General features: G+C 44.7%; 55 protein-coding genes, 1 tRNA gene and 1 other annotated feature (2 of these 57 only partly in view). Of the genes, 12 read left to right on the top strand and 44 right to left on the bottom strand.

Going from position 1 to position 57,671, the window contains the following annotated elements; translation table 11 throughout:
* The 7 genes from NSQ50_RS09965 to hemE form a co-directional block, all read right to left on the bottom strand.
* A protein-coding gene (locus NSQ50_RS09965) for a DUF92 domain-containing protein (protein ID WP_076140916.1) crosses the window boundary here: on the bottom strand, window positions 1-680 show its 5' portion. 124 nt of this gene lie to the left of the window's left edge; only the first 680 of its 804 coding nucleotides appear in the window; its start codon is at window positions 678-680; the stop codon falls past the left edge of the window.
* A 22-nt stretch (window positions 681-702) separates the two neighbouring features.
* The gene (locus tag NSQ50_RS09960; RefSeq protein ID WP_036689251.1) at window positions 703-1,326 is read right to left on the bottom strand and encodes a fumarylacetoacetate hydrolase family protein; all 624 of its coding nucleotides are present in this window, start codon (window positions 1,324-1,326) and stop codon (window positions 703-705) included.
* Window positions 1,327-1,362: 36 nt separating this feature from the next.
* Window positions 1,363-2,094 carry a glycerophosphodiester phosphodiesterase gene (locus NSQ50_RS09955; RefSeq protein WP_076133644.1) on the bottom strand — a complete coding sequence of 244 codons (732 nt, stop codon included), beginning with the start codon at window positions 2,092-2,094 and terminating at the stop codon, window positions 1,363-1,365.
* 21 nt (window positions 2,095-2,115) lie between these two features.
* Window positions 2,116-3,513, bottom strand: coding sequence for a CapA family protein (locus tag NSQ50_RS09950; RefSeq protein WP_076223257.1), 1,398 nt, complete (start codon window positions 3,511-3,513; stop codon window positions 2,116-2,118).
* 162 nt (window positions 3,514-3,675) lie between these two features.
* Window positions 3,676-5,100 (bottom strand): protoporphyrinogen oxidase, encoded by a 1,425-nt coding sequence (hemG, locus tag NSQ50_RS09945; RefSeq protein ID WP_076223259.1) that lies wholly within the window; start codon window positions 5,098-5,100, stop codon window positions 3,676-3,678.
* Window positions 5,097-6,053 (bottom strand): ferrochelatase, encoded by a 957-nt coding sequence (hemH, locus tag NSQ50_RS09940; RefSeq protein WP_076223261.1) that lies wholly within the window; start codon window positions 6,051-6,053, stop codon window positions 5,097-5,099. Before hemH ends, hemG begins: the two co-directional genes overlap by 4 nt.
* 55 nt (window positions 6,054-6,108) lie before the next feature.
* The gene (hemE, locus tag NSQ50_RS09935; protein WP_038569805.1) at window positions 6,109-7,170 is read right to left on the bottom strand and encodes a uroporphyrinogen decarboxylase; all 1,062 of its coding nucleotides are present in this window, start codon (window positions 7,168-7,170) and stop codon (window positions 6,109-6,111) included.
* 231 nt (window positions 7,171-7,401) lie between these two features.
* Between hemE and NSQ50_RS09930 the strand changes: the two genes are divergently transcribed.
* Window positions 7,402-8,622 carry an MFS transporter gene (locus tag NSQ50_RS09930; protein WP_038569803.1) on the top strand — a complete coding sequence of 407 codons (1,221 nt, stop codon included), beginning with the start codon at window positions 7,402-7,404 and terminating at the stop codon, window positions 8,620-8,622.
* Window positions 8,623-8,626: 4 nt separating this feature from the next.
* Here NSQ50_RS09930 and NSQ50_RS09925 read toward each other — a convergent pair whose 3' ends face one another.
* Window positions 8,627-9,256 (bottom strand): O-methyltransferase, encoded by a 630-nt coding sequence (locus NSQ50_RS09925; RefSeq protein ID WP_076223263.1) that lies wholly within the window; start codon window positions 9,254-9,256, stop codon window positions 8,627-8,629.
* Between the two features lie 201 nt (window positions 9,257-9,457).
* Between NSQ50_RS09925 and NSQ50_RS09920 the strand changes: the two genes are divergently transcribed.
* Together NSQ50_RS09920 and NSQ50_RS09915 are read left to right on the top strand one after the other, a co-directional pair.
* The gene (locus NSQ50_RS09920; protein ID WP_076223265.1) at window positions 9,458-10,597 is read left to right on the top strand and encodes a THUMP domain-containing class I SAM-dependent RNA methyltransferase; all 1,140 of its coding nucleotides are present in this window, start codon (window positions 9,458-9,460) and stop codon (window positions 10,595-10,597) included.
* 208 nt (window positions 10,598-10,805) lie between these two features.
* Window positions 10,806-12,845, top strand: a complete 2,040-nt coding sequence (locus NSQ50_RS09915) for an LTA synthase family protein (protein ID WP_076223267.1) — start codon at window positions 10,806-10,808, stop codon at window positions 12,843-12,845.
* 611 nt (window positions 12,846-13,456) lie between these two features.
* On the opposite strand, the gene NSQ50_RS09910 is transcribed toward NSQ50_RS09915, so the two are convergent.
* The 9 genes from NSQ50_RS09910 to NSQ50_RS09870 all read right to left on the bottom strand — a co-directional run bounded on the left by NSQ50_RS09910 (window position 13,457) and on the right by NSQ50_RS09870 (window position 19,345).
* A complete protein-coding gene (locus NSQ50_RS09910; RefSeq protein ID WP_036689224.1) occupies window positions 13,457-13,696 on the bottom strand; it encodes a DUF1450 domain-containing protein in 240 nt (79 codons plus the stop codon).
* Window positions 13,697-13,737: 41 nt separating this feature from the next.
* Window positions 13,738-14,040 carry a HesB/IscA family protein gene (locus NSQ50_RS09905; protein WP_036689223.1) on the bottom strand — a complete coding sequence of 101 codons (303 nt, stop codon included), beginning with the start codon at window positions 14,038-14,040 and terminating at the stop codon, window positions 13,738-13,740.
* A gap of 126 nt (window positions 14,041-14,166) precedes the next feature.
* Window positions 14,167-14,418 carry a hypothetical protein gene (locus tag NSQ50_RS09900; RefSeq protein WP_076143316.1) on the bottom strand — a complete coding sequence of 84 codons (252 nt, stop codon included), beginning with the start codon at window positions 14,416-14,418 and terminating at the stop codon, window positions 14,167-14,169.
* A gap of 110 nt (window positions 14,419-14,528) precedes the next feature.
* Complete coding sequence (locus NSQ50_RS09895; protein ID WP_076223271.1) at window positions 14,529-15,737, bottom strand: M14 family metallopeptidase; 1,209 nt, start codon at window positions 15,735-15,737, stop codon at window positions 14,529-14,531.
* 306 nt (window positions 15,738-16,043) lie between these two features.
* Complete coding sequence (racE, locus tag NSQ50_RS09890) at window positions 16,044-16,850, bottom strand: glutamate racemase (protein ID WP_036689641.1); 807 nt, start codon at window positions 16,848-16,850, stop codon at window positions 16,044-16,046.
* Window positions 16,851-17,105: 255 nt separating this feature from the next.
* Window positions 17,106-17,585, bottom strand: coding sequence for a YtxH domain-containing protein (locus tag NSQ50_RS09885; RefSeq protein ID WP_076223273.1), 480 nt, complete (start codon window positions 17,583-17,585; stop codon window positions 17,106-17,108).
* Between the two features lie 100 nt (window positions 17,586-17,685).
* Window positions 17,686-18,351 (bottom strand): helix-turn-helix transcriptional regulator, encoded by a 666-nt coding sequence (locus tag NSQ50_RS09880; protein WP_038569796.1) that lies wholly within the window; start codon window positions 18,349-18,351, stop codon window positions 17,686-17,688.
* Window positions 18,352-18,409: 58 nt separating this feature from the next.
* Entirely contained in the window at window positions 18,410-18,850 is a 441-nt protein-coding gene (locus NSQ50_RS09875) for a DUF86 domain-containing protein (protein WP_038569794.1), read from the bottom strand.
* 207 nt (window positions 18,851-19,057) lie between these two features.
* The gene (locus NSQ50_RS09870) at window positions 19,058-19,345 is read right to left on the bottom strand and encodes a Dabb family protein (RefSeq protein WP_036689213.1); all 288 of its coding nucleotides are present in this window, start codon (window positions 19,343-19,345) and stop codon (window positions 19,058-19,060) included.
* Window positions 19,346-19,509: 164 nt separating this feature from the next.
* On the opposite strand from NSQ50_RS09870, the gene NSQ50_RS09865 reads away from it, so the two are divergent.
* Together NSQ50_RS09865 and NSQ50_RS09860 are read left to right on the top strand one after the other, a co-directional pair.
* Window positions 19,510-20,094 carry a helix-turn-helix domain-containing protein gene (locus tag NSQ50_RS09865; protein ID WP_036679391.1) on the top strand — a complete coding sequence of 195 codons (585 nt, stop codon included), beginning with the start codon at window positions 19,510-19,512 and terminating at the stop codon, window positions 20,092-20,094.
* Window positions 20,095-20,245: 151 nt separating this feature from the next.
* Window positions 20,246-21,049, top strand: a complete 804-nt coding sequence (locus NSQ50_RS09860; RefSeq protein WP_038569792.1) for an MBL fold metallo-hydrolase — start codon at window positions 20,246-20,248, stop codon at window positions 21,047-21,049.
* A 112-nt stretch (window positions 21,050-21,161) separates the two neighbouring features.
* On the opposite strand, the gene NSQ50_RS09855 is transcribed toward NSQ50_RS09860, so the two are convergent.
* From NSQ50_RS09855 to rpmG, 10 genes are all read right to left on the bottom strand, one after another.
* A complete protein-coding gene (locus NSQ50_RS09855; RefSeq protein ID WP_038569790.1) occupies window positions 21,162-21,797 on the bottom strand; it encodes a class I SAM-dependent methyltransferase in 636 nt (211 codons plus the stop codon).
* Between the two features lie 3 nt (window positions 21,798-21,800).
* On the bottom strand, window positions 21,801-22,166 hold the full coding sequence (locus tag NSQ50_RS09850) for a hypothetical protein (protein ID WP_076223275.1): 366 nt from the start codon (window positions 22,164-22,166) through the stop codon (window positions 21,801-21,803).
* Window positions 22,167-22,182: 16 nt separating this feature from the next.
* Entirely contained in the window at window positions 22,183-22,953 is a 771-nt protein-coding gene (locus tag NSQ50_RS09845; RefSeq protein WP_081386874.1) for a GNAT family N-acetyltransferase, read from the bottom strand.
* Complete coding sequence (locus NSQ50_RS09840) at window positions 22,931-23,365, bottom strand: DUF6157 family protein (RefSeq protein WP_080742457.1); 435 nt, start codon at window positions 23,363-23,365, stop codon at window positions 22,931-22,933. Before NSQ50_RS09840 ends, NSQ50_RS09845 begins: the two co-directional genes overlap by 23 nt.
* Before the next feature lie 149 nt (window positions 23,366-23,514).
* Entirely contained in the window at window positions 23,515-23,784 is a 270-nt protein-coding gene (gene rpsN / locus NSQ50_RS09835; protein ID WP_038569786.1) for a 30S ribosomal protein S14, read from the bottom strand.
* A 26-nt stretch (window positions 23,785-23,810) separates the two neighbouring features.
* Window positions 23,811-24,830, bottom strand: coding sequence for a metal ABC transporter substrate-binding protein (locus tag NSQ50_RS09830; RefSeq protein WP_076223278.1), 1,020 nt, complete (start codon window positions 24,828-24,830; stop codon window positions 23,811-23,813).
* Window positions 24,820-25,686, bottom strand: a complete 867-nt coding sequence (locus NSQ50_RS09825; protein WP_036679378.1) for a metal ABC transporter permease — start codon at window positions 25,684-25,686, stop codon at window positions 24,820-24,822. Before NSQ50_RS09825 ends, NSQ50_RS09830 begins: the two co-directional genes overlap by 11 nt.
* Window positions 25,632-26,339, bottom strand: coding sequence for a metal ABC transporter ATP-binding protein (locus tag NSQ50_RS09820; protein ID WP_038569783.1), 708 nt, complete (start codon window positions 26,337-26,339; stop codon window positions 25,632-25,634). Before NSQ50_RS09820 ends, NSQ50_RS09825 begins: the two co-directional genes overlap by 55 nt.
* 218 nt (window positions 26,340-26,557) lie before the next feature.
* Window positions 26,558-27,766, bottom strand: coding sequence for a GTP-binding protein (locus tag NSQ50_RS09815; RefSeq protein WP_036679375.1), 1,209 nt, complete (start codon window positions 27,764-27,766; stop codon window positions 26,558-26,560).
* Window positions 27,767-27,814: 48 nt separating this feature from the next.
* Window positions 27,815-27,964, bottom strand: a complete 150-nt coding sequence (gene rpmG, locus NSQ50_RS09810; RefSeq protein WP_076098468.1) for a 50S ribosomal protein L33 — start codon at window positions 27,962-27,964, stop codon at window positions 27,815-27,817.
* A gap of 203 nt (window positions 27,965-28,167) precedes the next feature.
* Between rpmG and NSQ50_RS09805 the strand changes: the two genes are divergently transcribed.
* Genes NSQ50_RS09805 through NSQ50_RS09795 form a run of 3 tightly spaced genes read left to right on the top strand, consistent with a single transcriptional unit; the run spans window position 28,168 to window position 31,108 of the window.
* On the top strand, window positions 28,168-29,196 hold the full coding sequence (locus NSQ50_RS09805; protein WP_036679372.1) for a CobW family GTP-binding protein: 1,029 nt from the start codon (window positions 28,168-28,170) through the stop codon (window positions 29,194-29,196).
* Window positions 29,193-30,182 carry a permease gene (locus NSQ50_RS09800; protein ID WP_038569780.1) on the top strand — a complete coding sequence of 330 codons (990 nt, stop codon included), beginning with the start codon at window positions 29,193-29,195 and terminating at the stop codon, window positions 30,180-30,182. The genes NSQ50_RS09805 and NSQ50_RS09800 overlap by 4 nt, the downstream gene beginning before the upstream one ends.
* 50 nt (window positions 30,183-30,232) lie before the next feature.
* Window positions 30,233-31,108, top strand: coding sequence for a TIGR03943 family putative permease subunit (locus tag NSQ50_RS09795; RefSeq protein ID WP_038569778.1), 876 nt, complete (start codon window positions 30,233-30,235; stop codon window positions 31,106-31,108).
* Here NSQ50_RS09795 and NSQ50_RS09790 read toward each other — a convergent pair.
* From NSQ50_RS09790 to NSQ50_RS09770, 5 genes are all read right to left on the bottom strand, one after another.
* A complete protein-coding gene (locus tag NSQ50_RS09790; protein WP_256719396.1) occupies window positions 31,101-31,571 on the bottom strand; it encodes a NusG domain II-containing protein in 471 nt (156 codons plus the stop codon). The two genes, NSQ50_RS09795 and NSQ50_RS09790, sit on opposite strands and share 8 nt — an antisense overlap.
* Before the next feature lie 11 nt (window positions 31,572-31,582).
* A complete protein-coding gene (locus NSQ50_RS09785; RefSeq protein ID WP_076223280.1) occupies window positions 31,583-34,687 on the bottom strand; it encodes a PAS domain-containing hybrid sensor histidine kinase/response regulator in 3,105 nt (1,034 codons plus the stop codon).
* A gap of 205 nt (window positions 34,688-34,892) precedes the next feature.
* Window positions 34,893-35,450 (bottom strand): DUF2812 domain-containing protein, encoded by a 558-nt coding sequence (locus NSQ50_RS09780; RefSeq protein WP_036679361.1) that lies wholly within the window; start codon window positions 35,448-35,450, stop codon window positions 34,893-34,895.
* Complete coding sequence (locus tag NSQ50_RS09775; protein WP_036679357.1) at window positions 35,447-35,776, bottom strand: PadR family transcriptional regulator; 330 nt, start codon at window positions 35,774-35,776, stop codon at window positions 35,447-35,449. Before NSQ50_RS09775 ends, NSQ50_RS09780 begins: the two co-directional genes overlap by 4 nt.
* 657 nt (window positions 35,777-36,433) lie before the next feature.
* A tRNA-Leu gene (locus NSQ50_RS09770) sits at window positions 36,434-36,517 on the bottom strand.
* A 238-nt stretch (window positions 36,518-36,755) separates the two neighbouring features.
* On the opposite strand from NSQ50_RS09770, the gene NSQ50_RS09765 reads away from it, so the two are divergent.
* Window positions 36,756-37,517, top strand: a complete 762-nt coding sequence (locus NSQ50_RS09765; protein ID WP_036679355.1) for a methyltransferase domain-containing protein — start codon at window positions 36,756-36,758, stop codon at window positions 37,515-37,517.
* Between the two features lie 91 nt (window positions 37,518-37,608).
* Here the strand turns inward: NSQ50_RS09765 and NSQ50_RS09760 are convergent, their stop codons facing one another.
* On the bottom strand, window positions 37,609-38,787 hold the full coding sequence (locus tag NSQ50_RS09760; protein WP_249267669.1) for a CynX/NimT family MFS transporter: 1,179 nt from the start codon (window positions 38,785-38,787) through the stop codon (window positions 37,609-37,611).
* A gap of 286 nt (window positions 38,788-39,073) precedes the next feature.
* Between NSQ50_RS09760 and NSQ50_RS09755 the strand changes: the two genes are divergently transcribed.
* On the top strand, window positions 39,074-40,789 hold the full coding sequence (locus tag NSQ50_RS09755) for an ABC transporter ATP-binding protein (RefSeq protein ID WP_036679350.1): 1,716 nt from the start codon (window positions 39,074-39,076) through the stop codon (window positions 40,787-40,789).
* Between the two features lie 339 nt (window positions 40,790-41,128).
* Here the strand turns inward: NSQ50_RS09755 and NSQ50_RS09750 are convergent, their stop codons facing one another.
* Window positions 41,129-43,444, bottom strand: a complete 2,316-nt coding sequence (locus tag NSQ50_RS09750; protein WP_076140909.1) for an endo-1,4-beta-xylanase — start codon at window positions 43,442-43,444, stop codon at window positions 41,129-41,131.
* 190 nt (window positions 43,445-43,634) lie between these two features.
* On the opposite strand from NSQ50_RS09750, the gene NSQ50_RS09745 reads away from it, so the two are divergent.
* Entirely contained in the window at window positions 43,635-44,222 is a 588-nt protein-coding gene (locus tag NSQ50_RS09745) for a hypothetical protein (protein WP_339192878.1), read from the top strand.
* 19 nt (window positions 44,223-44,241) lie between these two features.
* Here the strand turns inward: NSQ50_RS09745 and NSQ50_RS09740 are convergent, their stop codons facing one another.
* The 3 genes from NSQ50_RS09740 to NSQ50_RS09730 all read right to left on the bottom strand — a co-directional run bounded on the left by NSQ50_RS09740 (window position 44,242) and on the right by NSQ50_RS09730 (window position 47,068).
* Window positions 44,242-44,673: a hypothetical protein gene (locus NSQ50_RS09740; RefSeq protein ID WP_143760477.1), complete on the bottom strand. Its 432-nt coding sequence runs from the start codon at window positions 44,671-44,673 to the stop codon at window positions 44,242-44,244.
* Between the two features lie 209 nt (window positions 44,674-44,882).
* On the bottom strand, window positions 44,883-46,328 hold the full coding sequence (locus NSQ50_RS09735; protein ID WP_036679344.1) for a DEAD/DEAH box helicase: 1,446 nt from the start codon (window positions 46,326-46,328) through the stop codon (window positions 44,883-44,885).
* Between the two features lie 86 nt (window positions 46,329-46,414).
* Window positions 46,415-47,068 (bottom strand): HD domain-containing protein, encoded by a 654-nt coding sequence (locus NSQ50_RS09730; protein ID WP_036679342.1) that lies wholly within the window; start codon window positions 47,066-47,068, stop codon window positions 46,415-46,417.
* A 352-nt stretch (window positions 47,069-47,420) separates the two neighbouring features.
* Here NSQ50_RS09730 and NSQ50_RS09725 point away from each other — a divergent pair, with 352 nt between their 5' ends.
* Window positions 47,421-48,701, top strand: a complete 1,281-nt coding sequence (locus NSQ50_RS09725) for a histidine--tRNA ligase (RefSeq protein WP_305953504.1) — start codon at window positions 47,421-47,423, stop codon at window positions 48,699-48,701.
* A gap of 166 nt (window positions 48,702-48,867) precedes the next feature.
* On the opposite strand, the gene NSQ50_RS09720 is transcribed toward NSQ50_RS09725, so the two are convergent.
* From NSQ50_RS09720 to NSQ50_RS09690, 7 genes are all read right to left on the bottom strand, one after another.
* A complete protein-coding gene (locus NSQ50_RS09720) occupies window positions 48,868-50,901 on the bottom strand; it encodes a methyl-accepting chemotaxis protein (RefSeq protein ID WP_038569767.1) in 2,034 nt (677 codons plus the stop codon).
* A 196-nt stretch (window positions 50,902-51,097) separates the two neighbouring features.
* Window positions 51,098-52,087, bottom strand: coding sequence for a bile acid:sodium symporter family protein (locus NSQ50_RS09715; RefSeq protein ID WP_052097453.1), 990 nt, complete (start codon window positions 52,085-52,087; stop codon window positions 51,098-51,100).
* 177 nt (window positions 52,088-52,264) lie between these two features.
* A complete protein-coding gene (locus tag NSQ50_RS09710) occupies window positions 52,265-53,218 on the bottom strand; it encodes a radical SAM protein (protein ID WP_038569765.1) in 954 nt (317 codons plus the stop codon).
* A gap of 549 nt (window positions 53,219-53,767) precedes the next feature.
* Window positions 53,768-54,688: an AraC family transcriptional regulator gene (locus NSQ50_RS09705; RefSeq protein WP_076223285.1), complete on the bottom strand. Its 921-nt coding sequence runs from the start codon at window positions 54,686-54,688 to the stop codon at window positions 53,768-53,770.
* A gap of 44 nt (window positions 54,689-54,732) precedes the next feature.
* Window positions 54,733-55,539, bottom strand: coding sequence for a class I SAM-dependent methyltransferase (locus NSQ50_RS09700; protein ID WP_076223287.1), 807 nt, complete (start codon window positions 55,537-55,539; stop codon window positions 54,733-54,735).
* 62 nt (window positions 55,540-55,601) lie between these two features.
* Window positions 55,602-55,833: a binding site (T-box leader), on the bottom strand.
* A 62-nt stretch (window positions 55,834-55,895) separates the two neighbouring features.
* Window positions 55,896-57,146, bottom strand: coding sequence for a stalk domain-containing protein (locus tag NSQ50_RS09695; RefSeq protein WP_076223289.1), 1,251 nt, complete (start codon window positions 57,144-57,146; stop codon window positions 55,896-55,898).
* A gap of 156 nt (window positions 57,147-57,302) precedes the next feature.
* A protein-coding gene (locus tag NSQ50_RS09690; protein WP_076125028.1) for a nucleoside hydrolase crosses the window boundary here: on the bottom strand, window positions 57,303-57,671 show its 3' portion. It continues 582 nt past the right edge of the window; only the last 369 of its 951 coding nucleotides appear in the window; its start codon lies beyond the right edge, outside the window — the gene reads right to left on this strand; it ends in the stop codon at window positions 57,303-57,305.

Genomic DNA, 57,671 nt, shown 5'->3' with positions numbered 1-57,671 from the left:
GAGCCTTCCACTTCGCGGCCGCATACGGTACAGCGGTTCATCTGCTGCACGGTTGCACCAAGGATAGAGTCGGCAAAGGCGCCGACTAGTCCTCCGGCAAGTCCTGCTAGGGTAAGCAGCACGAAAGAGTGATCCGGCATGCCGGATATCATTCGCAGCAGCCAAGCTGACGCACCGATGAGTGCGCCTCCTGCTGCTGCCGCCAGCGTACCCAAGCTGGATACACCTCCCGAAGCTCCGGCAGCAAGAACTTTACCCGTAAGGACAGAACGAGGCGGTTTCTTGCTCAGTGTTCCGATCTCCGTAGCCCATGTATCCGAGGTTACTGTAGCCATTACACCAATAAATAGGAACCCCCACAGCTCATGCGGGAAGATCGCATTCAGGAGAACCAGAACCATGCCAAGTCCACCGTTAGCAAAGACCTGCCCGGCATCGCGGCGGCCCGTCTTAGCATACGTCAGCTCTAATTCTGCTTTATTATCATGATGAAGTTTGGACAGCAGGCTTGAAGTGATGAAGAAGATCAGCAATATCCCAAACCAAAAAGCATTTCCGGCACCAAAATAAATAGTGCCCATCACTACCGCGGCAATCATGCCAGAGAGACTTAAAGACTGCTTCCAATATGCCGCTCCCGCAACAATCAAAGCGCCTAAAGCGCCAATAACCCACTGCATAGATTCATCTCCAACAGATCTATTAACCGATCAGGCAAGTCCCCATCAGCTTGTCGCCCCAGTACAGCTCGAAAGCGTCTCCAGCTACAGTAGGACCCACGCCTGCCGGAGTACCTGTAAATATCACATCGTCTTTCCCTAACCCGTAGCGCTCGGCGATAAAATCAACAATTTTTTGAAGTGAAAAAATCATGTTTTTAACATTGCCGCGTTGTACTTCCACCCCATTTTTCACCACTGTAAAATCAGTTCCCTCCAGCTCTTCCTTATCTGGAAACGCTATGTAAGGGGTGAGTGGTGCGGCATTTTTAAAGCCTTTAGCTGGCGTCCATGGCAAACCTTTCTTCTGCAGATCATTATGCACATCACGCAGCGTGAAATCCAGTCCCAGTGCCATTACATCTACCAGATCCTCCACGCTCATGCCTGGTGTATAATCACGTGCAATACGCAGTACAAGTTCCCCTTCATAATGAATCTGACCCGCATCCTTTGGCAGCTTAATTACTGCTTTATCGAGGGAAACAGCCGCATGTGAGGGCTTCATGAAAATGAGCGGCTCCACTGGCACATTGTTACCCAATTCCTCCGCGTGTAGCTTGTAGTTGCGTCCAACACAATAAAGATTATTAACAGCAGCGCACATAAACAGTCAGCTCTCTTTCCCATCGATTTGGATTATTTATACCTTCAGAAAGGTGTCGCCCCATATATCCGGGCGGTTTGTACAGATCATTATATCAGAATGCATGTCGGCTAAGCGACGCATCTCTTTCGCTTTGTTCACAGTCCAAGCCATAATTTCCACCCCTCGCTCGGACAAAAGCTTGGCCAGTCTAGGATTCAGACGCGAGAAGCTAATCGAAAGTAAAGAGCAATCCAGTTCATGCAGCCTGCGTGCAGGATTGCCAAATCTGGAATCAAAGATCAATCCGGTGCGAAAACGGGGATCAATTTCCTTGACTTTTTTTAATGCTCCAGTATCAAAAGAGGTCAAGATCACGTCGTCCCGCATACCTTTTGCAGAAATAAGATCCGTCACCGTCTTCTCAATGCCAGGATACATATCTCCCACTGTTTTCAGTTCAATATTCAGACGCAATCTTCCGGAGGCTAGTGACAGCACCTCTTCCAAAGAAGGCACCCGCTCGCCCTGAAAAGAACGCCCTTTCCAGCTCCCCGCATCCAGACGCCGGATATATTCCCAGTCCATGTTCTTCACCTTGCCATGACCATTGGTCGTCCGGTCCAACGTATAATCATGAATGACAACAGGAACGCCGTCTTTGGAGAGCTGGACATCAATTTCCATCCAGTGCACATAGGGCATGGCAATCGCCATCCGAATGGCTGCCAATGTATTCTCTGGAGCTTTACCGGAAAACCCTCGATGGGCTACACACAAATTGTTCATCATAAGGACCTCCCAGGAACCCTATTTGGTAACTTGAGTGACTTTACCGTCGCTGCCGATCTTTACCCGTCCTGCGGATAGAGCTTCTACTCTTTTTAACAAAAGTTGTCCATCCACTGCGTTCATCGGCACAGGCTGTGCTAGCTCGGCTTTCATAGGCTTCAGCTTTAGGGAACATTGACCTTTTACACTACATTCCGCCTGAAAAACCGCAGTTTCCCAAGTGGCAGGCACTGTAGATCTCGTAAAAATAAAATTCCCGGTGCTGTAGGCAATCCATTTGCCCTTATATGGCTCCACGCCTTGTAGCACGTGTGGATGGCCGCCAATGACAAGATCGGCTCCTGCATCGATAAAGCTATGGCCCAGCGACTGTTGCGTTTTATCATATTGTTCTACCCGCTCTTTACCCCAATGGACAACTACGACCACCAAATCGGCTTTCTTTTTGGCTGCAGCAATAGCCTTCAGTCCTTCTGCACTATCGTATACGGAGGCAAGTCCCGGCTTATTTTTTCCTGCCATCCAATCCGACGCAGGAATCACCCGGGTGAATCCCAGCAAAGCGATCTTAATGCCCTTACGTTCAAAATATTGCGCCGAATATGCTTCTTTACTGTTAAGCCCCGCACCCACATAAGGAATTCCTCTTTCAGCAAGGTGGTTAAGGGTATCCCGCAAGCCTTGCTCTCCTTGATCAAGCGTGTGATTATTCGCCATATTTACTGCGTCCACACCAGCTGACTTAAGCGCATCCAGAGCGAGTGGTGATCCTTTGAATACAAATTGCTTATTAGTGGCACTTACGCCACCTGTGGTCACTGGAGTTTCCAGATTCAAGATCGTAAGATCATCTTTCTTGAACAGACCATCCAATGCGGCATACGAATAATCATAACCTTTCTTCTCCAGCAGTTCTCCAGCTTTCCCGGAAAATATAACATCTCCACCAAAATTCAAAGTCACCGTCTTACCAGACGCGTCATCATCTGACGGCAGACCAGACACTGGATCATTATTTGCCGCTTCCGAGCTGTCCTCATCCTTCGCAGGGGTCGCTGTCGCTTCAGGAGCTTGTGTTTCAATGATCTCTTCGGGCTCCTCCTGCGGTGTAGGCGTTGGCTCTGGAGTTGCCGTAGGAGAAGGGCTTGGCGTCTCTGTAGCTTCAGGCGTTGCAACTGCAACCACCGGAGGTGCTGTCTGAGGCTGATCACTACTCTCCGGTATAGGCGTAGCTGTCGCTTCTGCAACCGGAGGCGGTGAGGCGCTTTTCTTGTCAGGGTCATTCGTAAAGCTATAAGTCAATAACACGGTAATCATCAGAAGAAGACCTGCATTGATCCAAGCCCAGGCCGTTCTGCGCTTGCGTTTGCTCTTATGTTTGTTCTTTTGTCTAGAACGCGATCGCGGCGGATACATGGTTTCTGTGATCTCCTCTACTCTCAAATTGTTTTTATTATAGCATATCTATCACAGCACCCTACAAATAAGAGAGTCGATAGAAATAGAAAATTTTACTAACTAAAGAAAAACAGTGAAGCGCCTCATGCTTCGCTTCACTGTTTTATTTAGTCATCGTACTCACATTTCATTCATTAGCTGTTTAGCAACGCTTTCCGCAATAAGCTTGGACTGCTTGATGCAATCCGGCATTGCTATGCCATTAAATCCGGCGCCAATGACATACACACCAGGAAGCGAAGCTGCTAATTCTTTGCGGAATTCGGTAATATTATCAAGATGTCCTATAGGATACTGCGGCATGGAATGCTCTAAGCGGGTGATTTCCGTAAATATTGGATTCGCAGTAATGCCCATGATCTCTCGCAAATCTTTAAGTACAAGCTCCGTCAAAGCCTCATCAGGCAGCTGAACATTCTGTTCATCATCAGAACGACCCACATAACAGCGTAAAAGCACCTTATCATCAGGAGCCGTATGCGGCCATTTCGTAGATGTCCATGTGCAGGCAGTAATATTTCGCCCTTCTTTACGAGGCACAAAAAAACCCGATCCATCATATTCGTTAACAATATCCTTTTTGTTAAAAGCCATGACTAGATTCGCTACTGAAACATAATCCACCGCTTCCAGCGCTGTAACATCCATATGGGGACGAAGTAAGTCAGCAGCCGAAAAATTAGGCGCAGTGATATATACATCATCCGCAAGCAACCGTTCGCCATTCTCCAGCTCTACCTCATAGATAGAAGGACTCCCAGCAGCCTGAATAGAAACTACGTTAGACTCCGTCCGTTGTTCTACATCACGCAGCTCATAAATCAGACTATGCACGAGACTTTGCAGCCCTTTGCGGAACGTGAGGAAGGTACTCTGTGTAGTACCTTCCTGTGCCTTTTTATTCTTTCGCCCTGTGCGCATTCCACGAATAAGGCTCCCATACTGCTGCTCTAATTCTCCAAATTGCGGAAATGTAGCTTGCAGGCTAATCTTTTGTATATCTCCGCCGTACATGCCAGAAAGGAGCGGCTCAGTTAAATTCTCCAGCACTTCAGATCCTAGACGTCGCGCAATAAGCTCACCAAGCGATTCGTCCTCATCATTACGCCGCGGAGGAAGAATAAAATCCATCATCGCACGTATTTTGCCCCCAAACGAAACTAACCCACTTGATAAAAAAGGTTTCAGTTCGGTAGGGATACCGAGTACAAGACCGGTTGGCAGAGGATTAAGCTTGTCCCGCTGCAAGATATATCGCTTCTTAGCAAGAGGGTTGGAGGATACCAGCTCGTGATCCAATTCCAATTCCTTAGCCAGCTCGCACATCTCCGCCCTTTCCGCTAGAAATGAATCTGGTCCCTTTTCAATCACAAAACCATCGCGATGTAAGGTTTCAATCTTTCCACCGAGGTTTTTCTCTTTCTCAAGCAAGACTATATCAGGCTTAATACCCGCTTCTTTATAAAATTTACGAATATAAAAGGCGGCGCTGAGTCCACTCAGCCCTCCGCCTATGATAACAATTTTTCTTGTGGGGCCAATCATGATTGAGCGGCCTTCATCTGCTCCAGTCGTTTACGAATTACATCGCTCAATACAGACATATATGCGGGATCACTATTCAGTGAGTCGATCCGCATAAGACGCATATCAAGCTCCGAAGCTACGGCTGTTGCCTCTATGTCGAGATCGTACAGTACCTCTAAATGATCGGATACGAATCCGATAGGGGCCACCAATACGTATTCCACCTGTTCTTTACTAAGCTTTTGCAGCGTGTCCAGAATATCCGGACCGAGCCACGGTTCAGCTGTGCGACCAGCACTTTGCCAAGTAAACTGCCAGTTGGTTACGCCTGCCTGAGCTGCAATTGCTTGCGAAGTTTCCAGCAGTTGATCCCGATATGGATCACCCATAGCCAGAATACGTTCTGGAAGACTATGAGCGCTGAATAATACGCGAATCTCATCACGGGTCGCACCTGCTTCAATATATTGATCCAGCTTCGCCGACACTCTTTGGCTTAACACATCGATCAATTCAGGATGCATATGGTAACTCTCTACAAAACCCATGTCAATCTTGCATGCATCAGCCTTTTCCTGTGCACGCTTGATGTAGCTCCCCACACTCATACTGGAATAGTGTGGCGCCAAAACAATACCCACTGCTTGAGTAATGCCATCCTTCGCCATAGCCTCCACGCCGTCCTCAATAAAGGGACTGGCATGCTTCAAGCCTTGATAGCAGACAAATTCAACATCTGCTCCCGCTTTATCCGCATTTAATGCTGCTTGTAAAGCTTCTACTTGCCGGTCTGTATTCTCCCGCAGTGGGAATACCCCCCCGACGATTGCTTCATAACGGTCGGTTAACTCTTTAAGCTGCTCCGCTGTTGGCGGATTCCCCCGTCTAATATGCGTGTAATAAGCTTTAACATCTTCTAGGCTCTTAGGAGTGCCATACGACATGACGAGAACACCTATTTTTACTGTCACGGATTCCGTCCCCTTTACAATTTAATAGCGTGGAACATATAAATTCTTATATTTTTTACGAACGTTGCTTAGCCGTTTTTTGTAATACTTCCTGAGAATAAGCGTGAATATACTCCGTCAATTCTCTAAGTTTGTCTAATGAGGCCTCCGGGAATAATCCATGGCCCAGATTGAAGATATAACCTGGCTCAAGTACACCTTCATCGATCAGTGCTTTCGCGCGTTCCTTCAAGAGGTCCATCGGAGCTGTAAGCAAATATGGATCAAGATTTCCTTGAATCGCAAATTTATTGCCTATTCTGCGTCGACCTTCAGTCAAGCTAACTCGCCAATCCAGCCCGATTACGTCTGCTTGAAGCTTCGTAAGACTTGGCAGCAATTCTCCAGAGCTTACGCCAGGAAAGTATATTTTAGGTACATCAAGATCAGATAATTCGGAAAAAATACGAGAAACCGTCGGCAGCACATACGTTTCAAAATCGCGTGGAGCAAGCGCACCAACCCAACTGTCGAACAATTGGAAGGCCTTTCCTCCACTCCGCACATGACTTCGGAGGTACGTGATAATCATATCGCCCAGCTTGTCCATCAGCATTTCCCAGACACGGGGTTCACTGTACATTAGCTCTTTCGTACGGATATATCCTTTGGAAGGTCTACCTTCGATCAAATAGCTGGCAATTGTAAACGGCGCGCCTGCAAAAGTGATCAAAGGAACGTCCAGTTCCTTATCGAGAATAGCAATCGTTTCCAAAATGTGGCTCAGATCACCCTCCACATCAATGGGTTTTAGTCTCTCCACATCAGCTGCACTACGGATCGGATTCTCAATCACTGGACCGATATCCTTAACGATATCGAATTTCACTCCGATTGAAGCAACTGGATTCATAATGTCGGAATACAAAATGGCCGCATCCACACCCAGCTTGCGAACGGGCATCATGGTTACTTCTGCCGCCAGCTCAGGCTGCTTGCAGATTTCAAGCAACGAATACTTTTCCTTGATTTTACGGTACTCGGGATCATAACGGCCGGCCTGCCGCATGTACCATACGGGAACGTGCTCCGTGTCCTGCTTTCTACAGGCGCGGATAAAAGTGTCATTGTAGGTCATGATAAGATCTCCATTATATTTTATTAGATTTTTTTAATCGGCATATCTACTATTATGCCCTTTTTAAAAGCTTGTAACAACTAATACGAAGAGTTTGGAATGACAATCCTATGACATTACTATGACATGTGTTGCACACATTAAGCTGCAAAAAATGATATACTGATAAAATGGCATTTTTTCCGTGAATCATATATTCTCTGAAATTCTTTGAAAGGATGTGAAAGCACTATGAAGAAATGGGAGACCTGGAAGGTCAACCTCTTAGTGCTTTGGTTCGGGCAATTTTTGGTGAATGCTGGAATGACAATGATTACACCCTTCCTGACCTTGTACCTTGCGAAGGATCTTGGTGTCCAGGGTGAACATGAAATTGGAATCTGGGCGGGACTTATTTTTGCCGCAAACTTCTTAACCTCTTTCATATTCCAGCCATTATGGGGCAAGCTTGCAGACAAGTATGGCCGTAAGATCATGTTGCTGCGTTCCAGCTTTGGGATGGCTATTGTCATGGTATTAATGGGCTTCGCACAATCCCCTTTACAGCTGCTCCTGCTCCGTCTCTTAAACGGTACAATCTCTGGCTTCAATCCCGCCTCCATCGCACTGGTGTCAGGTACTACCCCCAAAGAACGTATGGGCTTCTCCATGGGATTAATGCAATCAGGATCTGTAGCAGGAACAATTCTAGGACCACTGATTGGTGGCTTACTTGCCGATTTAATCGGATTTCGGCCGATTTTTTATGTCGTTGGGGCCTTGCTCTTTATCGCCTCTCTCCTGGCATTATTTCTTGTTAAGGAAAAATTCGACCGCGCCGAAGCTGCACAGGAGCCGCAGGTTTCTGTACTCGCAGGTTTGAAGGAATTAATCAAAATCCCTCAGCTGCCAGCTCTATTCGGTGTAACCTTTCTGCTGCAATTTGCAATGATTAGTCCTATGGCCTTGTTGCCACTTTATGTAGAAAAATTAAATGGACCCGCCGAGAATATAGCCTTCTTGGCCGGAATGGTCAGTGCCGTTACAGGGATCTCCAATATGCTGGCTTCTCCCTTGCTTGGTAAGCTAAGTGACAAAGTCGGCGCACATCGTATTCTGACCTATGCGTTAATTGGCGCTTCACTATTCCTAATTCCGCAGGCATTCGTAACTAGTGTCTGGCAGCTGATTATAGTCCGTTTCCTAATGGGAGTCTTCATGGGTGGACTGTTGCCCAGCGTTAATGCGCTTATCCGCTCCTATACCCCTGACGGAAAAGAAAGCCGCGCATTCGGCTTCAACAGCAGTACATTGGCGCTAGGCAATATGCTGGGAGCTATCTTGGGCGGCTTTCTATCAGGTTACATCGGAATTGAGGGGCTTTTCATTATATCCGGCTGCTTGCTGCTGGTTAATACGATTTGGGTTCGATTGAAGCTGTACAAAGTAACAACACCGCGGTTATTTCGCTAATCAGCTATTTCACCATCGCTAGCGCCAATCCATCATAGGCAGGCAGACATGTACTGATAAGACGTTCATCCGTGGCGATCATCTCATTGAAGTGGCGCACAGCCAGGATGGCAGGACCATTTCTATCTGTATTTAAGGTCCGTCCACGGAGAAAAATATTATCACCCGCAATGATCGCTCCTGGATTGGCCAGCTTGATGGCATATTCCAAGTAGTTAGTGTAGTTCAACTTATCTGCGTCAATGAAAAAGAAATCGAACCTAGCGCCCTCTGCTTCCAGTGCCTTCAGGCTGTCCATTGCGGGTCCTATTTTATACTCCGTAGTATCGCCGAAGCCTGCCAGCTCTAAATTACGTCGGGCAAGCTCGGCATAGTCGGCTCTCAGCTCTAGCGAAGTCAGTGTGCCACCTTCAGAGAAACCGCGGGACAAGCAAATTCCGCTGTAACCGCCAAGTGCGCCAATTTCCAAAATACGCTTAGAGCGAGACAGTCTAACTAGCATGGTGAGCAGTCTTCCGTACCCCGGCTCGACAGACACCGGCGGCATGCCTGCTTGGACGATTGCTTCTTTTACTTGAAGCAGAATTTCGTCCTCTGTATAAAGTTGTTCACTGTATTCTTCTTGCGTAAGCATAAAGATTCTCCTTTGAGGATCCCCCGTTTGCTCATAGTAAGGGATGACGGGGAACATTTTATGATTTATGGAATGCCGGGCATTGTGAAGTGTCCCACATTCCCCTATACTTGTATGGATGCTTTAAAGGACGACAATGTCGTCTCTTCTTATTGTACTGGCTTTTTGTATTTATCTACAAGTTAACGGAGTTGAGAGTATTTGAGCAAATTACAATTAATCGCTACTGCCCCTATGGGTTTAGAAGCTGTGGTAGCGCGCGAATTAAACGAACTGGGTTATGAGACCAAGGTCGAGAACGGACGAGTATTATTCAGCGGTGATTACATCGATATCTGTCGCTGTAACTTGTGGCTGCGTACATCTGACCGCGTATTGGTTAAAATGGGCCAATTCCCTGCTAAAACCTTTGACGAGTTATTCGAAGGGGTTAAAGCCTTGCCTTGGGAAGACTGGATTCCAGAGAATGGAGAATTCCCGGTTGAAGGACGGTCCCATAAATCACAACTAACGAGTGTACCCGCTTGCCAAGGGATTGTCAAAAAAGCCATCGTCGAGAAGCTGAAGCTTTCGTATCATACAGACTGGTTCCCGGAGAACGGTCCTCGATATGTGATCGAAGTGATTTTATTAAATGACATCGCTTTGATCACATTAGATACCACAGGACCCGCACTTCACAAACGTGGTTACCGCAGACATGCAACAGAGGCTCCACTGAAGGAAACAAAGGCTGCTGCACTAATCCAGCTTAGCCGCTGGAATGGCCATCGGCCGCTGTTCGATCCATGTTGTGGTTCGGGAACACTGTTAATTGAAGCCGCCATGATCGCTTGGAATATTGCACCAGGACTACGCCGCTCATTTCCATCTGAACATTGGCCAGTCATTCCAAAACATCTTTGGGAAGAGGCTCGCGAAGAAGCTTTCGATGCTGTGCGCGACGATTATCCTTTGCAATTAACGGGTACGGACATCGATCCAGAAGCAATTGAAATTGCTGAAGCCGCCGCCAAGAGTGCTGGACTGTCCGGAGAAATCACCTTCAAAGTGATGGCTGCCGCCAAAGCAAGACCTGAAGGAGAATATGGTTGTATCATCACCAACCCTCCATATGGTGAACGGATCAGTAATGACAAAGAAGTGGAGAAGCTGACCCGCCAGTTTGGTGAAATGATGATATATCTGCCAACATGGTCATTTTTTGCGATTAGCCCTTACAAGGAATTCGAACAATTTTACGGTCGTAAGGCAGACAAACGCCGCAAACTGTATAACGGACGTATCGAGTGTCAATATTATCAATACTTGGGTCCACTTCCACCTAGAAATCCGAAATAATTAGGATCACCATTGGTTTGAATGCAGAACGGACATCTACCTCGTATCGTATGAGGAGGGTGTCCGTTTTTCTCCGAGTATAAGACAGTTTTAGTTTAACACCCATCCTTTACGCTCTATATTTCTAAGAGAAACGTTTGTCATCTAAAAAAGACAACAACGTTGTTTCTTCTCGTTTTGTTTATTTTCTGTGCTAGGAGGCTTCAAAATGTCAGTTTTTCCATCAAGTCGGAGCAGCACAACCGTAACAAGTACAATAGCTGCTGTGATTCGCTCCCGATATATCGGTTATCTCCTTTTTCTTGGCATCATGCTGGCCAAGTTATTATTTCTGCATAGTGGGCTGCATGCTCCCAATATAGATATGAACCGGCAGGACAAATGGATTGCTGTAGGTTCAGTCATGTTATTGTCTTTTTGGACCCTGTGGCTTCCCCGCCGGGGACAGACGATAACGTTGTTAAGTATAAACTTGCTTCTGACGCTGCTTATTTATTCGGATATCGTCTACTATCGTTATTTTAAGGATTTTATCACGGTACCCGTATTGTTTCAGGCTGGACAGATGGATGCGCTTGGTGGAAGTATCTTCGCACTACTGCGTCCTTCCGATCTTTATTTGTTCGCTGACTGGCTATTTCTTATTGCATACGGAATCGGCGTAGGATTATACCGCCGCAAATCCCATACATACTTGTCTAATGCCGTCCCTCGCCGTTATGGGCAATCTCACTCTTATTCTCAAACCGGTTATTCCCGCCACTCTTCACGCCTAAGCAGGACGCTAAAAAGAAGCGTGAATGGGATCGTTGCTCTGGTGCTAGGTTGCGTGCTGACCTTTGGACCTATCCACACCTACGCTACTACCTGGGCTAAAGATCTATTCACTGGCAACTGGTGGAGTCTCGCCATGTATAACGTAACCGGACTAATCGGTTTTCACGGTTATGATATTTACTTATATGCTAAAGATCATCTAGGTCCGCAGCCCGAGCTTTCACAAGAAGAAGCCACCTCGATGCAGCTCTGGTTCAATGAACAAAACACTGAGCAAAGTGCCAATAATGACAGCTTTGGAGAATACAGCGGAAGCAACATTGTTGTTATTCAAGCTGAAGCTTTTATGAACTTTGTAGTTGGACGCTCAATATCCGGTCAGGAGATCACGCCTAATCTGAACGCTCTAATCAAAGAAAACACCTATTTCAGTAACTACTACCATCAGACCTCACAAGGCCGAACTTCCGATGCGGATTTCACGTCCAACGCTTCCCTGTACCCGCTGGTCTCCGGCTCGGTATTTGTCCGTTACCCGGATCATCAGTTTGACACGCTGCCTGCTATTTTGAAATCAAAGGGCTACAGTACCAATGCTTTTCATGCGTACGAAGGTAGCTTCTGGAATCGGCAGATTATGTATAACGCGATGGGTTATGACCATTTTTATAACAAAAAAGACTATACAATAGACGAACCTCTAGGCTGGTCTCTGGGTGACAAATCCTTTTTACGGCAATCCCTCGATATTATGAACACTTCAGAAACGATACAGCAGCCTTTTTATTCATTTTTGACTACACTATCCAGCCATCACCCTTATTCTCTCCCTGCAGATAAACAAGGGCTTGATACTGGAGAGTTCAAGGGCACGATCTTCGGAGATTATTTGCAGGCTGTTCACTATACGGATGAAGCTTTAGGGGAAATGGTCAAAGAGATGAAGCAGCGTGGGCTGTGGGATAATACCATTGTTGCTTTCTATGGAGATCATGATAATTCGATCCAGGAGATCGCTTATTACGAACAATTTCTCGGCAAAAGCCTTAGCGCACTCGATATGCAGCAAATAATGCATCAGGTTCCCTTGCTCATTCATCTTCCAGGCTCTAACGCCTCTGTCCTAGATTCAGCTCCAGCTGGTCAGTTGGATCTTACACCTTCCTTGCTCCATTTGCTCGGGATCTCACGTGATCCTTATTATCTCATGGGCAATAATCTGTTTAGCGGGCATGAGCGTCTTGTAACGCTGCGATCCGGCGCCTATGCCGATGCAAAGCTGTCTTATCTCCCCAGCGAGAATGGGCAATTTGCCAGCGGAACCTGTTATAGTCTCGAAAGCCGCGAAGCCGTGGACGTAGGGGAGTGCAGCATCGGGTATGAGACCAGCAAGCTCCGCCTACAGATCTCCGACGATATCATGAAATATGATGGAATCAAAAAGCTTAAGAATACACAATCTGCACCTTAAGCTTATATCCCGGTAAATGAAGAGACTGTCCACAAAACTATCGAAAAGGGCTGCTGCGACATCCTCTCTATGTTGGACACTAACTCCTGATCGTTGTTGGAAGCACGTTGGGTTTTCCGACTTAGATACGCGAAGTATCTCACTAACGGACACAGCTGACCTTAAACCCAGCAATATCCGAGATTTGGAATGCTAACGGACTCCAGAGCAGCTATTAGCCTGAAAAACGCCGATATGAGCCTCTTTTCTGAGGAATAGCGTCCCTGGGGTCCGAAATCTTGCATTAACAGCTAAAAACACGCAAATAACGTCATCTGAGTCCGTAACCCCTGTAGGATGAGGAGATGGTGGGATGGTGGAATGATAGGATGATGGGATGAGGAGATGATGGTGGGTCGATGAGATGGTGAGATGATGGGACGATGGGTCGATGAGATGAGGAGACGGAGAAATGATGGGATGATGGACACGATTGAAGAAAGCCGTCAATGACCAGAAAACGCAGAGCAGCGATCCTCCAATAACAGGAGAATCGCTGCTCTGTTTACTTTTACTTATTCTGAGAATGAAGAGGGATCGACCCTATTATCTTAGTTGATAAGAACTCAGTATTATTTCTGAACGGAGGGCTGTTTGATAAAAGCTTCTGCTTTCTTCAACACTTCATCCTCCGTTGGAGCACTCACATAACGACCATTCACATAAACAAAAGCCCGTTTGCCACATGGACCGCAGTACGACTTGCAGCCAACCTTGATCTCGGCATCAGGTGCCATTTTTTGCAGCTTAGGGATAATACTTTTCAACTTCATGAAATTACATTCATCGCACACTTGTATTTCGTTAGCCATGGAGCAACCCTTCTTTGTGTTCGAAATTTACAGGCGAGTGTTTAGTGATCGCCGTGATTACCTTTAGAGGGATTCGTAATGACAAAACCTTCTTGTGGAAGATACAAATAATCAACGACCACGCCATCAAGGAGTGGTTGACTCGGATCAAGAATAACATCGATTTCCTTATCTGTCGACACTACAACATCGTTCTCTTTAGGCGTGTCCAAGTCCAGTCCGTAGTGAGCATGATCACCGTGTGCATGTGTAATTGCTACGCGCAGCTTCAACTCGCTGTTTCCTTCAAGCTCCATTTGTTTCTTTATCACTTTAGCCGCATTGCGGGTAATTTTGACCTTCATCTATATTCCATCTCCTAGTCCGAAAATTAAATACTCAATTACTTATTTTAAAGGTAAATGACATCTAAAAGCAACTATATTAGCTAATTAGCTCTGAAGTTCTTGTCGAAAATGTGTGGTGCGATCCTATTCACCCTGCTGAAGTGCAGGATATTTCCGCCCCATTCGTGACACGAACCAGCCCATCAGCAGCATGGTCACTCCAATATCATCGATCGGAATAAATGGCATGAAGTCCGGCAAGACCCAATAGAGCAATACTGGAATTGTAAATAACAGCTTGTCCCCCATTGCTACTTTAGGGGAGCGGATGTATTGCCAGGAGCTACTGAAGATATGGGACCATTGTTTTAGTGACAGTATTTTTTTCAGTTTCATGGTGACCCTCCTCCCAAGTAAAAAGGATACAGCCGCGGATAACGTGTAGTGACGACAGCGGCCATACCCCATGTTTTATTTTACGCAAGTTTACTGCAAATGTTTCATAATTATTTCACATTAGAAAGGAGCGTTGCCAATATAAGTCCTGTTTCCAAGGCCATATCTTCAAAATCTGCTAGTGGCAGCGGATTTTTGCCGATCCCCAGCTCCACCGTAAATCCAGGTTTGCGGAAGGTCTGAATAAACCAATCCTTATATCCGGCATCACTTCCAGTCAGCTCCACTGCCCGGTAACTGCTCGCAACTGCCAGCTGCGCGGCTAATTCACGGCTCTCGGGAGGTTCATACCCCCGGTAGTTCCAATAAATCTCTCCTCCTTGGCTATGCAGAGACACTGCAGCTTCGCCAGGCGCTGCCTCAGCCAGGGCAGCCAGAGCGGCTGCTTCTGGCTCACTCAGCGGCTCAGGGCCGCTGTAATCCCGCGGTGAGGGCAGCCTTACTCCCCGACGTTTCCGCTCCTCTTCCCAATGAGCGGGAAATTGATCCCCAAGATCCACACCGCGGATGTTAGCTTTCCAATGCCGGAAGCTGCTTCGTCCACCATTCCATTTCATGAGGTCATCATAAAACGGATGGTCTGGCAGAACCCCTTCCTGAACCAGCTCCACGCCATCTGGATTAGCCATAGGCACGACCCATAATGTCCAGTTTTGGAACCAAACCTCAGGACTGTGTCCATTCCATTCCAAGCCTTCAGCATAAGCTGCTGCATACTCCTCTATGAAGGACATCAAGCATGGCGAAGTCAGCCATTCATTGGCATGCAAAGCGGCGTTAACATGCAGATGACGAGTGCCATTCCCGATCTTGAGTACATGGAGCGGCTTGCCGAGCACGCTCGTGCCTATTGTGGCTGCTTGTATAAACGGGTATTGGACAAGCAAGCTGTCAATGTCGCTCTCAACCTCAGCCGGACCGTACTCCCCGCGCAGAAACACCACGCGGTCTGGAATTGGGGGTGGAATGACAAGTATTTTTCCAGGTGTACAGCAGCGCCCTGAGGTCACACCAGGATTAAGCTTCTCCAAATCCTCTAAATTCACCTTAAATAATGAGGTTATCCGTTCTGGAGTGTCCCCTTCCTGCACAGCATACCTTTTACGCGGCGAAGATGGCAGAAATAAAACCTGACCTGGGTATAAATAAGATTGTCTCCCAACCCATGGATTACCTTGAATAACATGCTCAGGAGTTAATCCATGTAGAGCGGCAATTCGGCTTACGGTATCTCCCCTGTTTGCAATATATTGTCGCATTAGGTCTCATCCTCTCGGCCTTAAATTGCTGATACAGCAATACAAAAACAGCGGCATACAGCACTTAACTCTATTGTATGCAAGCGCCACTACCCGGCATGAAGGAGAAATGAATCACAAGAAAAAACAACGTCATCGCCCTTTATAGATGGCAACCGTTTCTCATGAAAAATAACGATATTACAGTTCCGCAGCATATAAGTGCTTATATTTCAAAAAAACAGACTGGGAAATGTGCTTTCCCAGTCTGTTTTTCTTTTACACTCCCATGGAGTTTGTCCCTATTCAATTCAACATTGCTCCTGCTTATAACGTGGATACTTGCCACACTACTGGGGTGCGTCTAATTTGTTCTCCAAGCCAGTCTCGCGCGATGCTTTGAAACATCTCAGCATCACCGCTGCAGAAAAACTGGTGAATTGGACTTTCATCCCCGATGGACAGCTTGCCTTTATCATATAAAATTGTGCTGATCTCACGAGCGGTCTCATCTGCAGAACTGATCAGCTTGACTCCCGATCCCATAGTCTCACCAATGGGTTCTACAAGAAATGGATAATGAGTGCATCCTAAAATTAAAGTATCGATGTTAGTGTCTTTAATGCCTTCTAGTGCCTCTTCTACGATATCGTAACTTTTCTCTGAGCGGAACTTGCCTTGCTCGACGAGTGGGACAAGCGCTGGACAGGCTTGACTTACAACCTCAACAAAAGGGGACAACTGCTTTAATGCGTTAGTATAAGCACCGCTGTTGATAGTTCCTACCGTACCGATCACGCCGACATGTCCGCTTTTGGTTGCGCTAATTGCTGCGCGGGCTCCGGGATGAATCACCCCAATTACAGGGATGGAGACCTTAGCTGAGATATAATCGAGTGCCGCAGCTGTTGCGGTATTACAAGCGATAACGATCATTTTAGGATTAAACTGGATCAAATAATCTACAATTTGTTCAGTAAACAGTTGTACTTCCTCGGTCGAACGGGGTCCGTACGGAGCTCGGGCAGTATCTCCGAAATAAATGATCTTCTCCCGCGGGAGTTGCCTCATCACTTCTTTGACAACTGTTAACCCTCCCACACCTGAGTCTAATATTGCTATAGCTTGCTGCACGAACACACCGCTTCCTTCTACTTGTTTTGTGTAGCTTATGTAAGGTGAAAACAAAATGTACCTGGCTTTCAGCCCCAATTGCAGATATTACTCCTTTTGCCCTCTGAGTTCAAGACTAGTCTTCTTCCATCATTTAACAAGCGGGTGCAAACTAATTAAAAAAGCCACCCTCCGCCCAATGCGAAAAAGCGGCTCTATTATAAGAGAATGAGTACTCTTTTACCACTGAAACAGAGGATTTAAACCACGGTTCCATTATAGAATTTCTTTATTAACCTTGTCATCTTGAACGACTTCTTCAAGGCTGGCTTCTTCACTTACATCTTCACTTATAGTGGCCTCAACCAACTCAGTTTCCACTTCCAAAGTGGCAGCAGCCTCTTCAACAGCTTCTACAGCGTCAACTGCTTCTACAGCTTCTTCTGTAGCGATGCCGCTGACAGTTACTGTAATTTTTTCTTCTTCATCAACAGCATTCGCACATGATTTGCTCCATTCCCGAACTTCATGTACTACTTGCCCAATCGAATCTTTTGCCTTGTCATAAATCTCAATGCTCTTATCTCCCGCTTGAACGGCAAGTTCTTGAACCTTTTCAATACCAGCGGTAGTTCCTTCTGCAATATCCTTGCGCAGCTCTTTACCTGGTTTAGGCGCGAACAGCAATGCTGTCACCGATCCAACCACACTGCCGACTAAAGCGCCCCATAATAAACCTTTGGTGTCCTTTTTCATCGTTTCATCTCTCCTTTAAATTCATTGCTCCCCGCTCTACCGGGCTAATGCCTATATCTGCTATATCATAAGCAGCAGGGGATTGTCTTGTGACTAATTATTATAACTTTTCAGAAGTTTTGTCTGTAACATTTTTGGGTACGATAGCGTAGCGGCAGCAATGGCCGCCCTCTGCCATACATTCATTACGTGTTACCTTAGCATCCAGCAGTTCTTCGAAAAGACTATGCTCACATTGGCAAGCCTTACGATACTGGGTAGCCACTTGGCGAATCGGGCAATTGTACTCCCTTATGACATATGAGCCATCCTCTTCGCGGTTCCATTCTGCCATATATCCACCGGCATTTTGGATGGAAGATAATTCGGCGACGCGTTCTTCCAAATTGCGCCGTTCCATCATCGGAGCATACTGAGCGAGCATCCGGCGGCGGCGGCCTTCAAATAATGTATTAACAGCATCCAGTCCACTGCCGTAATCCAATTCACGCAGAAGCTCCAAAGCCAAGTTGTGATAACTTTTTGGAAAATATTCTTCGGCTCTCTCCGTTAATGAGTACATATGTAAAGGCCGCCCCATCGCTTGCCGGACCACTTTTGTCTTTGCAAGCCCTTCTTGCTCCAGCTGAAGCACATGACGACGGACACCCATCTCTGTAATTCCCAACTCTTCTGCCAGCGCGCCGATGGTCAGTGTTCCTTTCGTCTTCAGGAGCGTCATAATCATTTGTCTTGTCGATCCGTTTTCCTGCCCCATCTTCATCATAAAGGAACCCCTCTCTTTCACGGCTATCGCCTATTCTATGTGATTCTATCCTATGCTATTATAGCGGTACACTGGCTCCAAGCTCCTGGTCCAAATATTTCCGTACCTCAACGGCAAACTGCTCAAGCACTTCCGAAAGAATGGGGGTAAGTGGATGCAGATCACCTCTCTCCCAGGCATAATAATCCTGAACGAGTGGCTTACGCAGAGCAACTAATTCTATCAATCTTTCATAAATCTCACTTTGACCTAGCACTTTCTCTTCATGAATAATAGAAATTATATCCTCATAACTTCCAGCATCACGCATAATAAACCCGTCAATGAGACAGCTACCAACGTCTGTTACAACCTCTATTGCCAGATGGAGGCTGCGTTCCTGTATTAGTCCGGTTAGTGTTGTACCATCCCAGGAAGCTGCTACAGTCCGAAGACCAGCGGTAATATCAGGGATTTGAGCAAGAATGGTTTCGATTTGATTGCGGTTGACATAATACACAGCAATACCCCCATATCGATAATAGTTAGAGAATCGTCCTAATCTCTACTTACCGCGTTTGCCACGGCGTTTCAGCCAGAAGAACATTACGAAACATGCTCCGAGAAAAACGACTAAATAAGTTAACGCTTCCATTGGATACTCAAGCTCACGCATTCCTGTCACCGCTTCCGGTATAAAATGATGATACTATATTCAAGCAGCAGCTTAAATTTCGTAATCTACAGCAATTGAGAGCTCTTTGACTTCATTAATGTGAGCAATAACTTCTTTATGAGCCGGATGAACCTGATACGCCTGTAAATCCTCTAGAGAAGCCACTTCTGTGACTAGAGCAATATCAAAGGAACGATCGGAATGAATGATGTCAGCACCCACCTCGATGGAGAGAAGCTGCGGAATCTTGCCTTCCATATTACGCAATACCGCTACCGTTGCCGCTACGCTTTCTTCGGACCGATCTTTTAATTTGAAAAACACAATATGTTTGATCATTCTATATCGCTCCCTAATGTAATATTGTAATTAGATATTAAAAATATATCATAAGCGTAGCTGTTCTGAAAGAAACTTAAACAGTGTTGTCAGAAATAGCAGCATTAACCATTGCCGATATACCAGAAAGTGTTGTAGTATATTTTTAAAAAATCGGAGGAATTATGCCTAATAACCAACAAGAAACTCATAATATCCAGGCGTGGTCTCTGATCAATCGCAAATACCTTGGACAAGGCGTTCGAGTCAAAAGATTTCGCCGTCCAAAGCGCAGCCAGATTAGAAACCGTGTGCTGCTTGCTGTATTGATGGCTAAGGATATCAAGCTGTCACGACTCGCAGAAGAGCTTGGTATATCCTCACGCAGTGTAAGCGCTTGGGTATACGAAGGTCGTATCCCTTCCAACAATAACATTGACAAGACCTGCCGCCTATTGGGGTACCCACCCCACATTCTGTTCAATGAAGCATTGATTCGTCAAAGCCCCATTGTATGTCAGCCTACACCCTCACGATTTATGAAAAGAAGTATTACCAGTTCACCGCGCAGCAATGTTATCCTGACCGGACTTTGTATGGTTTACGATTTCTCAGTAACGGATGTAAGTATTTGGATAGGCGTCCATCCCGGAACGTTTCGGAAATGGCTCCACAACAGCCATCTGCCGACCCCTGCTCTGCAGGAAAAAGCCGAAGCTTTCTTTCGGATTCCACGCCATATTCTATTTGCAGACTGCGGAACGCTCTAATACAATCCTCTCACAGAACACGTTTAACACAGCCCTTCTTCAAGAAATCATGAGAAGGGTTATTTGCCATACCTTTTTTTCTTAAAAAGAGGTCATACTACTGTATGTAGATACATTGTGTAGTACTAAAGAACGGGTCAGGAGGCGCAAGATGAAACTTAACGGAATACTGTCAAAGGGCTATACCGATACTTGGAATGTGGCCCCTGGTGTCATTGGACTTCGCACTATGTTTGTAAATGTCGCATTAATTGGCCAGCCCTCTTCGGATTGGGTTCTTGTAGATACTGGTCTTAGCTCATATACAGGCAATATTATTGATTTTGCTACGGAGCATTATGATAAGCCTCCGGTGGCAATTATCCTGACGCATGGGCATTTTGACCATATTGGGGGTGTGAAAAGGCTTGTTGAGGAATGGAACGTGCCTGTATATGCTCATCCGCTAGAACTACCTTTTCTGACAGGTAAAGAAGATTACCCTCCAGCCGATCCGGCCGTAGGCGGCGGGCTTATGAGCATGATATCCCCTTTATTTTCACATCATGGCATTGATCTTGGTTCAGCCGTTCACCCCTTGCCGGAAGACGGGACTGTCCCTGGTGCGAAGGGCTGGGAATGGATCCATACCCCTGGACATAGTCCCGGGCATATCTCCCTGTTCAGGCCTGAGGATAGAGTCCTGATCGCTGGTGATACGTTCCTTACGGTCAAACAGGAATCCGTATTTGCAGTGGCTACGCAGCATCAGGTGGTGCATGGCCCACCCTCTTATTTCACGACAGACTGGGAAGATGCCGAGAAATCAGTCCGTACCCTTGCCTTGCTGAATCCACATCTTGTTCTTTCGGGACATGGAGTACCCATGGAAGGTGAGGAGCTGTCTACCCAGCTTGCTCATTTATGCAAAAATTTCAAAGAAATGGCGCTACCGGGTCAAGGTAAATTTGTGTAAATAAGGTATTCCTGATCATCGAGCAGAGGTCTAGGGAAAAAGTCCCTATAATTCATTTGATATAGCCGATTCTACGGATATTCAACGAAATTATAGGGAGTTCCTCCCTATATTATTTGCTAAGTGCAGATTTACGTGCGACTATATATCTCAGTATGTATTGATGGTTTTTTCCAAGCGGCCCACATAAAGTCTCCACACATGAGCCGGTCGTAATTATTTTCGTACCTGCAAAATGTTGTCTTAAATCTTCATCACTAAAAAAATGGGCATATTTTCCCTCTTTGTATTCGTAGGTTCCCGGTTCCAAAAGTGTTCCACAGCCGTTGTTCGCATCCTCATCGGAAAAACTGGTAAAATAGAGCAAGCCATCCGGCCGCAGCTGTTCCAGACAATTAGCTACGAGCCTGCGGCGATCCTCTTCGAGAAATAAATGCAACACGTCATAGCAGTAGACAGCATCAACCTGTACTTCAGAAATAGTATCTAATACGGAACCTGAGATAAAATGGCTCTTGGGATCCCATTCTGCCGCCATCCTTAACGCATCCTCGCTTAACTCAACGCCTAAGGTCTTAAACTCATCTGAGAACACCTTCGTATTTCTTCCGTATCCCGCACCCGGGACTAAAACTGATTTCACGTCATATTGCCGAAATATCTCCCTTGCTGCCTGGGCTGTAGGACTAGGTTCACTCCCCCAGATCATGCCTTCCTGAGCAAATCTTCGACTCCAGTATTCGGACATAGATTAGACCTTCTTTTTAAATTTATTCGCTAATTTCATCGCAAGGAATTGAGGGATCAGGTTTAGCATACTAAAAAATAAAAACGATCCTGTAGGTCCAAGTGGTTTGAAAAACGTCCCGTCCCAACCGCCTTCTCCTGACAATTTGCTAATAAAATAATACGAAACAAACGCAGAAGCGATATTCCCAATGACTACAGCAATTATATTATTAGACCATTTTCCCAAAAAAGCTATTAGCGATGTTATGACGATCATCATTAAATAACCAACCATTGAACCATTATTGAAATCTTTATCCATCGCGAAATATACAAATGGAAAATAGTACACACTAATGATCAGGAGATTTAATCCTAATTTTCTCACCGCATCCCCTCCTCAGCTAGTTTTTCACTCTATACCAATACTGATAAATCTCCTTAAAACCCAGCTTGTCATACAAGGCTGAAGCCCGCGTATTCGCTTGCACAACTTGCAGAAAGGAAGTTGTTGCTCCCTTTGCTCTACCCCAATTAAGCAACGCTAGCAGCAGCTGTTCCGCCATTCCCTTTCTACGATGAGCAGGGGAAGTGACAATATCATACAGACCCAAGTATCCATTCTGAATCACACCAAGTCCGCAGGCGGCAGGAACACCATGATTAAACAACAGGACATAACCCTGCTGCAAATGTGATGCAGACAACATTCTAGTTAAGGTTTCCCGGTTCTTGCCAGACAACCCGGTAAGCTCACTGAAGGCGTGCAGCCACTCTTCAGTCAAGCTCTCCTGCATCTGAACCGTATAACACAGATCGGGGCTCGCTAAGCCCCCCAGATCAAGAAGCCTTACCGATGAAGGCTCGACAATTGTATAATCGCGATCCGCAAGCATCTCATCAAGCTTTGCCGGCTGGATATAGGGGGTTATTTTGAACACTGGCTGTAGTCCAGCATGCTCATAATACTGCTCCGCAAGCTTGATTTGTTCTGCGAGATCAACCTGAGAGCTGTCAGCCCCGTATAATGGATTGACCGAATTGGCCCTTTTTGTATAACCAGCTGCCGTACGTAGAATCCAGCCCTGCAGGAGAACGCTCTGCTCCGCAGGCCAAGTATTAAGTGTGATTTCTTCTATGAATTTATACAGCTTATTCCTCTCCTCTTGAAGCACGTTTGTTACGCATCGCAGGCAGTAATTTCACAGTTCCCTCCTCTTGGGAAGTGAAATAGTCATATTCGGGAGACTCTTTGCCATAAAGAGCTATTTTACCCTCACCGTTATAATGAACACCCCAACCAAACCGCTTCGGCAGCAGTGAAGCCCTTAGACAAGGATGATTTTTGGAAAATAGCTCGTTCCATATTTGTTCCTTACGGGCCAAACGTTCTTCCTGTGGAATTTGTTTATGGCGCACATGAACCTCGTACAGAAGTTCTTCATGATTGTATTTGTAGGGCTCATTAATTAACAGTTCATATTGAATCACATGTGCAGGCGGGAGCGTTCGGCAAGACATCGGAGGAACTCCGATTTCCTCAGGGCAGTCCTCTGCTACACGAATAAAAGTATCGGTATAGCTCATTTGCATCACCTCCATATTAAATAGAAATATATTCCTTCTATGATAAATCATTTTCCTATTCTTAGCATAGCCGAATTTTCTAAAGTCCATGATGGATGAGCAGCAAAAACGGCCAATCCTCTAAACTACGGAGGATTGGCCGTTCTCATTTACCAACTCGACTTGGTAATACCCGGAATCTGGCCTTTATGCGCCAATTCGCGGAATACAATTCGGGAAACATTAAATTTGCGCAAATAACCTCGAGGTCTGCCAGACACTTGGCATCTATTTTTTTGACGAGTTGCGGAGGAATCACGTGGCAGCTTTTGCAAAGCCATATAGTCCCCTTGTTCCTTTAGTTCTTTTCTTTTAACAGCGTATTTGGCGACTAGTGCTTGTCTCTTCAATTCTTTCACAACTTTAGATTTCTTGGCCATGTTCGTTCTCCTTCCATCCTTTAAATCTACTCGTTCAATGCACTCTTCAAGGCTTCCAGGTTCTGACGCATGATTCCTAAATAATCCAGGTTTTGACTGCGATCTTCCTCTGTTAATCCTTCAATTGGGTTTAGAACGGCTGCTTTGGCACCAATCTCTTTTGCTATTGTGTCTGCCACACTGGAGGATACAAGTGTCTCGAAGAAAATCGTCTTCACTTTATGCTCTTTCGCAAACTCCACAATCTTACTCATATTTGCGGCAGAAGGCTCCTGCTCCGGAGATAGTCCGGCAATCGGGACCTGAGTTAATCCATACTGCTTGGCAAGGTAACCAAAAGCCGCATGCTGAGTGATAAAATCCTTGCGTTTAGTATCCTTAAGACCGTCCTTAAATTCTTGATCCAGTTGCTCCAGCTTAGCTACATAAGCATCTGCATTTGTCTTAAAATCCTCGGCATGTTCAGGTGCGGCAGCAGCTAAAGCTGCTTCAATGTTACGCACTTCTTGAATGGCTAGTGTAGGATTGAGCCACACATGCGGATCTAATCCACCGTGATCATGCGAATGCTCTTCATGAGCATGTTCTCCTTCTTCATGGTGGTGGTCAGCTTCTTCCTCTTCCGTGCCTTCCATGATGTCCAGACCCTTGCTCGCTTCTACAGTAATTAACGGAGTGCCAGATACACTTTCCAGCACCTGGTCTACCCAGCCTTCCATTCCTGCGCCATTATAGATCAGCATATCCGCATCTGAGATTTCTGCCATATCTTGTGCAGTCGGTTCCCAATCATGGGGTTCGATTCCTGCCGGTATGAGTGCTTCCACGTCCGCCAGATCTCCTGCCACATTTTTGGTAAACTCGTAAATTGGATAGAAACTGACTTTAATATTTAGTTTAGATGACTCTGGAAGGGCTGTGGCTTCTGCGGCTCCAGAAGCATTCGTAGTAGTAGAAGAATTACTGGCATTATTATTACCGCAACCTGCGGCAATAAGTAACGCGGACAGGGACAAAATGGCTAAATGATGGATTCTAAATTTCATTGAGAGTTGTAACTCCTTTTCTGGAAATAGATTTATGAATTCGCCGACGATTTCTAAGTCGGATCAGCTTCTGTACCAAAATTGCGATTAATAAGAACGATAGCAGTATAAGAGCAATCGTCCCACCAGGCGGTGTATTGATGTAATACGAGGCACTTAGGCCACTAAAAACGCCGAGTAACCCTACGCCAATTGATATCAATATAGCTGTCGTGAAACCAGACGCTATACGCAAGGCAATCGAAGCTGGCAAAACAATAAGCGCTGAGACTAACAGCACTCCAACAACTGGCATCGCAGCAGCTACTGTCATTCCAGTTAGTACAGCAAACGAAAATGATAACCAGCCCACATGAACTCCACTAATACTAGCGGTCTCTTCATCAAAGGTCAGATTATATAAAGATCTGCGTAACACAATAAAATAGACCAGACCGATTACAGCAACCGCAGCGATAATCTTTAGTTGAGTGTCGCTGACCGCAACGATGGAACCAAACAGATAGGAACTGAAGCTTTTACTTAAATTCTGCTTTAAGCTCATAAGTACAACTGCCAATGCTAATCCAGAGGTCATAATAATAGCTACCGGAAGCTCGCTATATGTACGATAAGAACGTCGAAGCTGTTCGATGACAATACCACCGAGAATCGCCACCATGAAACCACTTAGTGCCGGATTAAGCTGAAGTATTGAGCCTAGTGCTACTCCTGCAAGCGAAACATGAGAGAGGGTATCCGCCATTAGGACCTGACGGCGAAGCATGAGATATACCCCGAGCAGCGGACCAATAATGCCAATTAAACCACCGGCCCAAAATGCACGTTGCATGAATTCGTAACTAAACATTGCCAACCCTCATTCTCCTTTCGTTCCAGGCTGATCAACGTATCCAGATAGGAACTGGTCTCTTCCAGGCCATGCGTCACCATGATTACGGTCCGGCCGTGTTCACTGACATCATGGCGCATCAGCTTATAGAACCCAATGCGACTGTCCAGATCCATTCCCGTAGTAGGTTCATCGAGAACCAATATCTGCGGCTGTTGTGCCAATGCTCGAGCGATGCAAATCCGCTGCTTCTGGCCGCCTGACAGTTCTCCTATCTTCCGGTCTCGCAAATGCCACATATCCACCTGCTTTAAACTTTGCTCGACGATCTCGTCCTGCTCAGGTGTAAAGCGTCTAAATAATCCCAGCCTTGGATAACAACCCGAGCGAACCAGTTCGATCACCTTACTTGGGAATCCTGCGTTAAAAGAAGCTACCTGCTGTGGAACATAGCCGATAACCATCTTTCCGTTATCTGATAACTCTTTATTCAACTGAACCGTTCCACTCCATGGACGAAGCAGGCCGAGCATTAGCTTCAGCAGGGTGGTCTTAGCAGCTCCATTGGGTCCCGTTATACCAATAAACTGTCCGGTATGAATATCTAATGAAATGTTATCAAGGACAGCTTCATCCCCATACCCGAACACTACATTCCGCATGGATGATAGGATCATCGTGCCTCGCCTCCCTTCTGACTGATGTTATGTCCATCTCGGATTAAATCGTAAGTATTACGATTTAACAAATTTGATAATATCGTAATCATTACGATTTGTAAACCCAAAATTAAAAATTAATCGTAATAATAACTATTAGACCTCTTTTTCATACAGCAAAAATCCGGAATCCCACCTTCTGGATTCCGGATTTCCATCGCTAATTTACTAAGTATCTATTCCTCAGCAGCCGCAAGGAGTTCTTCAACAGGCCACGGAAGTGGATTGTTGAACTTTGTCCAATCCTGCTTCAGCTCCTCCACCGTCAGCAAACATCTGTCCAATCTGGCTTCGAGTTGTGCCTGATCTATATTTACACCGATAAATACGATTTCATTTATTCTATCGCCCCACTGCTCGTCCCATTTCGCCTGCAGCTCAGGTTCGCTTTCCAGTACCTCCAGCTGCTGATCCTTAGGCATTGTAGCCAACCAGTAGCCAGCAGGTCCGAACTGAATAGAAGGTCCTGCCTGACTTATAGTAGCTGCAAGATCACCTTTTGCAGCTACCCATGCCACACCTTTTGCCCGAACGACCTCTTCCGGCCAGTTGCTAAAGAAAAAACTTAATCTTTGCGGGTGGAAAGGTGTTCTCCGGCGATAAACAAAGGAAGAAATTCCGTATTCCTCCGTTTCAGGGGTATGGGTCTCTTTATTCAGCTCCGCGATCCAACCAGAGGATAAGCTTGTTTTCTCAAAATCAAACAATCCGGTATTCAGAATTTCCTTCGGATCTACTACGCCGTTAATCGTGCGGATCAGCTTGGCAGACGGTTGAAGCTTACGGAGCACAGCTTCAAGCTTGTTGAGTTCATCTTCTTTCAACAGATCACACTTATTAAGCAGCAAGACATCACAAGTTTCGATCTGATCAATAAGCAGATCCACAATATCGCGGAAATCTCCTTCGCCAGCCGTTTGGTTGCGGTCCATCAGACTATCACCAGAAGAGAAGTCATGCCAGAAACGCCCAGCATCCACAACAGTCACCATCGTGTCTAATTGAGCAAGCGAAGTCAAATCAATATCCAACTCGGGATTGGCATAGGTAAAGGTCTGTGCCACTGGTACAGGTTCGCTAATGCCTGAGGATTCAATCAGGATGTAATCAAATCGCCCTTCCGCAGCCAGCTTTTGTACTTCGACAATCAAATCATCACGAAGCGTACAACAGATGCAACCATTAGACATCTCAACTAATTTCTCTTCTGTTCTAGAAAGCGTATTTCCGGACTTCACCAGATTCGCATCCACATTGACTTCACTCATGTCATTTACAATAACAGCTACTTTAAGCCCGTCACGGTTGTGCAGAATATGATTCAGCAGCGTTGTTTTCCCAGAGCCCAAATATCCACTGAGCACGGTAACAGGGAGCTTTTTCATCTATACCACTCCTATCGTTTATAAAATCAAGATTAAAATCCTCCGCCCTTAACGGGTTTCGCGATGTAAGGTTACTCTCTTTAGGCGTGGACAATATTTTTTCATTTCCATACGCCCTGGATGATTTCGCTTATTCTTGGTAGTGGTATAGTTGCGATCTCCTGTCTCCGTACATGCCAAAGTAATGATTACTCTCATCGTTTCCATCTCCTTTTGATCAAATCGTAATAATTACGATTAACACATCGTACACGGTTTATTCACAATCTGTCAACTATGATCTTGTAAAAATTTCAACTCTCTTAATTTTGTGGTCTTTCTGGTGGACAAATTACGTATAGATGGAATTATAAAAAATATGATTCTTGTAATTCCTAGAGAATCAGGCAGGAGTGGAGATCATGAAGATACCAGTAATTATTTTGAGCGGGTTTCTGGGGAGCGGGAAGACAACTCTGCTGTTGTCCCTGCTGAAAGAAAGCAAGGTAAGAGGGCTGAATCCAGGAGTAGTAATGAATGAACTGGGCAAACGGGATGTGGACGGGTATATTCTGCAGGAGCATACCGGTACAGCTGTAACTAAACTGCTGGACGGATGCGTATGTTGTAGCCGTAAAGAGGATTTGGCAGATAGCCTGATGGTGCTGCTGAGAGGACGTCCAGATGCCATTTACATGGAGTTGACCGGCGTCGCCGATCCTGAAGAAATCGCCAAAACGTTGCAGGAAACCCCTCTACAGGATCTGGTGGAGCTGCACTATACCATCACTCTGTTAGATGCGGAAAATGCTCTGGAATATAACAGCAGACTCTCCTCTGACAAACAGCTCGTTCGGACCCTGCGTAAGCAGCTCTCCACAGCTGATCTTATTGTCGTTAATAAAAGCGATCTCGTAGAGCCGGAAACCTTATGGAGAATTGAAAAGGGAGTTCGTAAACAAAATACGGAGGCTGAAATTGTATACACCCATTACAGTGAAATCAACCTGTCTCCGATATTGTCAGGAATAATCCCACGTAAAATTATAGCTCCGGCTCCACAGCGAGCGCCTCAAACCTTCAAAGGAGCATCACTGAAACAAATGCATTCAGAGCATGGGGGAACCGCTGTAAAAGAGCTGCATGAGGAGCAGCACGCTTCTTTCTCGCAGGTAACAGCCATCACGTTAACCATTCCGCAGGTAAGGACAACTATGCCTTCTAAAGAACGCCTAGAGGCCTTCTTCCAAGAATGGGGTGACAACCTGTTACGTGCCAAGGGGCATATTCTTTTGTCCGAACAGGAGCCGGTTCAGCTTGTTCAATATGCGGGGATGCGTACTACCTGGGAAGCCTCTCGTTATCCTGGTATGCCTTATGTGGTGTTCATCGGGATGAATATAGATGAAGAACAGCTGGCAGATCGGTGGTCCGCCTTATTCGAGTTTTGACTACCTTTTCACCATTAAAAATACTGCCGTTGCTCCTCCCGATCTCGTTCCTGATTATCATTGGCTTTGTATGGCTGCCGAATCATCTGGAGCTGCTGGATAATGCATACATCGACACCTTCAAAACCGCTTTTATCGGCATATTGCTGGAAGCCTTGCCGTTTGTATTAGCAGGAGCATTGTTATCTTCACTGCTTCGCGTCTTTATCCCGGATGAAATGATTTCCCGGTGGATTCCGCGGCGACCTCTTCCGGCCATTCTGTTCGCATGTCTGCTCGGAATTATTTTTCCGGTCTGCGAATGTGGAATGATCCCGCTCGTCCGCCGACTTATCCATAAAGGTATGCCTGTTTACGTGGCTATCGTGTTTATTTTGTCCGGACCGATCCTAAATCCTGTCGTCTATGGGGCGACCATGACAGCATTTCGCAGCCACTCGGAGCTGGCCTATGCCCGTATGGGTCTGGCTTTTGTTGTAGCCTGTCTCATAGGTTTGATAATCTACGCAACGGTTAAAAAATCTCCCATCCGCCTAAATGTTCAACGTGAAACAGGGGAAGCTCATCACAATAATTCTCGTGGGGGAAAAATAGCCGCTGTCTTCGTCCATACCTCAGATGAGTTTTTTGAGATGGGAAAATATTTAATTATCGGTTGCTTATTAACCGCTGGCATTCAGACATTTATGGTTCAAGACAGTCTGGCTGCGATCGGAGCTAAGCCGCTGGGTTCATATTTTTTCATGATGGGACTGGCATTTGTGCTCTCACTTTGTTCCACCTCAGATGCCTTTGTAGCTTCCACCTTCGTACATTCTTTTCCATCTGGTGCTCTGCTCGCTTTTATGGTATTCGGACCGATGCTGGATTTCAAAAATTCATTGATGTTGCTCTCACTGTTTAAGACCAAATTCGCTCTTTATTTGTTCTTTCTGATCTTCGCAAGCGTGTTTATTGGGGCGGTATTCATGTCCTTGTGGCTGTAATTCATAGAGGTGGTAAGCTGTTGCTTACAACATGGGTAGGAGGATAGAGCATGAATGACTCTCGAAGCATCCGGTTTCACTATTTGTTAAGGGCGGTCATTCTGCTCGCTTTCGCCCTCTATATCGGGCATCTGGTACAGCAGGACGCTTTGCATTATTATGTAGCGCCCAAGCTGGCACGCTGGGTTCAATTATGTCCAATCCCGCTGACACTTATGGCGCTCAGTCTGGCCGTACAGGCTTTATTTGGCAAGGGTAGTGTTCTCTGTGACTGCGAGCATCGGCTTCCACATTCTTTTTTCAAAAGTACAGCGCTATATGGATTATTCCTTTTTCCACTGCTGCTCGGATTTCTCCTTCCGGATCGCGCTTTGGGAAGTATGGCCGCTGCTAAAAAAGGAATCTCCCTATCCTCCTTGCCCACTGAAGCTAAAAATTCCGCGAGATTCGAGTCCATTGATCCTTACCATGAGGAGCTTACCGAGCTGGCCAAGATCCTTTATGCACAACCTGTGGTCCCAGTTTATTCAGCGATTTTCTCCGAAACCTTAGGTGCCCTTGAGATGTACAAACAACAATTTGCAGGCAAAGAAATTACTATTTCCGGCTTTTTATATCGTGATCAAGGTGAACATTCAGAGAATTCTTTTGCCATAGGTAGATTTCTGGTCCAATGCTGCACTGCCGATGCTACACCCTTTGGGATATTAGTGGATTCCGGCAAACTAAAAAGCCTGCCTACCGATACCTGGATAGAGGTCCGGGGCAAGCTTCAAGTTGTTCCCTATAAAGGTCAAGAAATTATGCAAATTAGTGCTGAGTCTATTACACCTATCAAACAACCCGCAACACCTTACATTTACACCAGTCCTGACTCTATCACCGCATGGAAAGAGTTAGAAGGTTCAACTAAGATTACTAAATAATCGCATCTAGCTCATCCTCATCATTCTCAGACTTATTAGGATTAAATACTTCTACCATAATACGAGCTGGAATACAGATAATTTGCTGTTTGGGTCTTGAGATGAACCCCATTTCTAAAGCGATTCTCAAGGGAGCATCAGAATAGATCATTTGGATTCCATAATCAAACACCTTTAGCGTATTGTGGCCGAATTTCGTTTGAATATCTATAATTTGTTCTTCTTTAGTCAAAGAAACGGTTTTGTACTCTTTACCATCCACCGTAATTATAGCTTTCAAATCCCCTTGCTGATACTGCTCATTGCTGCTGTCCCACCACTTCATGCCATAAATCAAGCCCGCAGCTAACAAGGCTATCACAATAATTAAAATATCCCCGCGCTTCATTGTTAACAAGGTAAGAATCCTTTCATGACAAATAATATACGTAATGATTACGATTAATATCAATATATTAATCATAACCCTATTTGTCAATGATGCTCACCTAAACGAATTTGGGCAGACCATTCTCTTAATACCCGGTCGAGCTCTTTTATCGAGATGGGTTTAGAAATGAAATCCTGCATTCCAGCACTAAGACACATCATCTTATCTTCATCTCTTGCAAAAGCTGTAGCCGCAATGATAATTGGTGTCAGCCCAAGCTTCTCACGTATGATTCCCGTTGCTTCTATTCCATCCATAATAGGCATCTGAATATCCATAAATACCAGATCATAATGATTGGAAAGCACAGCCCGAACCGCTTCCTCACCATTTAAAGCGATGTCAGGAACATATCCCCTCTTTTTCAGATAAGCCTGCATAAGCTGCTGATTCACAGGATGATCTTCTGCAATAAGAATGGACATCGGTCCATACTCACCGGTAGTTAACTCTTTAGCAGCAGATTTATCATTTCTGACCACATCTGTTGAGGCGTTGACGGTCACTTTCTGATCCCATTCCTCTTTGGGTAGAGAGACTTCCACTGTAAAATAAAACTCCGAGCCTTCATCCTCACAGCTATTGACACCGATAGATCCGCCAAGAAGCTCGGCCAGCTTTTTACTTATGGCAAGTCCAAGCCCAGTTCCACCATATTTACGATTGATCGACGGATGCAATTGCGAGAAGGATTGAAATAATAAACCTTGGCTGGAAACTGGAATCCCCAATCCTGTATCTTTTACGATAAATTTCACGATAAGATTTCCGGATGCCTCTGAAGCTTCTAACATAACAGAGATACTGATTTCACCTGTCTCCGTAAATTTCACTGCGTTCCCAACCAGATTTACGAGAATTTGACGCAATCTCGCCCCATCAGTCATGATGACGGCTGGAAGCTCAGGAGATAGCTCGCTAGTAAGTAAAAGCCCTTTCTCCTTAACCTTCGGATAAAACAGTTCACAAACGTTTTGTATCACTTCATGCAAATCCACCATTTGTAGTTCAAGCGTCATCATGCCTGCTTCAATTTTGCTGAAATCCAGCACTTCATTCAGAATGTGAAGCAATGCCTCACCGCTTTTGTTAATGATCTGTGTGTAGTAGCTTTGCTCTTCATCCAGCTCCGTCCCAGATAAAAGATCAGCCATCCCAATAATGCCGTTCATAGGCGTGCGCAGCTCATGGCTCATGATCGCTAGGAACTCCGATTTTGCCCGGTCCGCTTCCTCCGCAGACTCCTTCGCCCGCACAATCTCCTTCTCCTCCGTAATATCTCGAAAGACGACAACCGCCCCAATCCGTTCATCACCATCAAACAGTGGGGTCATTCGATATCTGACTAAAAAGCTTGAACCATCCTGCCTCCAAAACACCCCCTCCCTATCTTCAATAGTGAGATTACTGGAGCGTGAAGGAAGCAGCGTCTTCTGAATTCCTGTAAAAGACTCGTTATCCAGCCAGGTTTGGTGAATCGCATGAAATTTGCTGTTTCCCCACTCAGTAGGATCGAATCCCAACATAGTAATGGCTGCTGGATTAATGAACATCGTATTGCCTTCAAGGTTCATCCCAAATATGCCTTCAGAGACCGAATTCAAGATCAGCGCATACTCGTTACTTAATTTCTGTATTTCTTCAAAATGACGCGTACGTTCCCCAATGTCGCGGGTTACACAGACAAGCTCCTGATTCCCGCAGGTCTCAGAGTAAATATACCGCAGAGTCGTTTCTGTCCAAATAAAGGTTCCGTCTTTGCAAAAAAACCGGAGAATAACAGGCTCAAGCTTCTTCCCTTCCATACAATTGCTGAGATATGAAGTTAATTTGATTCTGTCCTCCGGATGTATGTAATCAATCCCTCTAGTTCCGCACATTTCTTCTGGTGCATAGCCAAACATAGTCTGGCAGATGGGTGAGGCATACAGATAGGTAAAGCTCCCGTCCGCTGCATTACGTGAAATGAAGTCCATAGAATTTTCTGAGATCAGACGATAGTTCTGCTCACTTTCCCGCAGTTGTTCTTCCATTCGTTGACGTTCGGTCACATCCTGGGCTATCCCGCTGATCTGCAGCAGTCTTCCTTCTTCATCTGTAATCACTTCCCAGTGCACATCCAGAAACTTCAGCTCTCCATCCGCACTATGAATACGGACCGTTGCTTCGCCATTAGTCCCATTCTCCATGGATTGATGTACTAACTGTTCAAGTCTGATGAAATCGTCAGGATCAATGCAAGCAAAAACACGTCTGTAATCAAAATAAGACTGATTGCTCTCATCTTCCAAAAAGCCAAAAATATTACGCATCTCTCTGGAAACCGTCAGCCGTGATTTTGTCATATCCCATTCCCAGGATCCCATCTTCGCAAGGTGTTGAGCTTTAGCCAGCATATCCTCGTATTTCTTGCGCTGAGTAATATCGCGACCAATGGTTAATATCTGTTTAATGTTCCCCTGCTCATCACGTACCACTTGGGAAGAACTCTCGATCCACAAATAATGTCCATCTTTATGACGGGCTCTACGAGTAAATACGTCCATATCCGAATATAGCTTGCCTTGTTCAATCATCTCAAGAGCATCATCTACGTGATAATACTCGGGTCTTTTGGTACCTATCATTTCTTGTGCAGAATAACCTAACAGCAGCTCCACTGAGGGAGATACGTAGTGCAGTGTTCCGTCAGGATCGCCAAAAGAAATCATATCCGGTGTATTTTGCGTGATCAAATTATATAAATGCTCATCTTCCTGAATCTTCTGTTCAGCAAGTTTTCGGTCAGTGATATCCGTTAACTCAGAAATCAGGACATAGGGTTCACTGGAATTCTCCTGATAGATTAAAAATATATGTTGGGCTACCCAGATGATTTCGCCATCCTTACGCAAAAACCGCCGTTCTTTCTCCAATGCAGTCCCAGGCTCAGCTAGCAGATCGTTCAGGATAACGGAATGATCGTTATTAGTTTTATCTTCCGGATACACAAGATCCAGATAATTTATATTCAAAAGATCTTCTTCTGCATAACCAAACATTTGGCATAGCGCAGGATTCGATTGTAATAACGTCCCGTCCTTCGGAGAGACTACCGCAATCCCGATAGAAGACCGTAAGTATAGCTGCTTAAAAAGAAAATCAGACACCTGTAAGCCTCCTCTTTTGAAAATGGGGGACTATATTAACAAACTTGTAATAATTTCAGTATACCTTTTTTTCGGTAAATAAGCTTGATAGTTGAGTCCTAAATGATAGACTGGTAAATTTCGCAGTAAAACTGCGCAAAAATAAACAGCAAGTCTCCCTTTGAAAAGGAAACTTGCCGTGTGTGCATGTTACAACTCTAAAGTCCTATTCTATTATCAAATTTTCCAGCTGAAGCTTCTTAATTTTCTTACGGATAGGTGCACCAATAATTAAAAAAACAAGACCTAACAAAATCAACATTCCGCCCATTATTACGTTTACTATACTGAGATCCTGTGATGAAAAAGAATAATTTATTACACCAATCATCACATTAAATAGACCTAAAATCAACTCTAGCCACATTACAGATTTCCATAACCTGTTGATTCGCTTATAGTGTTTTATTCTGGATTCCAGATCTGTGTAAATATCAAACGGACCTTCTCCCGACTTCTTTCTAAGGTAAACCCAGCGCATGTAAGTACTAACACAATCTATACCGTTTTCCTCTAAAAACTTGAGATATTTGATGCTATCCGGATGATCAGGCATGTTATCTAAAAGCTCAATTCTATACGTGTACTCATTATTGGGGGTCTCTGTAAACACATATTTGCACCAAGATAATTCTGATAGAGCCATCCCCTTCGCAGACATTTCATTAAGCCACTTTTCTTCCTTCTCATAATCCCAAATCAGCTTGCGAACCACATGTTTCATTTGGATTCACCTCCAGCTATTCTCTTCCCATTCGCTATCAATTCTTCCAGACGGATAATCTCTCCCTGAATCACTGACTTTCCTAAGTCGGTAATTTCGTATTCTTTTCGACGGGAACCTTGCTCCCCTTCCACTGCTTTTATCCAGCCTTTTTCCAGTAAAGTGTTAAGTGCTCCGTATAAAGTGCCCGCGCCCAGATCAACCCGACCGTTACTTAAGTCCTTCACATTCTGCATAATTGCGTATCCGTGCATTGCTGTATATAGAGACAATAAGATATAAAATACAGCTTCAGTTAATGCGCCTCTTTCTGTGCTTTCAGGCATCATTTCATCCCCATTCTATTACTGTTGTCGATATATCGGCTTCCGTAATACCATTATTACGGAAGCCGATATAATTGTCAATACAAAAACACCCATTTTATTCTTCGCAGCGATTATGAGCGCAACAAAAAAACCGCCCAGCACTTAGCTAAGGACGGATTTGTTGGGGGGGCTACTCAGCAGATAGATACTCCCACCGTGCCAACTATTCCTTCCTCATTATGATGTATCGGACTCAGATGCAGCTATTTCCGAAAAATAGCGTGTTTTAGCTTACGTTCGGACTCAGATGCAGCTATTCGTCACCAAACACTCGCTTTTCACACGATTCCTTAGCAATAAGCGCTATGCAGTCCGAAACCCCTGTAAAATGTGCCAAATATCAATAATAACGGCCATACGGTCCGTTAGTTTAACACCGTTCACCTAGGTTCCGTTTATGGACCTAAAGAACACCATGCGCTCTGGCGGTGACTGTATTTAGAGATAGTTTCGTTAATTTGTTTGAGAACGCTGAGATTCATCAGTTGGATGCTATTGATCTACATGACTGCTGCTCAGCTACATAATTGCTAATTTAGCTACATGATAATTGCAAATAAAAAAGCCCCCAAATCGCCATAGGAGCGAATTTAGGGGCTTTCTATTAAGCTATGATGCGGTCAAGAGGACTCGAACCTCCACGATATTGCTACCACTGGCACCTGAAGCCAGCGCGTCTGCCAATTCCGCCATGACCGCGTATTATGTAACTGGCGACCAAAACCGCCTGTACATAATACTATACTCCCTTTGCATATAAAACGCAAGGTTTTTGTATTATTGAATTGGGCTATATATAGACCTCATAGGCACAACCAATCAATATTATTCAGTTTATATATTTCTATTATAAGATCTCATATGGTACAACATAGATAAAGTATGGCGTTATGACGGAGATGTCTGAATAATCTATCAATAGAAAGGATGAATACTTATGAACCAGCAGTGGAATACCCAAACCTATGATACTGATATGGCCTTTGTGTCTCAGTTTGGAGAGTCTTTGATTGAGCTGCTTCGCCCACAGCCTGGCGAACAGATTATCGATTGGGGCTGTGGAACCGGAGATTTGGCGGCAGCCATTGCTGCTAGAGGCGCCACTGTGACAGGTATTGATGCCTCTGCCGAAATGATTCAGACAGCCCGTGACAAACATCCCCATCTAAGCTTTGTCTTAGCTGATGGGCAAACTTATGTCGCGGAACAGCCAGTCGATGCTGTGTTCAGCAACGCTGCCCTTCACTGGCTAACAGACGCAAACGGAGCGGCGGCGTCCATCGTTGCCAGCTTGCGGGTAGGCGGCCGTTTCGTGGCCGAGTTCGGTGGACTGGGCAATATTGCTTCCATCGTCGCTACACTTCCACAAGCTTTTGCAGTCATTGGCTGTAGTCATAAGCTGCATTTGCCCTGGTACTTCCCCAGCATTGGCGAGTACGCAACTCTACTAGAGAAGCACGGACTGACCGTGGACCTCGCTCTTTGTTTTGACCGGCCAACACCACTGGAAGGCTTGGAGCAAGGATTTCAGCGGTGGTTGAATACTTTTGCCGATGGAATCTTAAGTGTGCTCACACCCATTGAACGCGCAGAAGTTCTCTCTTCTATGGAACAGAAACTGAAACCCACGCTATATCAGGACGGCCGCTGGGTAATGGACTATCGCAGAATCCGGGTTGTTGCTTACAAACGAAGCTAATATAGATGAGAATTACTGCCCATGTTCAATAATCAAAAAAAGAGTGCACTGGCGCTTAGTACGCGTTAGTACACTCTTTTTACACGGGATCCTATTTTCTATCTCCAACGTACCGATCACTGCCAGCACCAAGTCCGACAACCATCAACAGCACACTTGCACCCAGCAGTAAAATTAATGGCACCGTCCAGCTGTTCGTTACATCATGCAGCCAGCCGAATAATGCCGGTCCCATTGCTGCCAGTACATAACCCACAGATTGGGCCATTCCTGACAGCTCCGCCGCTTCTTGCGTACTTCTTGTTCTTAGACTGAAGAACATCATCGCAAGACCGAAGGCAAATCCTCCGGCAATACCAAAGCATATCGCCCAGACAGCCATTAAAGCGCTGCTGCCTTGCCAGATGCCACCTAATGCGATGAAATAAAGAACAGCAGTGATTATAACTAGAATACGTTGGTTTTTCATCCGGCCTGCCCACAGCGGTACGAAGAAAGTAAAGGGTAGCTGTGCCAATTGCATGAGCGAGAGAAACCAACCCGCATTACTCGACGACATTCCCCGTTCACCGAGGAGAACCGAAAACCAGGCAATAAAGACGTAATAAAGCAGTGACTGTAAGCCCATAAAGATCGTGACTTTCCAAGCAAGAGATGAACGCCACATATTTTTGCTTGAGGCTGCACTCTTAGAGCCGGTTCCTTGATTAAGCTTACGCATTTGCGGAATCCAGAACACTGTTGCTAGAGCTGCGATCATAAACCAGATGGCCAAGGTCCCTCTCCAACCGAATCCAGCATTCGTTGCCAGCGGTACACTAATTCCTGAGGCAATAGCTGCGCATAAATTCATAGAAACCGTGTAGATACCTGTCATTAGCCCGATTTTGTGAGGAAACTTCCCCTTAATAAGACCTGGAAGCAGTACATTACACACGGCAATAGATAATCCAAGTATAGCAGTACCTGTGAACAACAGACCTGCTCCAGATCCCGAGCGAATTAGAATTCCCATAGCCAGCATGACCATGGCAACTAATAACACATTAGCCAAACCAAAACGGCGGGCCAGCTTTGGAGCAAACGGGGACAAGATGGCAAAAGCTAATAATGGTAAAGTAGTAATAGCTCCCGCTAAAGTATTGGATAAGCCGAGGTCATCCTGAATCAATTGTATTAATGGACCCACAGAAGTAAATGGAGCCCGCAGCGCTGCAGCGATAAAAATAATTCCCAGCACAAGCAGCCAGCGATCATATTTGCTATCCATTAAGCTATTATTCTGAATCTGTCCTTCGCGTTGTGATGCTTTCATCGTGTATCCTCCTAAATTACAAACAAATAACCCCGCCAAGCAGAAAGCTTGTCAAGGATTTGAAATATTTTAAACACTATGAACCATCATCTACTATTCTATTAGAAGTTACAACCCTTAAGTAATTTTATACCCGAATTATTGACAAAACCGCTGGCCATCTTTAGTATCCATATCATCGGGTAGTTGAGAATTAATTTCAATTGGACTCATATTTAAACCACAGAAAAGAGTGAACAGAATGCTTCGAAGGTTTTTTTCCTACTATCGTCCGTATAGAAAACTATTTATATTGGATTTCTCCTGCGCTGTTTTTGCGGGACTGCTAGAACTGGCTTTTCCGGTAGCCGTCAATAAATTTATTGATGATTTGCTTCCTGGTCAAGATTGGCCGCTTATTCTTATCGCTTGTGTTGCGCTGCTGGCGATTTACGCCTTAAATACGGTGATGCAGTATATTGTCACCTACTGGGGTCACATGCTGGGCATAAATATCGAAACTGATATGCGCAAAAAAATGTTTGACCATATTCAGAAACTCTCGTTCCGATTCTTTGATAATAATAAAACAGGCCATCTAATCGGACGAATCACCAATGACTTAAATGATATCGGCGAAGTTGCGCATCACGGTCCTGAGGATGTATTTATTGCAATCATGACCCTTGTCGGAGCCTTTCTCCTAATGGCTGATATTAATCTGAAGCTGGCGATCATTACTTTTATTATCGTTCCAATTATGGCTTGGGTAATCATCTACTTCGGGCGCAATATGACTTCCACTTATCGTCAGCTATTTGGAAATGTAGGCAGTTTCAATGCCCGTATCGAAGACAATGTCGGTGGGATTCGGGTCGTGCAATCTTTTGCCAATGAGCAGCATGAACAGGAACTATTCGCAGTAGATAATCAAATGTTCCGCAAAACAAAACTTCTGGCTTATAAAATCATGGCTAGAAGCTTGTCCGTCAGCTATATGATGACCCGCCTCATTACTATCCTGGTGATGATCTGCGGCGCATGGTTCTTCATCAATGGCGAGCTGCAAATCGGTGAATTTGTGGCGTTTATCTTGTTGTCGAATATCTTCTTCCGCCCTATCGAGAAAATCAATGCAGTAATCGAAAGTTATCCTAAAGGAATTGCCGGCTTCAGACGTTATCTGGAGATCATTGACACGGAACCTGACATCAGTGACAAACCGGATGCCGTGGAGATCAACGCTTTGCGCGGTGACATTACATTCCAGGATGTATCTTTTGGATACGAAGAGAATCGTCCGGTTCTGCAAAATATAAGCCTTAACGTAAAGGCTGGCGAAACCATTGCCTTTGTTGGACCGTCCGGCGCAGGTAAAACAACAATCTGCAGCCTGCTTCCGCGCTTCTATGATGTCACAGCCGGGGCCATCACGATTGATGGCATCGATATCCGTGACATGAAGCTGGAATCGCTGCGCAAACAAATCGGGATCGTGCAGCAGGATGTTTTCCTGTTCTCCGGGACAATTCGCGAGAATATTGCCTATGGGAAACTGGATGCAAAGCTGCCTGAAATCTGGGAAGCCGCGCGACGTGCTCATCTGGAGGAGCTCATTCAGAATCTGCCAGATGGAATGGAGACAGTCATCGGGGAGCGCGGTGTGAAGCTGTCCGGTGGACAAAAGCAGCGCCTGGCTATCGCTCGCATGTTCCTCAAGAATCCGCCGATTCTGATTCTGGATGAAGCTACTTCCGCGCTGGACACAGAGACCGAAGCCGCGATTCAGCAATCCCTGGCTGATCTGTCCGTAGGCAGAACCACACTCGTCATCGCTCACCGTTTGACGACGATCAAAAATGCCGACCGGATTATGGTCGTGAATGAAGAAGGAATCGCTGAGCAAGGCAGACATGAGGAATTAGTCCATGCTGGTGGAATTTACAGCCGTCTGCATCAGGCGCAATATAACTTTTAAAAAGTAATTTGCCACAGCTGGGCAAAAATGAAGCAAGCCTAGTCACCATGTTTTTGGCGACTAGGCTTGCTTTTTCGCGTAACTCCTCTATTTGCAGCAAACGTGATGCTTGATTAAGGAATTCCTCCCTGATTTTCTTTGGTTTTTTGCTCTAATCCTTGCAATCAGGGAAAACCTCCCGCAAATTCACCCCTATTTGCTCATAATAGTGGAATTCAGGCGATATTTAGGGAGGATTTCCCTGAAAAGCTAAGTAACCAGCATAAATCAGCTATTTTCAGGGAGGTTTTCCCTAAAAATTAAAAACGGCACAATTAAAGCTCAGTTCCCCTAGTTTCGCTATTGCGGCTCTGTTCCCCATACCAGCACTCCGTTCCGATAAAGGGTCACCTTGTTCCAATCCGCATAAGCGGTCTGAAGTGAATTAAACGAATAATCATTGGCCTCGTTAAAATTGCTCCAATCTGTCTTGTGTATCCGGGTCTGAATATCCCCGGAAGCACCTCCAGCTGCAAGCATGCCCGCACCTGCGTTGAATTTCACTTCCAAATAGTAATCTGCTCCCGTTCGAGGCGTGTCCAGCTTTACAAAACTACCTGCTACCTTGCTGTTGCCGATCTGGGCATAATCGCAGAAAAAGGATTGCGGCTTGTCTCCATCGATCGTATACCAGTAACGGATGCTCAGCTCGCTAAGATCGACTGCAGTTGTGCCGTTATTTTTAATATTAAAATAGGGCTTCATCTGGTTGTCATTTGGGTTAGTATCCGCTGTCCGATACGCCACTGCAAGCCCGGTGAACGGTTCGACAGGCCCCGAGCCTTGCGGTGTAGCCATCGCTTGTACAGAATTGCTGCTCGTACCCGCACTATTGACAGCATTCACAACATAATAATAAGTCGTTCCGTTCCTAACGGCCGCATCGCTATAGCTCGTCCCGGTAGCCGTAGTCAGAGTGGTATAAGGGCCACCACTCGTAAGTGACCGTTTCACCGTATAGGAAGTTGCGCCCGCCGAGGTGCTCCAGCTAAGATTCACGAGCCCATTGCCTGCAGCTGCATTCAAGTTAGCAGGAGCAGCTGGAACTACGGGAGCTGCCACTGTCTCCAATACGGACCAGTAGGCCGGCTTAGATTGAAGGCGCTCATCAAATAATAAAGGCCAATTGTTGCGGGCTACCGGATAAGTGCGCAGCCAAGTATTACTGTCATCCTTCCCCCAGAGAGTAACATTCGTGACCGTATCCGTGTGCCTCAGGAAGATTTCAAATAATGATTTGTATAAAGCCGCTTGGCGCTGCTTCAAATGATCAGGGAAGGTCTCATAGGCTTGTGAATTATCAGAATACACACTAATATCCAGCTCAGTAATATGAGTTTCCAGCCCTAAAGCCTTGAACTTGATAATCGAATTTTCGATTTCAGAGAGCGAAGGATAATACAAGCTGATGTGCGTTTGATGCCCTACTCCGTCAATAGGAACCCCTTTAGCCTGAAGTCGTACAATCAGATTGTATAGTGCTTGGCTTTTGGCTGGCTCATGCGTATTGTAGTCATTGATGAATAGTTTTGCGTTAGGATCAGCTTCATGAGCGAACTGGAACGCCTTCTCAATATACTCTTCACCCGCGATCTGGTACCACAGGCTGCGGCGCATGCCATCAGATTGCGAAGTGTCAATCACTTCGTTGACGACATCCCAAGCATAGATTTCACCTTTATAACGTTCCATAACGGTCTTAATATGACTCTTCATCCGCTCATATAACACCGTTTTGGAGACCAAATTACCACTGGCGTCACGGAACACCCAATCCGGTGTCTGCGAATGCCAGACCAGGGTATGTCCACGTACCTGCTGCCCATTTGCGGTAGCAAAAGCTACTGCCGTGTCAGCGTCAGCGAAATTAAACACACCTTCCTGCGGCTCCGTGCTGTCCCATTTCAGAACATTTCCTGGCGTTACACTATCAAAATGCTTGGATAACAATTGCCGATCCGGAGCTGTCAGCAGCTCACTATTCGTAAAAGCCGAGCCGATCAGAAATTTGTTTGCAAACACATCCTTCAGCGAAGGAATCGCATCCTCGATGACAATTGGACCGAGATCCGGTAGCTTTTCCAATCGAAAATCATCCAAATAAAAAGAAGTTGTCGCGCTACCCGGCACTTCAAAATAAATAGAAAGTTGATCTGCCGGCTCCAATAGCTTGTACTGCGCCTGAAGCTTCACCCAACCGTTCGCTGTCACTGCACCAAAGGTCAAATTGTCATAATGAATGGTAGAAGGTAATGTCCGCTGCAATGACATATAGATATTCGCGTTAGATGATCCGGCCGGCAGCTTCACCCATCCAATAAACACATAAGTTTGTCCCACTTCTAGCTGGCTAGTCACATCCAGTGAAGGTCCATGCCACGTTTTTGTTCGGCCGCTTACCTCCAGGCCATATGTGCCGCTGCGTGCCGCATCTGTTTTGGCCGTAAGCACCTCAACTTCCCCACGTCCACTCCAGCCCTGAACAGTACCATCTTCAAAATCGCTTTGCTGAATAAGCGTGTTCTCCGCATGTGCGGGTGCAGCCCAATACACAGGTACAAGCAAACATAAAACCAAAACAAAATTAAGCGCTTTCAAAAAAGTTCCTTTTTTCATCGCTTCGATTCTCCCTTCTGAATTAGGTTCGAACCTTATTGCTTCGTTTCTTCCTGTCCCCGATACCGCTCGGGCCACACCACCTTCCTCATAAAAAAATCAGAGCCTATCCTCAGGAGGAACCAAGCTAGGCAGGTCATCCGTGAAGTATGGGCTCTATATCGCCATAATATCACATTTGTTTCCATTTATGGAACTAAAATTAATTATTTTCGATCTTATTTTACTTAAGCTGAACGGATCTGCGTTATCAGATCCGTTTAGCGTCGAAAAAACCCAAGAGACGACACCATTATGGTGTTGTATCTTGGGTTACATAATATGCTGGCTGAATGTACGGGATTTCTACCGTTCATTTCGCCACTTCCAGCTGGATCAGCTCATTATACGGGAGTTATACCGTTCATTTCGCCACTTCCAGCTGGATCAGCGCATTGTACGGGATTTCTACCGTTCATTTCGGCGTTTCCAGCTGGATCAGCGCATTGTACGGGAGTTCTACCGTACATTTCGGCGTTTCCAGCTGGACCAGCACATTGTACGGGAATTCTACCGTACATTTCGCCACTTCCAGCTGGATCAGCGCATTGTACGGGAGTTATACCGTACATTTCGGCATTTCCAGCTGGATCAGCTCATTGTACGGGAGTTATACCGTTCATTTCGCCACTTCCAGCTGGATCAGCTCATTGTACGGGAGTTATACCGTTCATTTCGCCACTTCCAGCTGGATCAGCTCATTGTACGGGAGTTTTACCGTTCATTTCGGCATTCCTAGTGCGTACAAGAAAATTATGCTAGTCAGCTATTGATTTTTCTTTCGTTACTATCATGATCAATAGTAAAAAAATCAAAACTAGTTGAATGCCTAAATATATTATAGGGAAAAAATAAATAAGACTTATCTGATCAAAGTCAGGCTTCATATCAAAAAACCTTAAATCAACAACCCCTGAACCTCTAGACTCTTTTCCTTGTAATTCTTTTAAATAAAATAGAATTCTCGTGCTAGGAACAATACTAATAACTAACCAAGAAATGTTGTACCTAAGCTTTTGCGTCTTTAAAGCTATCTTGCAAGACACATTCAGAAGAATTATTGGTGCTGCATACATTATAAACATTTGTTTTACTACTTCTACTTCCAACTTCCCCGTTTTCATTCCCAAAAGGTAGATAATTATTAAATGTAAGAAAATAACAATGGTAACTTGTAGGATTGCTTTCATCCTTGTGCTTCTAGATTCAGCTTTCAATCTATCACCTCTCACAAGTTATATTCTAATTTCTATAATTTCACAACGAAAACATAGAAATGCTGAGATAAAACAACAAATTAAAGAAGGAGCCGTGTAGTGAACACGACTCCCTCTTCCTATAAACCGCCTCAGTAGCGGCATATTTGCAAGGAGCTTAGCAATAAGCTGTCATCCTTGATTTATTTTTTCGCAATATGAACCTTCAGCTGCTTGCCCTTTACGGTGGTCTCTCTCATCGCTTGCAGCACCATTGCGCCTTTACCGTTCAAAATATCCACGTAGGTCACATTGTCCTGAATCGAGATAATCCCGATATCTTCGGCGGAAATACCTTCAAGCTTTGCTATTGTGCCGACAAAATCCACGGCTCTTAGCTTCTTTTTCTTGCCGCCGTTGAAGTATAGCTTCATAATCTCTTTGTTTAAGCTTTCGCTTTTGTCCTTTTTGCGGACAGGCTGCTTATTGATCTTCTGCTCGAACGCTTCCTTTGCGTAGGCAACTGCGTCGTCCGAAGGAGCTTTCATATGCGGAATGCTGAAGCCAATATAGCTTTCAATTTCAGTTACCCACTTCTGCTCATTCGGAGTGACAAAAGTGATCGCTTTACCCGTCTTGCCTGCACGCGCGGTTCTGCCTGTACGATGCACGTAGCTTTCTTTTTCCAGTGGAATATCGTAATTAATCACATGGGTGATATTCTCGATATCAATCCCTCTAGCCGCCACATCGGTAGCGATTAAATAGCGGAATTGCCCTCTTTTAAAAGCATTCATGACCTCAAAGCGCTCATCCTGCTCCATACCCCCATGGATCTTATCACAAGGATATTCCAGATCCGCCAGTCCTCTGAATACAGCATTCACCTGCTCCTGCGTACGGCAAAAAATAATACAGCTATCCGGATTCTCCACCGTTATGATATCGCTTAGCAAAGAGAATTTGGCAGCTTGTCTCACTTCAATCAACGCATGTTCAATCGTAGCCGTCGTAATTCCACTTGCCTGAATCTCGATATCCGTTGGATCGTTCATATATTTTCGGCACAAATTCTTAATGACTTCGGGTAAGGTAGCTGAGAATAACATGGTTACTCGTTCTTTGGGCAGCTGCTTGATGATCTTCTCGATCTGCTCAATAAAGCCCATGCTCAGCATTTCGTCAGCTTCATCGATGATCAAATATTTGATTCGATTTAGCGGAAGTGTGCCTCTTTCAATATGGTCAAATACGCGTCCAGGCGTACCTACGACAACATGTGTTTTTTGCGTAAGCTCTATCTTTTGGGGGGCAAAGGGCTGCTTGCCGAAAAGAGCAACTGCCTTAATCCGTTTAAAACGTCCGATGTTCGTAATATCCTCTTTCACCTGCATCGCAAGCTCTCGAGTTGGCGTAAGAATCAAAGCCTGCGGCTTATTCTCCACCCAATCCACCAGATCGCAAAGCGGAATACCATAAGCTCCCGTCTTGCCACTGCCTGTTTGCGATTTCACAATCAGATCCTTTTGCTGCAAAGCCACAGGAATTACCTTGCTCTGTACCTCCGTAGGTGTCATAAATTTCAGAACATCCAGTGCTTTAATTATCTCTTCGTCTAACTCATAATCTCTAAATTGCAATTCACTCATCGTTCAACCTCTTCTATGCCGATTGTTCTGGTTAAAGCGGAAACTCCGCGATCCTTCCATCTTGTGCATACTTATCATTATAACAGTTATTGGCGTCCTTGATTCCATTCCTTATAGAACTGGTCCAGAAAATTCAACATGAAATCATGCCGTTCTTCCGCTAACTTGCGTCCATAAGCCGTATTCATTAAGAATTTTAGTTTCAACAGCTTCTCATAAAAATGATTCACAGCCGTCCCCTTGCTATAATCCCTGTATTCCTTTTGCAGCGACTCCTCGCGTGGAGCCACTTCTGGATCATAAGCCGGACGTCCCTTTGCACCTGAGAAAATAAAGGTTCTGGCAATGCCAATCGCGCCAAGTGCATCTAGTCGATCTGCATCCTGCACCACTTGACCTTCCAGAGTCTGCATAGGTTCTCCTCCACCACCACTAAAGGACATCGTTTCAACGATCAGCATGATATGACGAATTTGCTCCTCCTCTGTAAGGTTTGCCGTGAGCCAAGTGTGGACTTTAAGCAGACCTGCTTCTTTTGACGGATTAAGCTTCTCGTCTGCAACATCATGCAGCAAGGCTGCCATCGTACAGATAAACACATCCGCACGCTCGATCTCAGCAATTTCACATGCCGTGCTGCGGACCCGATGGGTGTGCCACCAGTCATGACCCGTAGTATCTTGTCCCAGTTGTTCTTTAACAAATTCTTCCGCCCGGGCTATTATTAAAGGTTGATTCATCGTCAACAAGCTCCCTTCGCCTATGAAATATCGAAGCCCTATTATAGCTGATTGCCTGTCCATTCGCCTACTAAAAATCTTCGTTATAACAAATTCTTACTTGCACGACTCCAAATGATCCGCTATAATCGGCAGTAATCAAAATGTCGAAGGGAATTGATTCTGATGAACACCATAACAATCATGCTGAATCAACTTCATTATTATCACAAACAGCGTTAGCAACCCTGAATTTCTCAGGGAGGCTAACGCTACTCGCGTTGGCCTCCCTGCGGCATAGATCACGCGCAGGACCATGAGGTCCTGCGCGTTTTTTTATTCTCTAAACTATGCCAATTCAAAGGAGCTACTAATGATGCAAAACATTAAAGGAACTTATGATTACTTCGGAAAAGAGCAGGCGCTCAGAAAGAACATTCAAAATACGCTGCAGGATTTGTTCGAACTCTATGATTTTGAATCCATGGACACCACATTATTAAATGAACTGGATTTATTAACCTCGAAATATGCAGGTGGGGATGAAATTCTCAAGGAGATGTACCAACTCACCGATCAAGGCAACCGCAAGCTGGGCTTACGATATGATCTGACCATCCCTTTTGCCAAAGTGATCGCTTTAAATCCTGGAATAGAGTTTCCCTTCAAGCGTTATGAGATCGGAAAAGTATTCCGTGATGGTCCCGTGAAACGTGGGCGCCTGCGTGAATTTCTGCAATGCGATGTTGATGTCGTTGGTATTTCAGGACCTGAGGCGGAAGCTGAATTGATGCAGCTGGCCACAGAAGCTTTTCGCAAGCTGGATATCCCGATCATCCTAAAATGGAACAACAGACGTTTTCTCGGTGAGATTCTGGAATCGATTGGTGTACCTGCTGAGGACCAGCTGTCCGTTATGCTAACCTTGGATAAATTAGAAAAAATCACCCTCAGCGGCGTGAAAAATGAATTGATCAGCAAGGAAATCAAACCTACAACCATCACTGCTATCCTAGAGCTTATCGAAACGGACAATCCAAGCTTTGAGCAGTTATGCGAAAAATATAGTCTTACCGGACAACCGGGAGCGATGGAGGTTCTTGTCCTGCAAAAGCTGCTCCAAGACATTCAGCTGCAACAGACTTGTCGTTTCGATCCTTTTTTGTCCCGCGGGCTTTCTTTCTACACTGGAACCGTCTACGAGATCTTTGATGCATCCGGCTCCTTTACCTCAAGCTTGGGTGGTGGAGGCAGATATGACGCTATCATCGGACAGCTGGTGGGCAGAGAGGATATTCAATATCCTACGGTTGGCTTATCTTTTGGTATGGAGTCTATCATGGCGCTCCTTGCAGAACGTCCTATCCAAGAGCACAAGACAGCAGAAGTTATGGTCATTCCGATTGGCGAGACGCTCCCACAGGCTTTAATTGCAGCCGCCGAGCTCCGTGCCTGTTCTATCCGAACCACTCTGGTATCCGGTAAAAGAAAACTTAAAAAGCAACTCGCCACAGCCTCATCCAAAAAAATCCGTTACGTTATTCTGATCGGCGAGAGTGAATCCAGTGTGGATAAGGTGCGGCTGAAGGATATGAAGGAACAAACAGAGGTTATAGTTCCATTAGATGAAGCCATCTACCTTATTACTGGCTAAACTACTGCCTGATATTCTTTTAGAAAGATTCGCATAAAAAAAAGACCCCGCCGGCGACCGGCGGGGTAAAGTCTATATATAAGGGAGGTTATACATGTACTATAACCCTGCAAGCTTAATATTTTATGAAAAAGAGATAAGGATTCCCTTAATTCTTTTCAAACCCTTAGATCTTAAACTTATCTACTAACCCCTGAAGCTCTTTGGCACTTTGAGTATTTTCATCGGCCATAGTAACCTCCAGGAATGTTTTTTCCACGATATCCGCCGTTTTCACCGCGATATCCTGAATCCCTATAGCTCCTTCGTTTACTGTAGCAGCTACTTCATTAACGGCAACATTAATACTTGATATGGCCATACTCAAATGATCGGCTGCGCTCTCGAATTGTTTTAACAGCGTATTTACAGTAGCAGCATCACTGTTGTATTGCTGACTTACCTCAGTTAATCGTTCATAATCTGCTAGAACATTCTGGTCAATAAAAGAAAGTAATGCCTCAGAATTCTCCTTCATGGATTCAACAGAGGAATATACACCTGTTACCACACCTTGAATTCCAGCCGCAATCTTAGACGATTTCTCAGCCAACTTCCGAATCTCACCAGCTACAACCGCAAAACCTTTACCTGCCTCACCCGCTCTTGCCGCTTCTATAGCTGCATTCAGGGCCAGCAGATTGGTCTGACTGGCAATGGATAGAATCGTATCTGTCAGTACATTAATCTCTGCAATCGCGCTCGACTGCTCAATCGCTTTTTCCATATCGATTCGCACGGATTCATAAATTTGTTTAGCATTCGTCGTAGATTCTGTTGCCTCATCTTGGAGAGTCAGCGCCCGCTCACTAATTTGTCTAGAAACGGCAGCGCCTTCCTTCACATTATTGGTGATCCCGGATACATTGTTATCAATTTCAGTAATTGCTGCTGTCATTTCCTCTGTGGAGGCTGCGGTCTCTTCCATACCTGCCGATAGCTGCTGCGTAGTCGCTGAATTATCGTGGGCATTTTCCCGCACATCTATAGACAGCTTCTCCAGCGTTTCTGCATTTTCAAGCACTTTGGACGAGATCGTAATTAAGCTTCCAGCCATCTCACGAAGTGTAGCCCGGGTGCGGAACATCGCTTTGGCGATCGTCCCTGTTTCATCTTTGTTTTTAGTCAAATACTCATACTCTGAGTCATGCGTCAAATTCAATTCTGCCGTTTTATTAATCATGTCCGTTAGTTTAACAATCGGAGAAGAGATTTTTTTAGCAAAATAAAGAGCAATCAGCAAGGCAATAATCAAACTTCCCACACCAAGAAATAAGTTGAAATTTCTCATATCAGTGACAGGTTTCACGATTTCATCAAGGTCTGCGGTTAATACAAGCAACCAGTGCGTCTCAGGCAAAACTGTATAGGTAGATTTTTTTTCCACACCATTATATGTATTATTTAGCAGGCCATCCGCTACCTTCTCACCAGATTTCACACGCTCCATAACAGCTGCGATCTGCGTATTCTCAATAGGCTGACCAATTTGTGTTTTATCCGGATAATATAATTTATTGCCGTTCTCATCCAGTAAATAAGCGTAAGAGCTCGTCGTGTTTACCACTTTGGTATCGGCCAAATACTTAATCATACTATCTGCGGAAACAGCTGAAGCAATAAATCCAATCATCTTTCCATTACTCTTTACGGGCTGTACAAAAGCCACTACATAAGCTCCTGTAGATTTTGATTTCAGCGTTTCACTGATCACAGGCTCAGCCGTCTCCATTACTCTTTTCGTATAATCTCTTTCACTAAAATCTGTCCCTATAAGCTTAGTATCACTGTCAGCCACACTAATACCTTTCATATCACTGACAAGAATGTGCTCAAGGTTCCCTGCTTCCTCCACAATGCTTTGAAGACTGGCGTTCACCTCATTCTGAAGCTTATCACCTTTGCTAACTCCACCATTCCCAGCTTGCAGCAGTAGATCAACAATTTCCGAGCGGCTCGCAATAAGCTCTGTGCTTCTCTGCTCTTTTGCTATCATGGCTGATATGGTCTGAGCTTTGTTCGTATTGACCTGCTTCATAGAATTCTCAGTAAGATTCACAATCGCCTGAGTTGATTTCAAATACGTAAATATCCCCATTACAGAAATACATAAAAGGGTCACACCTATCATAACAAGTGATAACTTTAGGCGAATCTTCATATTCTTTTCATCCTTCCGACTCCTTGTTCATTTGCGAACAATGAAATTGTAAATAATACAATTACTATCGGGTGGCAAAGTTGAATAGTGAATATAAATCGCGCAAAAATAAGAAATATATCATAAAATGTCGAAAATTTTCATGTAAATGAATAAAATATCACAGCTTTTAGGTCATATATCCTTCACAAACCGGCTAACAAGACCTATCATCTGTCCTAGAAGAAGCAGAGGGTTCTATCTGAGAGGCAGTATTCACTTGCATTAATGCACCCTCACTTAACAGTCGTTTAGTTCTACTACGTAAAAATAGACCAGACATCGCAGCGAGTATTTGTTGGAACAACATCCCCGAAATTACTGGAAGCGCGACAGCAGGAGGAAAATATTTCACTGCTAATACAGCTCCCGCACTTAAATTCCGCATACCCGAATTAAACTGCACCGCCACGGAATCTTCATAACTAAAGCGGAAACGGCGTGACACCAAAGCTCCGATTACATAGCCAAGCACAACGGTTATGAAGGTCACTCCAATTATGATCGCTAATTTGCCATCCGGATGTTTCAGATAACGGGCAATGCTGGCCCCATTAATAGAAACAACTACAAATAATCCGACTTTAACAAATGGAGCAAGCGGCGGTCCACATACCGTATTGACTTTCCCTTTTGTCCATTGATTCAGCAGCATCCCAACTACAGAAGGAATGACTACCATCCATAGCAGCCCTTTCATCATATCACCTAGCTGAATTTCCACACTCGCTCCCATCAGCAAATATAAGGTACCCGGGACAACAATTGGCGACAAGAGCGTATCAATCAGAATAAGGGCTAATGTCAATGCAATATTTCCTCCGTACATCGACACCCATACCACACTTACAACACCTGTAGGAATCGCGAACAGCAATACATAACCAGTCACTGTATATGGATCTCCCGGAAAAAAAGCCATGGCTGCAAGCCAGCCGATCAGCGGCATTACAATATGTAAAATTACCATTAGAATAATCAGCTTCTGGGGTTTCAGAAGTACCCCTAGCAGGTCCTTTAGGTTGGACTTCAAGCTACCGATCAGCGTCATTACAGCGAAAATCCAGGGCACGAGACCTGTGAACGGCAGCAGTCTGCTTTCGTTAAGCACACCGACCACGATGGCTGTGGGTGTTAATAACGGCATAATCTTTTCTAGAACAACATTAGATTTGATAAGTCCATTTCTTATATTAGCAAACACTTGGCAGTACACCTTATGTATGAAGCTCATACATTCCTTATCTGTGTTTTTTATTAAGTCTACCATAAAAAATAGGAACCAATTCTTAAATTGGTCCCTCGAAGTAATCTATATAGAGTGTTAAACTTCTATGCCTTGTGGAAACAATGCATCCAGCGCTGGGCAAGGTTGCTTATCCAAAAACTGTGCCAATGGCGCTGGCATATTATTGTATAAATCTTTTAGTGAAGTTCCTTGATAAATGTTGCCGATAATCACCGGATGGCAAAGCTCTGAAATCAAAATGTCGCCATTTCCATGCAAATGAAGCTGCTTCTTCCCCTCTATACAGTGAGGAAAATACACACCCGGCTGCTCTTCGAACCCAAGGGCGTCCATAAAGCGGTCCATGCAGGTGAAATACAGAATCGTATCTTCTTTCTTCCGTGCGATCAGCTCACTCACTGCATTCTTTAATTGTTCCCGCGCAGCAATCGACTTCCACCCTGTATGATCCATGATAATACTGTTCTGAATTTCATGTGTGCGCACGCCCATTGCGTAGACATGATCGCTGATCTCCTTCATATTATCCTGGGTTTCACTGAACAGCAGCGTCTCCAGCACAGTATCTACACTTGTTGCGGCGAACAGGGTAATATTTTCTCTTATTTTCTCATAAATGCTTGGATGAATATTATAATATTTTGAGAAAGCTTCCGCAGTAGTAAAATTGAAGGAAATATGTATGGTCGTTAATCCTGCGGAAACCAATTGGCCAATTCGTTCAGCATTTAAAAGACTGCCGTTGGAATTCAGTTGTGTCTGAATCCCTCTGGATGCGCAGTAGGTTACAATTTCCACACAGTCATCGAACTTCAGCGTCACTTCTCCACCTGATAAACGTACTCTTTTAAGGCCTGGAAGTTCGTCCAGAATGCGGATGACCTCTTTGGCTTTGATGCTTTGTCCATCATTTCTATTATATGCACAGCAATAATCGCAGCGGAAATTACAGTTCGAAGTTACCCCTATTTCTAACCCTTCCAGCTCATAAGTAAGCGGTTTGTCGAGCTCTAATGCTTTATATCTCATACTCTAAAGTCCTCCTGAAAAATAATGAATTTAGTTCAAAAGTTCAACCTTAGAGATTATATAGGTTTATGGCTTAGGTTAATGTGAGTTTTATAACATTCGGATTGCACGGTTTGATTAACGAATACTGATCTGCCGCTGCTTATTTCCAGATTTCTATGATCTCACTTGATAAACGAATCCATTGAACAACACTCAAATTTTCACCATAATCGTAGTCGGAAGCGCATGCGTAATCACTTTCAGATACGCGTAGTAACCTGTAACGGACTCCAGTGCACCTATTGACCGAAAAAACGCCCAATAAGTGCCTTTTGCAATGAATAGCGTCAGCGGAGTCCGAAATCATGTTTTGATAGCTGATAACATACAAATAACGTCATCCGAGTCCGGAAGCCTCGTGGAGTGATGGATAAACCGATACGCATTCAGGCATATATGTTACAGGTTATCTTCAAACTGGTGAAACCTATAAAACCTGGGGTTATGGGCTTTACTACCATTTCGTCCATCGAGAATGGAACTGTAATCGAGTAGTAGAGTTTGTTTTTAATGTCCACCGACACTTTTTATAGGGATATAAAGATCAACTTTTGCTTTACCTTCAGGGTCTGTATATGGATCATTCATACAAAATTCGAGCGCATACCGATCATCCGGTTCATAATCACTATTAGGTAGCCATTGACCGTACACACTTTGATAGGCAATAGCCAATTTGTCGATCGTATCATAAAACGGATATAAGGCATAAAGACCACCAGATAAAGTTTTGAACTCTACGCTCGGATCACCCTCTTTAACAAACTCTTCTGGAATGGTTATGCAGGCATCATATCTACAAGAGTATTCGTCAGTCACGCTGGGATCATCTAAAGAAATACCAATGAAGTATTCTGTTGAGGGTAAATCATTTTTCTCAACCCACTTGCTGAGTGTTCCCCATGCCTTATACGTTTCAAGATAGCTGCCAACATGCCTTACGTATGCCACTTGATAACTTGGAAGTTCTTTTACCTCAATGTTCATTTCCCATACTCTCCTTAAAAAATTATTTATGTTGATACTCACATCATAATTTTTAGAAGGAGACAATTCTTCCTGATTATTGCTGGACATTAACTGATAATTGCTATGTTCTTGCATTGACCTTCTCATCTCGCTTGGGGTTGTCTTAAACAGTTTCCTAAAGGATGAATTAAAACTTGAGATGGAACTAAAACCGCATAGAATTGAGATATCTAGCATGGTTTTATTGGTTGTTTCAAGATAGGTAACCGCGTGATGTAGACGTCTTTCCGTCAGATAGGTCATTGGTGTTTTATTTGTAATTGCAGAAAAAACTCTAGAAAAATGATACTTAGAAAAATTAGAAACTTCAGCTAGCATTTCTAGATTTATCTCTTGATCTAAGTTGTCCTCGATAAAATGAAGAACCGTCTGAATACGCACCCTGTAATCATTGTTCACTAGACCTACCTCAATCCCGTGATGATAAAATGATTTTTCCTTATTTATTTCCTTCGCCCTATATACAACAGATGAGAGGAAATCCCCAAAATGGATGGATCCTTTGCTGCGTTAATGAGAAATTCAAAGAGCTCCTCATGCTCACCCCGGTCTGTCCAGTATTGTTTCTGCTCATTTGTCAGTAATGCTCCGAGGCTAGAAGAACCAATTAAATCAATGGTTCGAAATCCATTCTCCTCCATGAAAGGTTTTATATCCTCAATATTGAAGTAATAAGCTCCCGTAAACCTACCTTCATCTTTATGATTAAAAATCCCGCTATCATAAAACTCTTGTATTGAATCCATGTTGTCATTAGGCTTCCAATGTTGTGGGAACTGTAAGGATGTAAGAGTCATTCTCATCCGACTTTGAAAGGCTACAAATACGATGCCATTCTTCCTTGTCACACGAAACAATTCCTTAACTGCTAAAATCCGATCCTCTTCTTCTTGCAAATGATATAAAGGGCCTAACATCAGAGAAGCATCAAAGCTTTCGTCAGATATTCCCTCTAAACTAGTTGCATTCAGCACATGAAAACCTTTAAATTGCTCAGTTAATCCTAATTCATTAACCTTCTGCTGAGCTATTTCAACTAACTTAGGGGTAAGATCCGATAACGTTACGTTATAGCCCAGCTTCGCCAGCTCCATGGCATATTTACCGGGCCCAGCACCATTATCCAGTATAGATTGTGCGGTAGTTAAATAATGTTTTATATAATGCAGATTAATGATGAACTCCAGCGGCTCCCTATCCAATCTTCCCCACTCATCAAATTGGGAGTAATAATCAATAATATTGCCCATTACCAAAACACCCACCTTCAATTGTATTTTTTCTGTAGAGAACAGAAAAAACCTATCGCCTCCAAAGAGGCGATAGGTTTAACCTTCGCGGTACCACTCTTTTTGATCGTTGCGTATTGCTTATAATAAACAACGAATCTTAGAACCCGATTACGGAGGGTTAGCCGTTAAGATCTACTGAGGTTCGATCTTACCGCTCATGGGTGAGTTGGGGAACCTACTCCGCTGTCTTGCACCAACCGGCAGCTCTCTGGGCAGTAGTTATTCCTTAATACTCCCAATCATTACGTTTATTCCGTATTGTATTTTGACCTAGTATATATTTAGAAATTATTCCCTGTCAATACAAATTCCACTTACAGCTCTACTGACTTCCCCATTTCGTTCCAGACAGGCTGTCCGATCAGACCTAAACGCCAGATCGCAATTCCTTTAAGGCCATAACGTTTAGCAAGTCCTACCTTCGAATTCACTGAAGATTCGTTTTCGCTATACACAGAGATCCCGAGGATCAGCTTATCCTTACTCACTTGCTGAAGCGCAAGCCGGATGCCTTCATCAACTAAACTCATCGGCTCTGGAACTTTTTTCTCTTGATAATCGTACGCCATAATGACCAAATCATCTGCAAGTGTTCCTAAAGTTTTGTAATCATATCCTTTATAAGAACTATTTAATGGATGAAGAATAACGGTAAGTTTAAGTCCTACTGCATGTGCTTTTTGTGATAGGTTTTTCACAAAAGCATTGTAATCTGCTTGCACCTTCGCCTTATCACCTGTTAGACCTAGGCCCTCCAGATCCAGGGTAATGCCTTGGAATCCTTTTTGCGTTGCAAGATCTACGATTCCAGTAATCGTCTGTTCTTGAAGCTGCTTATCTTCCAGGTTCTTAGTTAACTCTGATGCGGTATCTCCAGAGAAGACCATCAGATAAGGAGCTGTTCCACCTGCCGCTGCATTCGTGACAATCGATTCTGGTGTTACGTCACCAGCCGCCTGAGGCCATTTGAAATCAGTCCCCGTTGTGGTGAATTGCCCGCTTTTATCAATCCCACTCCAACCAAAGGCCACAGCATCAAAATTAGGAAGTAAGGAAATCTCACTATAAGAACTCAGAGCATAGAAACCAAGAGTGTACAGCTCAGTCTTCGGCGAAGTAATAGATACGGTCTTCGTAGATTGATTCCAAGCTACACCCGCACCAAACTGCTGGCCGAAGAAGCTAAGGGGAATCATCGTTGTATCCCGGATCGTCTGCGGAGCAACTCCTAACTTCACAACCGCGCCGTTAACACCTGCATTTTTGCTGCCAAGGGTCAGGGTTACCACTTTGGTCCCTGCAGTATCTGTTTTGGTAGCCGTAATTTTCTTCTGCGCTTGATTCCACTCGACATTAATTCCCAAAGCTTCAGATATAGCTCGGAATGGCACCATCGTTGTTCCGCTCATCACAACAGGTTCTACTGGAAAGGGTAGTGGATAACCATCCAGCACAATACTAACTCCACCAGCTGTGGCTGCCTGTGTGGTATTGTGGAATAAAGCCGTGGTGCCTCCTAGCGAAATAGCCAAACATAATACTAATTTACCGATTCGCTTGTTCATGAATGATAAGTCTCCCTCTTCTATGATATGAAGTCTAATCTTGTAAACTCTTATATGTCCTCTACCATTTTACCAAAGATTATCCAATTGTAAAATTAATAGATTGTCATCTATGAGCTGCGAAATTATTTGTCATATTAGAAGAGGTCGGCAAAATTACATAAACACGCTCAAAAAGGTTCCCACTGCTCGTTCAACATCTACATCCACTGCAACTTGTATGGGTTTACCCACTTTTGGCTGAGCCCGCAAGTCCGCTACGACCATTCCCGATGTAAACTCACCTTTGTGCTCCACACGAACATTCATCTCTTTGTAGGTTACCAGATCTGGTTGCAGCGCAACCATAAGTGCGAGTGGATCATGCAGCGGTGCGCTGTTGATCAAAAAGTTCGCTTCACGATAGAAATTAAAATAATGAGTAAGCGATTGTTCCATAAACGAAATGATCGCTTTATTTTCTTCACGTCCAAAACGTTTTAATAAATCGATATGCTCTTGTGTAATCCGCGTCTTAAGCGTAAC

It is taken from the genome of Paenibacillus sp. FSL R10-2788, assembly GCF_038003885.1.
GTDB classification, from domain to species: Bacteria; Bacillota; Bacilli; order Paenibacillales; family Paenibacillaceae; genus Paenibacillus_AQ; species Paenibacillus_AQ odorifer.
Note: the sequence above shows the minus strand (reverse complement) of the source record. Positions and strands in the feature narration are given on the sequence as shown.

Excerpts from the sequence above, each read along its gene's own strand:
- NSQ50_RS09780 (WP_036679361.1), bottom strand. The coding sequence starts at position 35,450 with ATGAAACATGTGGTTCGCAAGCTGATTTGGGATTATGAGAAGGAAGAA.
- NSQ50_RS09695 (WP_076223289.1), bottom strand. The coding sequence starts at position 57,146 with ATGAACAAGCGAATCGGTAAATTAGTATTATGTTTGGCTATTTCGCTA.
- NSQ50_RS09830 (WP_076223278.1), bottom strand. The coding sequence starts at position 24,830 with ATGAAATTTAGAATCCATCATTTAGCCATTTTGTCCCTGTCCGCGTTA.
- NSQ50_RS09730 (WP_036679342.1), bottom strand. The coding sequence starts at position 47,068 with ATGAATCAACCTTTAATAATAGCCCGGGCGGAAGAATTTGTTAAAGAA.
- NSQ50_RS09860 (WP_038569792.1), top strand. The coding sequence starts at position 20,246 with ATGAAACTTAACGGAATACTGTCAAAGGGCTATACCGATACTTGGAAT.
- rpmG (WP_076098468.1), bottom strand. The coding sequence starts at position 27,964 with ATGAGAGTAATCATTACTTTGGCATGTACGGAGACAGGAGATCGCAAC.
- NSQ50_RS09710 (WP_038569765.1), bottom strand. The coding sequence starts at position 53,218 with ATGAGATATAAAGCATTAGAGCTCGACAAACCGCTTACTTATGAGCTG.
- NSQ50_RS09725 (WP_305953504.1), top strand. The coding sequence starts at position 47,421 with ATGATGCAAAACATTAAAGGAACTTATGATTACTTCGGAAAAGAGCAG.
- hemE (WP_038569805.1), bottom strand. The coding sequence starts at position 7,170 with ATGACCTACAATGACACTTTTATCCGCGCCTGTAGAAAGCAGGACACG.
- NSQ50_RS09805 (WP_036679372.1), top strand. The coding sequence starts at position 28,168 with ATGAAGATACCAGTAATTATTTTGAGCGGGTTTCTGGGGAGCGGGAAG.
- NSQ50_RS09955 (WP_076133644.1), bottom strand. The coding sequence starts at position 2,094 with ATGAACAATTTGTGTGTAGCCCATCGAGGGTTTTCCGGTAAAGCTCCA.
- NSQ50_RS09745 (WP_339192878.1), top strand. The coding sequence starts at position 43,635 with ATGGAACTAAAATTAATTATTTTCGATCTTATTTTACTTAAGCTGAAC.
- NSQ50_RS09775 (WP_036679357.1), bottom strand. The coding sequence starts at position 35,776 with ATGCCTGAAAGCACAGAAAGAGGCGCATTAACTGAAGCTGTATTTTAT.
- NSQ50_RS09700 (WP_076223287.1), bottom strand. The coding sequence starts at position 55,539 with ATGGGCAATATTATTGATTATTACTCCCAATTTGATGAGTGGGGAAGA.
- NSQ50_RS09925 (WP_076223263.1), bottom strand. The coding sequence starts at position 9,256 with ATGCTTACGCAAGAAGAATACAGTGAACAACTTTATACAGAGGACGAA.
- NSQ50_RS09765 (WP_036679355.1), top strand. The coding sequence starts at position 36,756 with ATGAACCAGCAGTGGAATACCCAAACCTATGATACTGATATGGCCTTT.
- hemG (WP_076223259.1), bottom strand. The coding sequence starts at position 5,100 with ATGATTGGCCCCACAAGAAAAATTGTTATCATAGGCGGAGGGCTGAGT.
- NSQ50_RS09815 (WP_036679375.1), bottom strand. The coding sequence starts at position 27,766 with ATGAAAAAGCTCCCTGTTACCGTGCTCAGTGGATATTTGGGCTCTGGG.
- NSQ50_RS09880 (WP_038569796.1), bottom strand. The coding sequence starts at position 18,351 with ATGATGAAGATGGGGCAGGAAAACGGATCGACAAGACAAATGATTATG.
- NSQ50_RS09755 (WP_036679350.1), top strand. The coding sequence starts at position 39,074 with ATGCTTCGAAGGTTTTTTTCCTACTATCGTCCGTATAGAAAACTATTT.
- NSQ50_RS09885 (WP_076223273.1), bottom strand. The coding sequence starts at position 17,585 with ATGAAAAAGGACACCAAAGGTTTATTATGGGGCGCTTTAGTCGGCAGT.
- NSQ50_RS09795 (WP_038569778.1), top strand. The coding sequence starts at position 30,233 with ATGAATGACTCTCGAAGCATCCGGTTTCACTATTTGTTAAGGGCGGTC.
- NSQ50_RS09715 (WP_052097453.1), bottom strand. The coding sequence starts at position 52,087 with ATGCCGTTATTAACACCCACAGCCATCGTGGTCGGTGTGCTTAACGAA.
- NSQ50_RS09905 (WP_036689223.1), bottom strand. The coding sequence starts at position 14,040 with ATGAAGGTCAAAATTACCCGCAATGCGGCTAAAGTGATAAAGAAACAA.
- NSQ50_RS09960 (WP_036689251.1), bottom strand. The coding sequence starts at position 1,326 with ATGTGCGCTGCTGTTAATAATCTTTATTGTGTTGGACGCAACTACAAG.
- NSQ50_RS09735 (WP_036679344.1), bottom strand. The coding sequence starts at position 46,328 with ATGAGTGAATTGCAATTTAGAGATTATGAGTTAGACGAAGAGATAATT.
- NSQ50_RS09950 (WP_076223257.1), bottom strand. The coding sequence starts at position 3,513 with ATGTATCCGCCGCGATCGCGTTCTAGACAAAAGAACAAACATAAGAGC.
- NSQ50_RS09870 (WP_036689213.1), bottom strand. The coding sequence starts at position 19,345 with ATGATCAAACATATTGTGTTTTTCAAATTAAAAGATCGGTCCGAAGAA.
- NSQ50_RS09750 (WP_076140909.1), bottom strand. The coding sequence starts at position 43,444 with ATGAAAAAAGGAACTTTTTTGAAAGCGCTTAATTTTGTTTTGGTTTTA.
- NSQ50_RS09760 (WP_249267669.1), bottom strand. The coding sequence starts at position 38,787 with ATGGATAGCAAATATGATCGCTGGCTGCTTGTGCTGGGAATTATTTTT.
- NSQ50_RS09790 (WP_256719396.1), bottom strand. The coding sequence starts at position 31,571 with ATGATTAATATATTGATATTAATCGTAATCATTACGTATATTATTTGT.
- NSQ50_RS09895 (WP_076223271.1), bottom strand. The coding sequence starts at position 15,737 with ATGCGACAATATATTGCAAACAGGGGAGATACCGTAAGCCGAATTGCC.
- NSQ50_RS09900 (WP_076143316.1), bottom strand. The coding sequence starts at position 14,418 with ATGAAACTGAAAAAAATACTGTCACTAAAACAATGGTCCCATATCTTC.
- NSQ50_RS09855 (WP_038569790.1), bottom strand. The coding sequence starts at position 21,797 with ATGTCCGAATACTGGAGTCGAAGATTTGCTCAGGAAGGCATGATCTGG.
- NSQ50_RS09865 (WP_036679391.1), top strand. The coding sequence starts at position 19,510 with ATGCCTAATAACCAACAAGAAACTCATAATATCCAGGCGTGGTCTCTG.
- NSQ50_RS09930 (WP_038569803.1), top strand. The coding sequence starts at position 7,402 with ATGAAGAAATGGGAGACCTGGAAGGTCAACCTCTTAGTGCTTTGGTTC.
- NSQ50_RS09740 (WP_143760477.1), bottom strand. The coding sequence starts at position 44,673 with ATGAAAGCAATCCTACAAGTTACCATTGTTATTTTCTTACATTTAATA.
- NSQ50_RS09720 (WP_038569767.1), bottom strand. The coding sequence starts at position 50,901 with ATGAAGATTCGCCTAAAGTTATCACTTGTTATGATAGGTGTGACCCTT.
- NSQ50_RS09910 (WP_036689224.1), bottom strand. The coding sequence starts at position 13,696 with ATGGCTAACGAAATACAAGTGTGCGATGAATGTAATTTCATGAAGTTG.
- NSQ50_RS09915 (WP_076223267.1), top strand. The coding sequence starts at position 10,806 with ATGTCAGTTTTTCCATCAAGTCGGAGCAGCACAACCGTAACAAGTACA.
- NSQ50_RS09820 (WP_038569783.1), bottom strand. The coding sequence starts at position 26,339 with ATGATCCTATCATCCATGCGGAATGTAGTGTTCGGGTATGGGGATGAA.
- rpsN (WP_038569786.1), bottom strand. The coding sequence starts at position 23,784 with ATGGCCAAGAAATCTAAAGTTGTGAAAGAATTGAAGAGACAAGCACTA.
- NSQ50_RS09840 (WP_080742457.1), bottom strand. The coding sequence starts at position 23,365 with ATGAGCTATACCGATACTTTTATTCGTGTAGCAGAGGACTGCCCTGAG.